Here is a 57,671-nt window from a genome sequence, read left to right as displayed (position 1 = left end):
TGCCGAGAAGAAGCTCGGCGAGCAGAAACAACTGCGGGTGAAGGCCTCGCTGGACGCCGCGGTGGCCCTGGCCAAGGAGGCGGCGGCCGCTGAAGCGTCGAAGAAAGCCCAGCAGGACCTGTTCAAGCTGCAGCGGGAGCTCCAGCAGGCGGCGCAGGCACAGCAGCGCGGACACGACCAGGAGCTGTTCGCCATCGGCCATGGCGCAGCGAGCGTGGATCGCATGCAGCGCCGTTCCGCACTGGATGAGGACCGGGACAATCGAAAGCGTGCGCTGGACGACGAGTCACGTGGTGAAGACGGCAAGGTCATCGAGTCGGAGCGCTACAGGGCCCAGCTGGCCGAGCTCGATGCATTCCATGAACAGTCACTGCAACGCGAGGCCGAGTTCCAGGAAAACAAGAAGGCATACCAGTCCGATTGGAAGAACGGCGCGATGCGGGCGTTCGAGGACTATGCCGATGCCGCAGCCAATGCCGCCGAGTTGAGCCACGGCGTCTTCAGCAATGCACTGGGCGGGTTGGAAGACAGTCTGGTCAAGTTTGCCCAGACCGGAAAGCTGTCCTTCTCCGACCTCGCCGACTCGATCATCGCCGATCTGGCGCGCGTGGCAGCCAAACAGATGGTCAGTGGGCTGATCAGTTCGATCGGGCAGATGTTCGGGCCGAAGATCACCGGCTTTTCCATCGGCGGCTACACCGGCCCGGGGGGCAAGTACGAGCCGGCCGGCATCGTCCACAAAGGCGAGGGCGTGCTCAGCCAGGAAGACATGGCCGCGCTCGGCGGCCCATCGGCATTCTTTGCCCTGCGCGCTTCGCTGCGAACCGGCAATGGCCTGTCCGGTGGTGACAGCGGGGGCTATGTGCAGGTGCCGATCGCCCACGCCGGCGAGGGTGGGATGAATGTGGAAATCAACAACTACGGCGAAAGCCGGGTCAATACCCGGGAAGAGCGGCAGCGCATGCCCGATGGCAGCGAAGTGCGGCGACTGGTGATCGACATCGTGGGCGACAGCCTCAACGGTGGTGAGCTGGGCGCCATTGGACGGGCCCGATACGGATGGACGGAGGCAGTGGGATGAGCAGTTGGCCAGAGTATGCAGAAATCCGCTTTGCGGATTACGGCGAGGAGATCGTTGCCTCGGAAGAGCGGACCGAGATGGAGCGCGGCCCCAGCAAGATGCGCGCGCTCAACAGCCGGGTGATGAAGAACGTATACGCCTCGGTGCAGTTCCGCACCGCGGCTGACGCCGAGGCATTCGAAGAGTGGTACCTGCACGATGTCGGTCGCGTCGGCTGGTTCACGATGGAGCACCCGCGGACCGGGCAGCCGATCAGTGCCCGCTTCCCGCAGGGCATCGGCCGCCTGGTGCCACTGAACACCCGGTTCCGTTTCTCCAAGCGTGATCTTGTACTGGAGTACATGCGATGAGTTCGTTCCATGAGCGCCGCCAGCGCCTGGCCGACACCCAGGGACCGCTGATGCTGCTGGAAGTGTCGGCACCGTCGATGCCGGAGGTGCTGCGGATCGTCAACGACAACGTCAACTGGACCAGCAACGGCAGGGAGTTCATTGCCGCACCGTTCGGCTTCCAGCTTCCCGACGATGTCAGTGGACAGGCACCGCGCGCGCAGCTGGTGATCGACAACATCGGCCGCGCACTCACCGAGGACCTGGAAGGGCTGGCCCCCGGAGAGATGGTGACCGCACGCTTGATGCTGACCGATCGCGCCGATCCGGATGCCATCGAGGCCGAGTACGACCTGCCGATGACCCAGGTGTCGGTCAACACGCGCACGGTCAGTGCCCAGTGTGGTGTCGACTTCCTGATGCGCCAGCAGGCCGTGCTGCTGCATGCCAATCCATTCACGTTGCCGGGAATCTTCTGATGCGCCTGGTCGACGTCGAGCGATGGGTGGGCATCCCCTATGACGAAGCGGCGTACGACTGCGCCGACCTGGTGATGCAGGTGCAGCGGGCGCTGTTCGCCCGTGAAGTGGCACTGCCCGGACGCCGGCCGCGCGGGCGGCGCGGCTCGGCCGAGCTGGGCGCATTGTCGCGTGCGCAGGCGGTACCCCGCGAGGGCCCTCCACAGGACGGCGACCTGGTACTGATGATCGAACGCGGACAACACAACCCCGGCCACGCCGGGGTTTTCTTTTTCCTGGCCCATGAGGGCTGGGTCTTGCACAGCAACGAAACGAACGGCTGCAGCGTGCTGCACCGCGTTCGTGACCTGCCCGGATTTGGGCTGAGGATCGAGGGATACTACGCATGGAATTGACACCACAACCGGCGGTCGACGGCCGCCTCATCATCACCCCGCACCCGGTGCTGCTGGATGGCCAACGCAACGTGCCGGTCGACCTGCGCCCGGGTGAAAGCCTGTACGCGTTCCTCATGCGCCATGTGGACGGGCTCGATGGCCGCGCATGGCAGGTCTGCGTGGACGGGCTGGAGGTGCCGCGCGAGCAGTGGATGCAGGTACGACCGCGCCATGGCCAGCTTATTGAAGTGCGCAGCGTGGTGGGCAAGGCAGTGATTCCGCTGGTGGCGATGATCGCGCTGACCTATTTCACCTTCGGCATCGGCACGCTGGTGGCCGGTTCCGCCTGGGGCGCGGGCGCCGTCGCGGGGCTCAGCGCCACCTACGGTACTGCGCTGGCGTCGGCGGTCTACGTGGCCGGCAGCGTGCTGATCAACAAGGTGCTGGGCCCGAAGCCTCCCCGTGCAGGGGGTGGTGGCGGTGTCGCCGACACTGCGTACTCCCTGGCAGCGCCGCGCAACCGTGTGCGCGCCTATGAACCGCTGGGCCTGCTGTTCGGTTCCACTCGCCTCGCGCCGGACCTGATCAGCCGCCCCTATACCTGGTTCGAGGGCGATGAGCAGTATGTCGGCCTGACCCTCAGCCCGGGCATCAACGTTGGCCGTGTAGAGGCCTTGCAGAACGGTGATTCGGCGCTGTCCAGCTACGAGGGCGTGCGCACCTGGTTCCGCGGCTTCCCGCAGATGCCCGACGAAGCGATTCCGCTGTACAGCAACGCCGATGTGATTGAAGGTGCACAGCTGCTCGATACCGGTAGCGATGCCAAGCACATGGCCAGCCCGTGGGTGGAACGCACCAGCTCCGCTGACACTCTGCGCCTGCAGGTGAACATCGAGTTCCGGCTGTGGGATACCACGTCCAAGGGCAAGGACAAGGACAACCGCGAGCAGATCCAGATCCAGTACCGGCCGGTCGGCTCCGATGCATGGCAGTCGTTCGGCAATTACAGCGTCGTGGGACGCACGCAGAAGGCGCGCCGCGTCAGCTACGGTCGCGACGTGGAGCTGGGCCAGTACGACGTGCGCGTACGCGTGGCAGGGCAGAACACCGATGGCAGTGGCGCGCAGGCGAATTTCACCTGGACCACGCTGGTCAGCGTGCAGCGCGACGACGCCAGCCATGCCGGCATTCCTGCCATCGGGCTGCAGATGAAGGCGTCCGGCCAGCTCAATGGCACCCCGGATGAGATCCGCTGCGTGGCCCATGCGCGACCGATTCCGGTGTGGAAGGGCGATGCGGCCGGTTGGGTGACCGAGGAAACCAGCAACCCCGGCGCGCAGATCCTGGCCTATGCGCGTGGCATCCATGATGAGAACGGCAAGCGTATCGCCGGCCTGGGCATGGCCGACCGGCGCATCGACATTGAAAGCCTGAAAGCCTTCATGCTGCACTGCGCGGACAACGCGCTGGGCTACGACTACTGGCTCACCGAGGTGCGCAGCCACCAGGCCGTGCTCGACGCCATCGCGCTGGCCGGCTTCGGCCAGGTGACCTGGGCCAAGGGCCGGCTGGGCGTGGCCTGGGCGGCCGACGAGCAACCCCTTTCCGGCGTGGTCAACATGGCCACGATCAAGAAGGGCCAGTTCCAGGTTGACTACACCCTGGCCAACGCTGCCGACGGCATCGAGTACAGCTACCTGGACCGCCGAACCTGGAAGGCGGCGACGCTGCGCGTGCCGGCACCGGGCGTGGAGGTGATGCTCAATCCGGCCAAGATCACCGGTGAGGGCGTCAGTTCCGAAGCCCATGCCGCGATGCTGGCGCGTTGGCATCTGGCGCAGAGCGTCTATCAGTACAAGTCGATCAGCTACAGCACCGACATCGAGCACCTGGCCTACTCGCGGTTGTCGGTGCTGGCGTTGCAGCACGACCTGACCCAGTGGGGCTTCGGTGGCCGCCTGATCGGTGCCGCGGTCGACGCTGCAGGCGTTGCCACGCTGCAACTGGACGAGACGGTCCCGGCACCCTCGCTGGGCAGTGCGTTCATCGGCCTGCGCATTCCGGGCGAGCGTGTCTACCGCGTACTGCGCGTGGTTCCGGGCACGGAGCCGAGTGACAGGCTGGTGCTGGCCGATCCGTGGCCGGCAGATGCACCGCTGCCGGGCCACGACGACGGCAATCCTGCACACGACACGATCTGGATCTACGACTTCAAGCAGACGCCGGGTACCCGCGTGCGGGTGACCGGCATACGCCCGGAGGGCGACCTGAAGGGCGCTGCCGTGGAGGTGGTGCAGGAGGGGCCCGAGTTCTGGCACTACGTGCGGACCGGCCAATATGTGCCGCCGTCGAATGAATCCTCGCTGCAGACCCGGCCGGTGGCCAGCAATCTGAAGGTGGTCGAGCGCCAGGTCAGCCGCGGTGGCAGCATGCACACCGAACTGCAGGCCAGCTTCGATATCAGTGGCCCGGCCGGCGAAACGCGGGTCCTGTCCGATCCAGACGGCAATGCTGCGCTGGAGGAAGTGGCACGCACCAGCACGCGGTCGGCGAGCTGGGCGATTCCCGGAGCGGGCACCTATCCGGTGGTCGTTCGTCCATACAGCCCCGATGGCCGTGCCGGCGTTGCCGTGTCTACCCAGTACACCACGCTGGGCGCTGATGCGCCGCCGGTGCTGGTCGATCTGTTCGACATCGAAGAGCTCAGCGGTGGCGTGCGCCGCTATGTGTGGGGCTTCTCCAGCGACACCGTGCAGTCGGCTGATTTCGCTGGCGTGGAGATCCGCTATACCGCCGGCAGCATCGACAATCCGCTGTGGGAGCACATGACCCCGCTGGGCGATGCCGGTGGCTTCTTCACCTCCGCAATCGAAGCCGTACTGCCAGCGGCGGGCAGCTGGACGTTTGCCTGCCGCAGTCGCAACACCGCTGGCGTGCTGTCCGTCGGTGCCCGCTACCTGCGGCGCTCGCTGGGGCGCAATACCGGGCAGGCGCTGGAGGGAATCGGCGGTGTGGTTGAATCGGTCAAGCAGGACCTGGGCAAGGAAATCAACGCCCGCATCGACAGCGACCTGGCCGCCGCCACCCGTGCCGCCGAGGCGCTGCGTAGCGAATCGCTGCGCCTGCAGGATCAGATCACCGCCAGCGCCCAACGGCTTGCCGGCCAGGCCGAACGGCTGGACCAGCAGGCGCAGGCGCTCAAGGCCAACACCGATGGCCTGGCACGCGAAGTGCTGGATCGTGCCGCCGGCGACCTGAATACCCGCACCGAGCTGACTACAGCGGTGACCCGCGAAACCAGCGAACGCCGGTCGGATGTGGAGAACCTCACCCGCATGGTAAGCCAGCTGTCGGCGGGCAGTGGCGTGCAGTTCGACAGCAAGCGCATCTGGTACTTCGACAGCAGCGTCGAAGGGTGGGGGGCAAACGGTGGCAGTCCAACGCTGGTGGAGGGCTGGCTGCGCCCGGCCAACCATGCCAGCGATGCCTTCGTGACGAGCCCGCGCGGCCAGGATGTCCAAGGCGCGGCGCATCGCTTCGTCAAGCTGCGCATCCGCAAGGTGGGCAGTCCTGCCTGGGACGGGCGCCTGCTGTGGAACGGTCCCGGCCAGTCGTGGGACAACGCACGCATGGTGCAGTTCGCGGAGCCAAGCTATGACAGCAACGGCATCGCGACGCTGGATGTGGACAACATTCCGTGGAACGGGACCGTCGTCGACCAGATCCGCCTGGACCTGTCCAAGGCGCAGACCGACGCCCACTACTTCCTGCTGGACTGGGTGGCGATCGGTCGCCCGACGCCGGGTGCGTCGGTGGCCATGCTGCAGGACGAAGCCACTGCACGCGTCGCGGCAGACAGCAGCGAAGCGGGCCGGCGCGAATCGCTGGCCGTGCAGATGCGGGGCAGCTACGAGGGCGGTGACCTGGCGGGGGTCAGCCAGGGCCTGATTGCGGCGGAGAAGACCGCACGGTTGAGTGGTGACCAGGTCAACGCGCAGTCGATCCAGGCACTCCAGGCACGCATGCCGGCAGGCACCGGCGCGCTGGCCACCAGTGCCAGTGTCAGCAGCCTGCAGCAGGCGATGGTGACCGCTGACACGGCACTGGGGCGGCGCGTGGACAGCCTCGATGCCACGATGGGGGACAAGATCGGATCCAGCGCCTTCAATGCGTTGAAGACCGAAGTCGGGCAGCTCGATGGCAGGGTTACCAGCAGCAGCCAGGATCTGGTGCAACTGAAGAGTCGCATGGAAGCGGTGATGGGCGCGGGCAGCAACCTCGCGCTCAATGGCGACTTCAACCTGGGCGCTGGCACCGGCTGGACGTTCTTCAACACCACCGCAGCATCGGTGGTGCGCGAGGGGCGCGGCAACAGCCTGTGCTGGAAGGCGGAGCCCTACGCAGCGGGAAGCAATACGGTGGTCAGCGCCGCAGTCAATGAGGGGCGCGTCATCACCCTGACCGCCGGCCGTCGCTATCGCGTGTCGTGCTGGACGCGGACCAGCGAGGACTTCGACGGCACCGCCGACAACACCAAGCTGCGCGTCGCCGACCACAACGGCAACCTGATGGGCGGCGCAACGCAGTCGTTCCCGAAATCGGCCGACTGGGTCAAGACCGAGACCTTTGTGACGTTGCCGCCCACGGGAACGGTGCAGGGCATCAAGGTCACGATCAATCGCAATGGCACGGCCGGCACGTTGTGGCTGGACGATCTGTGGGTGGAGGATGTAACCGATGTCGACGCGAACGCTGCGGCGGTCAGCGGCCTGTCGACCAAGGTGGAACAGATCGATGGCAAGCTGGCCAGTGCCGCTGAGAACGTCACGCGGCTGGCCTCGGGCATTGGCAACATGGTGGCTTACAACATCATCGCCAACGCACATATCGCTTCCTCGCCTACAGGTGGCCCCCGCGCATCGGGTGTATACCGCGCCAATGGCAGTATCGTGCCGGGCATGGGCGCCAACCGGGGGCTACGGGTCGGCATCATCAATGCGGACAACAGCATCACCGATACGGCGGTGTTCGATACCCATGGCAACCTGCAGAGCGAGTCGGCCCGTTTCAACACCTGGTACGACCAGACGCTGAAGGACAACCAGTACTTCATTGCCTACACATCCGACGCAGTCGGGGCGATCAGCAGCGCCAGCAACGCTGACACCGGCGGCCTGCGCACCCGCCTGTTGGATGCGGGCCTGTCACAGGAGAACCTGGCGGCCCTGTCGGGGTCGCGGATGCTGGTGATGATCGGGCGGCGCAGGAGCGGGGCCGGCGGTGGCAGGCAGATCCTGTCGCCATTGCCGGAGACCGGCCGTACCGGCATGTGGGTGGAAATGACCGTCACCGTGCTGAATGGCGTGCCGACCGGAACGCAGGATTCGTCGATGCTCGATCGCGCGGCGCGGAGCAATGCGGAAGCATTGACCGGGCTGCGCACCGACGTCAGCAAGCTCGGTACCGACCTGGTGTCCGCCGCCGACAGCCTGACCAGCCTGGCCGCGCGTGTGGAGACCTCGGTGACCAGCAGCGACAACGTGCTGCGCAACAGCTCCTTCGCTGGCAGTGCCGCCTGGTGGACGTTGACCCGCACCGTGTCGGCCAACACCGTGGAGTGGGTGAAGGCATCGGGCCAGAGTGGTGACGCACTGTTGATGACGCATGGTCCCCAGGCCGGGCAGAACCCCTTCATCACGGCCAATGATGCGCGGTGGTTGCCGGTGGTTGCCGGCAGGTCGCGGCGGTACCGCCTGGTGATGATCGCCCGCGCCTTCGACAATGCGACGGCCACCCTGGTCTGCCGGCTGCGCGTGCGGACCAGCGGAGGGGGCGAAAGCCATGCCGACGTGACGCTGAACCTGTCCGATGCAGCCTGGAAAACCTACACGGCCGAATGGTCTGCCGCGCAGGATCGCAACGAGATCATGCCGCAGGTGCATCTGACCAACGCGGGCGGCAAGGTGCTGTTCGACCGGGTCGAGCTCTACGACATCACCGATGCGCAGGACATCGCCGGCAACGCGACGGCCATCGCCAACCTGCGCAGCGACGTGGTGCAGCTTGGCGATCGTGTCACCAGTAGTGCGTCCAATGTGGTCAAGCTGCAGTCGGACGTGCAATCGGTCCTCAATGGCAGCGACAGCCTGTTCCCGCTGGGTGGGTTCGAAACGTTCCAGGACGGCCAGCTGCTGGGCAGTGCGGCGGGCACGATCTACACCGCCCGCGCCGATGCTCGCCGGACCGGTGAGCGTGGTCTGGATGTGAACGTTGCGGCCAACACCAGCCCCAACACCAATGCGGACATGTACTTCGGCCAGTGGACCCCCATCACCGGCAATCGCCGCATCTACGTGGAGTACTACGCACGCCTGCATCCAGACAGCATCCAGCCGACCAGTGGCTCGATCCGGGTGGGCTGGCAGACCACGAACGAAGCCAACGCGGAGAATTCGTGGCCCTTGCAGGCTTACGCACTGGCCTCCCTGCGCAAGGACGGCTGGACCAAGGTCAGCGGCTACATGAATACCGCCGCGTCTGCGGCGAAGTGGCGGATGCTGGTCAGCATCCCGGGAGGAAGCGGTGCGCGCGAAGTGGGCGTGCGCGTGCAGGTGGACGACATCCGCATGATCGATGTCACCGACGCCTACGCCGCGCAGCAGAGCGCCGCTGCAACGGCCACTGCAGTGACCGCGCTGACCACCAAGGTTGATCAGCAGGGGACGAAGGTCGATGCGCAGGCTCAGCAGATCACCGACCTGTCCAGTGGGCTGAAGGGCGTACTCAACACCGGCAGCGGCCTGCTGCCCAATCCCGACTTCGCCGAAGGGCTTGGTGGCTGGACGGCATCGGCGGCCGCCAATGGCGCGGTGTGGAGCACGGTCAACGGTGATGGACGCCCAGGTGTGCTGCTCAACCGCTACACGAACGTGAATCCGACCCTGCAGGCCAATGGTGGCAAATGGGTGCCGATCAACGGCGCGCGCCGCCTGCGGGTGATCGTCCGCGCCTGCGGTGCCGGCGGTGCCAACAATCTGCTGGTGCGGATCTATCGCAAGAATGCGGCCGGCCAGCAGTCCTACCAGGATCTGCGTGCGGTGTTCGCAGTAGAGGCGTTCGAGACCCGGTCGTTCGACTTCGATGCCTTCAACAGCGGCATCGATGCCTGGCGTTTGAACATCTATGCTCACCCCGACAACGGCCAGGTACGGGTGGACAGCGTCCAGGTCTATGACATCACCGACCAGGTGGCCAACGATGCCAATGCCTCGGCCATCAGTGGGCTGAGCACCTCGGTAGGCCAGCAGGGCAGCAAGCTGGACACCACGGCGCGTGACCTGACCCAGCTCAAGACCCAGGTGGGCGACGTCTCGGCCAGCGGCTTCTCGCAGCTGAAGAGCCAGGTGAGCCAGCAGGGTACGCAGCTGACCGCACTGTCCGGGCGGGTCGACGGCGTGCAGGCCTCACTGGGCGGCAAGGCGGACGCTGCCGTGGTGACCAGCATGCAGGCGCAGGTCAAGAACCTCGGCGCAGGCGGCAACCTGCTGATGAACACCACATTCCCCTTCTGGCAGCGCTCGGGGTGGGGGTGGGGAAGCAACCCGAACGCCCGCTGGTCCGAGCTGGGCAACCCCACCGGCAATGACAGCTGGCATCCGAAGGGGATATTCGGACTGGGCGCGGTGACACCCGGCGTCGTCGCGGCAGGCGAAATGGCGTGGTGGGGAACCGAGTACGACATCGCCATCGAGGGCGGCAAGACCTATTGCGCGTCCGCCTGGATCAACACTCATCGCGTGGAAGCCAAGCTGGAGATGACGTTCTTCGATGCGGCCGGCAACCATCTGGGGCTGGTGCACAGCCCTGGCGTGAGGAGCGATACCGGAACGCCGATCACGCTCGACCGCTTGACGCGGACGTTCCTGATCACCAAAGCGCCCGCCACAGCGTCCTTCGCTCGCTTCCGCGTGATCGTGATCGGTACCGGTGGAGACACGCCGTACTTCTGGATGTTCCGCCCAATGCTGAGCCAGGTGGATGCGTCGGCCACCGTCCCCCCCACCTGGTCGGCCGGAGGCACCGAGTCTTCCGCGCAATGGTCGGTGAACGTTCGTGCCGACGGCCGGGTAGGCGGCGTGCAGCTGGCGTCCAGTGGCCAGGTCTCGCGTTTCGATGTGGTGGCGGATGCGTTCAGTGTCAGTGCGCCCGGTGGCGGGCGCCGCACCGAGTACAGCGATGGCAACTGGCGGGTCTATGACGAAGCCGGACGCCTGCGTGTGCGCATGGGCGTGTGGTGAACCGCGCGCCTGCCCGTCGCGGTGAGTGCCTTGCATGAAAACCGTTCGGGCCGCCGGTGGATGCGGCCCATTTTTTTTGGAGATCCAACATGAAGTTCAACGCACGTCTCGTCCTGCTGACCCGCGCTGTGGAGCAGTCGGGGGTGGTCAATCTGCATTTCCGGCCGGAGGGCGACAACCTTCTTCCGCAGATGGTGATCCCGGTATCGCCGCTGGATGCGTACGCCTTGAAGTTTGGCGCGCTGTACCGGTTCGAGGCGATCGAGGTGGAAGAAGCGCTGCCCATTGAATCAGCCGCTGGCTGAGACCGGGCGGTCGCGGTGGTGCTGGACGTGACCGGGTACTGACCCTTCACGGGCCAGGGTCCGCCGGCGGGAGCAGCGATTCAGGGCCCCGCCCCGAACCCCGGTATACTGGCGCCCTTTCAGGCCCCGGCCCCCAGGACCCCCTGCCATGCCGGCAGGGGCCCAGGCCCCCAGAGTCCCGCGATTCCATGTCCCAGCTGAACCCCAAAGTCGGCTTCGTCAGCCTTGGCTGCCCGAAGGCCCTCGTCGATTCCGAGCGCATCCTCACCCAGCTCCGCTCGGAGGGATACGACATCGTCCCGTCCTACGATTCGGCCGACGTGGTGGTGGTCAACACCTGTGGCTTCATCGATTCGGCGGTGACCGAGTCGCTGGATGCCATTGGCGAGGCGATGAACCAGAACGGCAAGGTCATCGTCACCGGCTGCCTGGGCAAGCGCCCGGAGCAGATCCGCGAGGCGTACCCCAACGTGCTGGCGGTGTCCGGCCCGCAGGACTACCAGAGCGTGATGGAAGCGGTGCACGAAGCGCTGCCGCCCAAGCACGATCCGTTCGTGGACCTGGTACCCGACTACGGCATCAAGCTGACCCCACGGCACTACGTTTACCTGAAGATTTCCGAAGGCTGCAACCACAAGTGCAGCTTCTGCATCATTCCGTCGATGCGCGGGAAGCTCGTCTCGCGCCCGGTCGACGAGGTGCTGCGTGAAGCCGAGCGCCTGGTGCGTGGTGGCGTGCGTGAACTGCTGGTGGTGTCGCAGGACACCTCGGCCTACGGCGTGGACGTGAAGTACGCCGAGAAGATGTGGCGCGACAAGGCCTACCAGACCCGCCTGAAGGCGCTGTGCGAAGGCCTGTCCGAGCTGGATGCGTGGGTGCGCATGCACTACGTCTACCCGTATCCGCACGTGGACGAGGTGGTGCCGCTGATGGCGGAGAACCGGATCCTGCCGTACCTGGACATCCCGTTCCAGCACGCGAGCCCGCGCATCCTGCGCTTGATGAAGCGCCCCGGCGCGGTCGAGAAGACCCTGGAACGCGTGCAGAACTGGCGCCGCATTGCGCCGGACATCACCGTGCGTTCGACCTTCATCGTCGGCTTCCCGGGCGAGACCGAGTCCGAGTTCGAAGAACTGCTGTCGTTCCTCGACGAAGCGCAGCTGGACCGCGTGGGCGCATTCGCCTATTCGCCGGTTGAGGGGGCGACCGCCAACGATCTGCCCGATGCTGTGCCGGAGGAAGTGAAGCAGGAGCGTCTGGCCCGCTTCATGGAGAAGCAGGCACAGATCTCCGCCGCGCGCCTGGAGGCCAAGATCGGCACCGTGCAGCAGTGCCTGGTCGACGCCATCGAAGGCGACATCGCCGTGGCCCGCTCCAAGGCCGATGCCCCGGAGATCGACGGCCTGGTGCACATCCAGAATGCGGACCAGGTTCCGCTGCGCGTGGGCGAATTCGTCGACGTGGAGATCACCGAGAGCGACGAGCACGACCTGTACGGTGACGCGCTGCCCGCCGCTACCCGCCCGGCATTCGACCTCAAGATGCTGTGACCGCAGCGACGGCCGCCGCCGGTGACGGCAGCGGCGTCCGCCGCTTCGTACCGCCGCCACGTGCGGCGGTCGATCCGCAGGTGTTCGGGCACCCGCTGTTTGCCGGGCTGCAGGACGTCCGTGATCTTCTGGTTGGCCCCCACTGGCCGTCCATCGCGGCACTTGACGCACGCCTGTCCCTGCCGGGTTGGCAGCTGGTGGAACAGGATGCCGCGCTGCTGGCCGACGGCCTGCATTACGAGGCGCGCATCGCGCAGGGGCGCATCGCCACCCGTGCCGACAACTGGCATGACCTGTTCAATGCACTGGTGTGGGCCTCCCATCCGCAGCTGAAGCGTGCACTGAACGCGCAGCAATGCCGGCATATCGAGGCCATGCCACCCGGCCAGCGCAACCGCGCGCAGGCCGCCTTGACCCAGTTCGACGAAACCGGCGTGATCGTGCGTGTGCGCGATGACACATTGCTGCGTGCGTGGGATGGGCATGACTGGCCTGCGTTGTTCGAGCCAACGCGCTGGCAGGGGGGTGACATCGCCATTGCCGCGGTATTCGGGCATGCGCTGATGGAACAGGCGTTGCTGCCAGGGCGATTGCTGGTGGGCAAGTGCGTGGTGGTGCAGGGTGATGCCGATGCTGCCTGCATTGACGCGGTGACCGAGGCCATTGCCGAGGGCAGGGCGGTGACCGATCCGCTGCAGCTGCGGCCCCTGCCATTGGCCGGGATTCCCGGCTGGCACGACGTGCAGGATTCCGCCTTCTATCGCAATGCCGACTACTTCCGCCCGCTGCGTGCAGAACGCGCGTACCCGCCGCCGTTGCCGCCGCTGCCGTTGTAGAGCCGAGCCCATGCTCGGCTGCGTTTGCCCATCAGCCGAGCATGGGCGCGGCTCTACATGTACAGCGAGTTCGAGCATGACTCGACGCTACACAGGCGCGTACTCCACCCCGATCACCGCAAAGGTGAACTGCCCGCCGGGCAGCTCCACCGAGAACTCGTCGTCCAGCCGCTTTTTCAGCAGTGCACGCGCCAGGGGGGAATCGATGCTGATCCAGCCCAGGCCGGCATCGGTCTCATCCGGCCCGACAATGCGGTAGCGGCTGGTGTCGCCGCTGTCCACGTTCTCCAGCTCCACCCATGCGCCGAAGAACACCGCCTGCGGATCGGTCGGCGTGGTATCGACCACGCGCAGCGATTCCAGCCGCTTGGTCAGGTAGCGCACGCGGCGATCGATCTCGCCCAGCTGCTTCTTGCGATAGGTGTACTCGGCGTTCTCGGAGCGGTCGCCTTCCGCGGCAGCGGCGGCCAGCGCCTTCACCACCTCCGGGCGGCGCACACGCCACAGCTCATCCAGTTCGGCCTTCAGTCGGGCATGCCCAGAGGCGGTGATCAGGGCCGTGCTTTTTTCTGCGGGGGGACGCCAACGCGACATGCAATACGACTTCTTTTCGAGGGGAAGCGATGGGTGAGTGGGGTCGAATCCCTTTCCAGCGGAAAGGGATCCGACCCCAGCAGGGGCAGCTAGCGCTTGCCGCCGAAGATGCCACCGAGGATGCCGCGCACGATCTGGTTGCCCAGCTTGGTGCCGACGGTGCGCGTGGTCTGCTTGGCCATGGTTTCGATCATGCCCTGGCGGCGCTTGGTGCCGAAAATCGCGTCCTTGATCGCCTGGCCGAAACCACCTTCCTGTGCTTCGTCCTGCTCGCGGCTGCGCGCGGCCGGCGCCTGCGCCTGTTCGACGGTCTTCTGTGCGCGCTGGGCCAGCAGCTCGGCGGCCGATTCGCGGTTGATCGCGGTGTCGTAGCGGCTGCCGACCGGGCTGCCGGCACGCACCTGGGCGCGCTCGGCGTCGGTGATCGGCCCCATCCGGCAGCGCGGCGGCGCGATCATCGTCTGCTGTACCGGCATCGGTACGCCCTTGTCCTGCAGCGTGGAGACCAGGGCCTCGCCCGTGCCGAGCTGGCTCAGTACCTTGGCCACGTCCAGCTTTGGGTTCGGCACGAACGTCTCGGCCGCGGTCTTCACCGCCTTCTGGTCGCGCGGGGTGAACGCACGCAGCGCATGCTGCACGCGGTTGCCGAGCTGGCCGAGGATGTTGCCCGGCACGTCGTCGGGGAACTGCGAGCAGAAATACACGCCCACGCCCTTGGAACGGATCAGGCGCACCACCTGCTCGATGCGCTGCACCAGCGATGGCGGTGCATCGTCGAACAGCAGGTGCGCCTCGTCGAAGATGAAGACCAGCTTCGGCTTGTCCAGGTCGCCCACTTCCGGCAGCTGCTCGAACAGCTCCGACAGCAGCCACAGCAGGAAGGTGGAGTACAGCTTGGGCTTGAGCACCAGCTGGTCGGCGGCGAGGATGCCGATCATGCCGCGGCCGTCGTGGTTGACCCGCATGATGTCGGCCAGTTCCAGCGCCGGTTCGCCGAAGAAGTTCTCGCCACCGTCCTGCGCCAGGCGCAGCACCGAGCGCTGGATCGCGGCGATCGACTGCGCGCTGACCAGGCCGTACTCGGTGGAGATGTCCTTGCGCTCCTCGGCGACGAGGCCGAGCAGGGCGCGCAGGTCGTCCATGTCCAGCAGCAGCAGGCCGCGGTCGTCGGCCAGCTTGAACACGATGTCGAGCACCCCGGCCTGGGTGTCGTTCAATTCGAGGATGCGCGACAGCAGGGTCGGGCCCATTTCGCTGACGGTGGTGCGCACCGGGTGGCCCAGCTTGCCGTACAGGTCCCAGAAGAGGGTGGGGCTGGCGGCGGGCGCATAGTCGGCCACGCCGATCTCGGCGGCGCGCTGGAGCAGGTTCTCGGCGCCGCTGCCGGGCACGGCCAGGCCGGAGACATCGCCCTTCACATCGGCCAGGAACACCGGCACGCCCAGTCGCGAGAAGCCCTCGGCCAGCGTCATCAGGGTCACGGTCTTGCCGGTACCGGTGGCGCCGGCCACCAGGCCGTGGCGGTTGCCAAGTTTCGGCAGCAGGGTGACGGCAATATCGTCGGTAATGCCTTTGCCGAGCAGAATCGGATCCATGGTCCAGCCCTTGTGATGAATAGCCCAATGTTAACCGCCGGCAGTGACGGTCCGAAGGTCGGCTTGCCCGGACCTTGGCGGCGCCGCTACTCTGCCTGCCTGTTTCGCACACAGTGCCATCAATGCCCGTTCCTGTCCTGATTTCCCGTGGTTGGCCGCTGCTGGCCCTGGCCGGCCTGGTTTCCCTGGCGCCCGACGCCCATGCACAGCGGGTTTCGGCCCGGGACAAGGTGAAGGTGGATGCGCTGCAGCAGCGCATGACCGCCGCCGAAAAGCGCTACAGCGACGCTCTGCTGCTGGTCGCCAATGCGGATCCCAAGGGCAGCAACGAGGCCGATGCCGCGCTGGAGGACATGGAAGATGTCCTCAACGACTGCGTGAAGCAGAAGGGTTGCCAGATGGGCACCCTGCTGGCCAGCTACAAGCGCCTGCTCAAGCATGACGCCGATGCGGCCGCCAGCGATGACGTGGCCGACGAGGGCGGTGATCGCCTGGAAGCCGACCCCGACCACATCGGCCCGCTGACCGCGGACGTGCCCGAGGCCGCGCGCGCTGCCGCGCTGCTGAACGACAAGCGGCACGCCTTCGACAGCATGGTCGAGTACAACCCGGCAGTGCAGGCCGGCATCCGTCGCTGGCTGACCGACATGCGCCCGGCGCTGCTGACCAGCTACGAGAATTACCAGAACCTGCGCGCGGTGATGTGGCCGGAGTGGGAGAAGCGTGGCCTGCCCGAGGCACTGCTGTTCGGCATCATGGCCAAGGAATCCAACGGTCGCGTACATGCCTCCTCGCGTGCCGGTGCCGCCGGCCTGATGCAGTTCATGCCGGCCACCGGCCGCCGCTTCGGCCTCGGCCCGGACGGCACCGGCTTCGATACCCGTTTCGACGCGCGCAGCGCGGCCGAGGCCAGCGCCAGCTACCTCAACGAGCGCCTGCGGGAACTGAACAACAACGTGGAAATGTCGGTGGCCGCCTACAACGGTGGCGAAGGCCGTGCCGCACGCGTGTTCAAGCAGAGCGCCGGCCAGAGCTTCTGGACCGACAGCGTCTACAACCAGTTCCCGGGCGAGACCAAGGACTATGTGCCGATGGTGATCGCCGCGGCCTGGATCTTCCTGCACCCGCAGCAGTACGGCGTGGAGTTCCCGAAGATCAGCGCCCAGCCGGCCACGCTGCGCCTGGCCAAGTCCACCACCATCTACGAACTGACCATCTGCCTGGGCAGCCACGGTACGCGCGATGGCTACATGCGTGCGCTGCGCAACCTCAACCCGCGCTATGAAGCCGATGGCTGGATTCCGGCCGGCACGCTGATCAACGCCACCACCCGCATCGCCGGGCTGTACCAGCGCAACTGCGTCAGTGGCCCGCGTGCCGACCTGGCCCGCACCCTGATCACCGCCGATCTGAACGCAGCGATCAAGCGCCCAACCGCGGCCAGCTACACCGGCAGCGTGGCGGTGGGCGGTGTGGTACCGGTGGCCGACGCGGCTGCATCCACCAGCGTGCCGACCACGCCGGTGGCGGCGGTGGCGACGCCCCGCCCGACGCCGGCCGCGCGTCCGAAGCCGGTGCGCAGCCACAAGGTGGGCAAGGGCGAGACCCTGGGCGCCATCGCGGCGAAGTTCCAGTGCGACGTGCCGACCCTGGCCCGTGCCAATGGCCTGAAGGGCCCTGCCTACAGCCTGCGCCACGGCCAGACGCTGAAGCTGCAGGGCTGCGACAAGTAATCCCCCCGACCCCTGGAACCCGCATGGACCTCGAAGCCACCCGCAACCTGTTCGCCAACCTCCGCGAAAACACCGACTGGGACATCAACGGCCCGTTGCTGTGGGGGTACTTCTTCGTCCACTCCAGCGCCGAGCCGCTGCAGGCACTGGCGGATCACCTGCAGGCGCAGGGCTATGCCTTCGTGGAACTGTTCGAGCAGGAGCCGGAAGAGGGCGACGCGCCGTTCCACGTGCTGCACGTGGAGCGCGTGGAGATCCACGACGAAGCCTCGCTGGACCGCCGCAACCAGGAATTCGCGGCGCTGGCCGCGGAGAAGGGCGTGGAAGACTACGACGGCATGGACGTCGGCCCCGCCCCGGCCCTGCAGTAACGCCAAAAAGGGGACGGAGGGGATTAAGTCGTTTATGCATAAACGACTTAATCCCCTCCGTCCCCTTTTGGTCAGCGCAGTTTCGCCAGGGCCTGGCCCAGCTGCACCGGGCTTTCGGCGCCCAGTTGCGGGGCGAATTCGGCCACGCCGGGCGGCAGCAGCACGATCACGGTCGAGCCGTAGTTGAACCGTGCCATCTCGGCAAAGCGCTCCAGCTTGATGCCCTGGCCGCGGTAGTCCTTGCGGGTGATGCGATCACCATAGGCCGGAATCTCCTCGCCGCTCCACACGGTTTCCACGCCGGACACCAGCAGTGCACCGACCATCACACTGACCATCGGGCCGAAGCTGGTGTCGAAGTGGCAGACCAGGCGCTCGTTGCGTGCGAACAGGCGCGGTACGCCGTTGACGGCCGCCGGGCCGACACTGAACAGGCGCCCGGGCACATGCACGGTTTCACGCAGGGTGCCGGTCCACGGCATGTGCACGCGGTGGTAGTCGCGCGGGGACAGGTACACGGTGGCATACAGGCCGTCGTTGTACGGCTTGGCATCCTCGTCACTGCCCAGCAGCTCGGCGGCGGTGAACGACTGGCCCTTGGCTTGGAAAATGCGGCCGGCCTCGATCCTGCCGAGCTGGCTGATGCGGCCGTCGGCGGGCATCACCAGGCTGCGCGGATCGGCATCGGCCACGCGCGCGCCCGGCTTCAGTGCACGGGTGAAGAACTGGTTGAAGGTCGCGTAGCTGCGCGGGTCCGGGTTGGCCGCTTCGTCCAGGTTGACGTTGAACTTGCGGGTGACCGTGTCGATCAGCCAGCGCGACACGCGCGGATCGTCCGAGTACGCCAGCGAACGCGCCATCGAGGACAGCAGGCGGTGGGGCAGGGCGTACGTCAGGGCGGTGGTGAGGCTCATGGGGCAGTTTTCTCGGTCAGCTTCTGCAGGTCGCGGGCAATCGCCGGCGCATTGAACGGGGGGCGCACCAGGCCGGCAAGACGGCCCTGCGGGTCGAGCACGGCCAGGCTGGCCGAATGCTCGACGGTGTAGTCCTCGGGGTTCTCGTCGAAATGCTTGCCCGGCACTTTCTGGAACACGAAGCCCAGCGAGGTGGCGAAGCGCTCCAGCGAGGGGATATCGGCGGTGGCGGCCAGGGTGTCCTTGTGGAAGCCGTGCACGTACTCGCCTAGGCGGGTGGCGCTGTCGCGGTCCGGGTCGACCGAGATGAACAGCACGCGCGGGCGCAGGCCATCGGGCAGAGCCTCCCACTGGTTCTGCGCGCCGGCCAGCTCGGCCAGCGTGGTCGGGCAGACGTCGGGGCAGAAGGTGAAGCCCAGGAACACCAGGGTCCAGTGGCCCTTCAGTTCGCCCGGGATCAGGCGGGTGCCATCGGACTGGGCCAGGTTGAAGTCGGGCAGTTCACGCGGTTGCGGGTACAGCGTGATCGCTTCGGTGGCCGGGGCGTTGGCCGGCGGCTTCGGCGCGAACACCTGCTGGGCGGCCAGCAGGCCGAGCCCCGCCGCCAGGGCGATCAGCAGGATGATGCCGGCGTTGCGATTGAACATGGGGGCTCCCGCGCGAAATGGGCTCCATCATACCGGCTGCGGCCCGATCGTTTCCGCCGCAACGGATGCCGCCGCGGGCGCCAGCCCCTATAATCGGGGGCCACTTTGCCCGCAGTACCGCCATGACCGCTGAAACGGCCGCCGAACTCCACACGATCATCGATCTGATCCGCTACGGCACCAGCCGTTTCAACGAAGCCGGGCTGACCTTCGGGCACAGCTACGACAACGCGCTGGACGAGGCCACCCAGCTGGTGCTGCACAGCCTGCACCTGCCGCACGACCTCGGCCCGGCCTACGGCCAGGCGCGCCTGCTGCAGGCCGAGAAGCTGCGCGTGCTGGAGCTGTTCCAGCGCCGCATCGACGAACGCATCCCGGCCGCCTACCTGACCGGTGAAGCCTGGTTTGCCGGCCTGAGCTTCAAGAGCGACAAGCGCGCCTTGGTGCCGCGCTCGCCGATCGCCGAACTGATCGAGTGCGGCTTCGAGCCCTGGCTGGCCGGCCGCGACGTGTACCGTGCGCTGGACCTGTGCACCGGTTCGGGCTGCATCGCCATCGCCATGGGGCACTACTACCCGAACTGGCAGGTGGACGGCGTCGACCTGAGCGACGACGCGCTGTCGCTGGCTGAAGAAAACCGGGAGCGGCTGCAGGCGTACAACGTCAACCTGATCAAGTCGGACCTGTTCAACGGCCTGTCCGGCCGCCACTACGACCTGATCGTCACCAATCCGCCGTACGTCACCAACGACGAGACCGATGCGCTGCCGAAGGAATACTCCTACGAGCCGGAAATGGGCCTGCGTGCCGGCGACGACGGCCTGGACCTGGTGCTGAAGATCCTGCGTGACGCGCCGCTGCACCTGAGCGAAGACGGCCTGCTGATCTGTGAAGTGGGCGAGTCCGAACAGCATCTGATCAAGCTGCTGCCGGAAGTCGATTTCGCCTGGATCGAGTTCAAGGTCGGCCAGATGGGCATCTTCGCGGTCGAATGCCGCGAGCTGATCGCCCACAGCGCCCGCATCACCGAACTGGCGGCGCAGCGCCCGTGAGCTCCAATTCGTTCGGCAAGCTGTTCACCGTCACCACGTTCGGCGAGTCGCACGGGCCGGCCATCGGCTGCGTGATCGATGGCTGCCCGCCGGGGCTGGCGCTGGACGCGGCCGAATTCGCCCACGACCTGCAGCGCCGCGCCACCGGCAAGAGCCGGCACACCTCGGCGCGGCGCGAGGCCGATGAGGTCGAGATCCTGTCCGGCGTGTATGAGGGCCTGACCACCGGCACCCCGATCGCGCTGCTGATCCGCAACACCGACCAGCGCAGCAAGGATTACGCCAACATCGGCCAGCAGTTCCGCCCGGGCCACGCCGATTACAGTTACTGGCACAAGTACGGCATCCGCGACCCGCGCGGTGGCGGCCGTTCCTCGGCACGCGAGACCACCATGCGCGTGGCCGCCGGCGTGGTCGCCAAGAAGTGGCTGGCCGAGCGCTTCGGCGTCACCGTGCGTGGCTACCTGTCGCAGCTGGGCGACATCACCCCGGCCGGTTTCGACTGGTCGGCGGTGGAAGACAACCCGTTCTTCTGGCCGCACGCCGCACAGGTGCCCGAGCTGGAGGCGTACATGGATGCCCTGCGCAAGTCCGGTGATTCGGTCGGTGCGCGCGTGGACGTGGTCGCCGACAACGTGCCGCCGGGCTGGGGCGAGCCGATCTACGGCAAGCTTGATGGCGAACTCGCTGCCGCGCTGATGAGCATCAACGCGGTGAAGGGCGTGGAAATCGGCGACGGTTTCGCCAGCGCCGCACAGAAGGGCACCGAACACCGCGACCTGCTGACCCCGCAGGGCTTCGCCAGCAACCATGCCGGCGGCATCCTCGGTGGCATTTCCACCGGCCAGCCGGTGGTCGCCTCGATCGCCCTGAAGCCGACCTCCAGCCTGCGCCTGCCGGGCCCGTCGCTGGATACCGCCGGCAAAGTGGTCGAGGTGGTCACCACCGGTCGTCACGACCCCTGCGTCGGCATCCGTGCCACCCCGATCGCCGAGGCGATGGTGGCGATGGTGCTGATGGACCAGGCGCTGCGCCACCGCGCGCAGTGCGGCGATGTCGGCACGATCACCCCGCGCATTCCCGGGCAGATCGATGGCTGACACGCGGCCGACCGTGTGGGTGAGCCAGCCGCTGATCGACGCGGCCATCGCGCCGCTGCGCGATCGCGTGCAGCTGCGCAGCACCGACACGGTCACCGCCTGGTCGCCGGACCAGATCGCCGAACAGCTGGCCAGCGCCGATGGCGCGATCATCACCCTCAACGAGCGCATCGGTGCGGCCCAGGTGGCCGGCGCCGCGCAGCTGCAGGTGATCGCCAATGTCGGGGTGGGCTACAACAACCTGGACGTCGACGCGCTCAGCGCGGCCGGCATCCTCGCCAGCAACACGCCGGACGTCCTGACTGAAACCACCGCCGATCTCGGTTTCGCCCTGTTGATGGCGACCGCGCGCCGCATCACTGAATCCGAGCGCTGGCTGCGCGAAGGCCAGTGGCAGCAGTGGTCGTTCCAGACCATGCTCGGTGCCGACATCCACGGCAGCACGCTGGGCATCCTCGGCATGGGCCGCATCGGCCAGGGTATCGCCCGCCGCGGCGCGCACGGTTTCGGCATGAAGGTGCTGTACCACAACCGATCGCAGCTGCCGGCCGCGACCGAGGCGGAAGTGGGCGCCACCTATGTGGACCTGGATACGCTGCTCGCGCAGTCCGACCACCTGCTGCTGGTGCTGCCGTATACCCCGGCCTCGCACCATCTGATCGATGCCGCCGCGCTGGCGAAGATGAAGCCGTCGGCGACGCTGGTGAACATCGCCCGCGGCGGCCTGGTCGATGAGATCGCGCTGGCCGATGCGCTGGCCAACGGTCGCCTTGCTGCAGCGGGTCTGGATGTGTACGAAGGCGAGCCAAAGGTACGCCCCGAACTGCTGGCGCTGCGCAACGTCGTGCTCACTCCGCACATCGGCAGTGCCTCGCTGGCTACGCGCACGGCGATGGTACAGCTGGCCGTCGATAATCTGGTCGCCGGGCTCGGCCTGGACGGCGGCCCGTCGCGCATGCCGAGCGCGATCAACGCTGACGCGGCGATGGCCGCGCGCGTGACTCTGGGCAAAAAAACCGGGAAACGATAGGGAACCTCCGCGCGCCCCGCTTGAGGAGGTTCCCCGAACCCAGCTGTCGTGCGTGATTTTTCCCCATCCCCGTTTTCGTGAGAGTTTCCCCCATGAGCAATGCACAGCGCAGTTTCCACGTCGCCGTCGTTGGTGCCACCGGCGCAGTCGGCGAGACCATGTTGTCGATCCTGGCCGAGCGTGACTTCCCGGTCGGCACCCTGAGCGTTCTCGCCTCCGAGCGTTCGGCCGGCGGTGAGATCGAGTTCAACGGCCAGAAGGTCACGGTCCAGGACCTGGCCACCTTCGATCCGACCGGTGTCGAGATCGCGCTGTTCTCGGCCGGCGGCAGCGTGTCCAAGGAATACGCGCCGAAGTTCGCCGCCGCCGGTGCGGTGGTGATCGACAACTCCTCGGCCTTCCGTTACGACGATGACGTGCCGCTGGTGGTGTCCGAGGTCAACCCGGAACAGGTCGCCAACCGTCCGCGCGGCATCATCGCCAACCCCAACTGCTCGACCATGCAGATGCTGGTGGCGCTGGCACCGCTGCACCGCAAGTACGGCATCGAGCGCATCAACGTCTCCACCTACCAGTCGGTGTCCGGCGGTGGTCGTTCGGCCACCGAGGAGCTGGGCAAGCAGACCGGCCAGCTGCTGAGCTTCCAGGAGATCGATCCGCAGCGCTTCCCGGTGCAGATCGCCTTCAACCTGATCCCGCACATCGACGACTTCCAGGACAACGGCTTCACCAAGGAAGAGATGAAGCTGATCTGGGAAACCCGCAAGATCCTCGGCGACGACAGCATCCTGGTGAACCCGACCGCGGTGCGCGTGCCGGTGTTCTACGGCCACTCCGAATCAGTGGCGATCGAGACCCGTGACAAGGTCACCGTGGCCGAAGCACGCGCGCTGCTGGAGCAGTCGCCGGGCATCGAAGTGGTCGACCGCCACGAGGCCGGTGGTTACCCGACCCCGGTCACCCACGCCTCGGGCACCGACGCGGTGTATGTCGGCCGCATCCGTGAGGACCTGTCGCACCCGCGCGGCCTGAACCTGTGGATCGTGTCGGACAATGTGCGCAAGGGTGCTGCCCTGAATGCCGTGCAGCTGGCCGAGCTGGTCGCCGCCGAGCAGCGCTGATCACTGCGGTTGCCTCACCGGTCGTGCCGGCCGCTGGCCGGCATTGCCGTGATCCATGCGCCGGAGTGCATGCTGGCCAGCGGCCGGCACTCCCTCAAGGGTCTTTCCGGTGGGTGCGGACCCCGGTCCGCACGCTTTATAGTGTCGCCCATGAATAAACGGGCCAGGGGCGCAAAGCGCCCGCTCCTCTATCTTTCCACCGCGCTGCTGGCCCTGGCCAGCAGTTCGGCGCTTGCCCTGGGTCTGGGCGACATCCGTGTCCTGTCCAAGCCGGGCCAGCCCCTGTTGGCCGAAATCCCGGTGGTCTCCGCCGATCCGTCCGAGCTGGAGAACCTGCGTGTCGCGTTGGCCTCACCGGTCACCTTCGAGCGCGTTGGCCTGCAGCGGCCGACCGGGCTGGTCGGCGAACTGCAGTTCGAACTGACCCGCAATGCGCAGGGCAGGGCGGTGGTGCGGGTAACCTCGCAGACGCCGGTCGAGACCCCGTCGCTGAGCTTCCTGATCGAGGCCGACTGGGGCCAGGGTCGCCTGGTGCGCGAGTACTCGGCGCTGGTCGATGCACCGTCCAGTGCACTGGCCGTGGCCGAGCCGGAAATCGTTGCACCCGCAGGTACGCTCTCCAACACCATCGCCCGTGAGGCCACCCCGTCGCCCGCCGCTGCGGAGAGCGCGCGCGCGCCTGCGGCGTCCACCGCCGCCACGCCGGCACCCGCACCGGCCCGCCCGCGTGCAGTGGCTGCGCCCGCTGCCGCGCCGGCAGCCGATGGCAGCGTCACCGTCCAGCGTGGGCAGACCCTGTCGCAGATCGCCAGCGCGGTGGCCCGCGGCAACCAGGTCAGCCGCGACCGCGCCATGATCGCGCTGCTGCGCGCCAACCCGGAGGCCTTCATCCGCGGCAACGTCAACCTGCTCAAGCAGGGCGCCGTGCTGCGCATGCCCGGCAGCGATGCACTGGCGGCGGTCGATGCCGCCGAGGCCGCAGCGCTGGTGCGTGAGCATGCCGCACAGTGGCGGCAGGCACGCACCGTGCCGCAACCGGCGGGTACCGTGGCCCCGGTCGCCACGGCGGCAACCACGAACGCTTCTTCCCCGGCTGCGGCCAATGGGGCACGACTTGAAATCGCTCCGGCGCTGGCCTCCGACGCCGCGCACGCGGGCACAACCACCGGCACTGGAGCCGGCAGCGAGGGTGACATGCTGGGCAACGAACAACTGCGCCAGGCACGCGAGGACATCGCGACCCGCGATGCCGAGATCGGCGAGCTGAAGCAGCGCGTGGCCGACCTGGAAAAACTCAAGGAACAGCAGCAGTCGCTGATCGCGATGAAGGACAACGACCTGGCCGCCGCGCAGCAGCGCCTGGCGCAGGCACCGGATGCCCGCGATGCGGCCACGCCGTGGTACTGGCTGGGTCTGCCGGTGCTGTTGCTGGCGGCCGGCGCGGCCTGGCTGCTGCGTCGTCGCAAGCCGTCGCCACTGCCGCCGCTGCGCGAGGAAGGCGATGCCGCAGGCCTGGCCGCTGCGGTACCGGCGGGCGCGGCGCTGGATACGCTGGCCGAGCAGTCTTCGTGGTCGACGGCGGTGTCCGACAGTGGCCGCCAGGAGCCGGCGATGCCGGCCTGGGCGAGCGAAACCGAGGTGCAGGATGACGTGGCTGCCGAAGCGGTCGCCGACGTCGCCGCCCAGGCTGACTGGCAGGCGCAGACGCTGCGCGATGACGAAGTGGTGCAGCTGCCCGAGGCCGTGACCGACCTGCCGCGCTGGGACGAGCCGGTGACTACGCAGGACACCCCTGTGCCGGAAGCCGTGCAGGATGAACCGGTCGTGCAGGCGGTCCCTGACGAGATCGCAGTGCCGGACTACGCGCTGCACGCCGAACAGCAGCCGCAGTTCCGCGGCGTGTTCGACCTGCCGGCCGAGCACCATGCCAGCGGGGATTCAAACGCGGTGCCGCACGACGCGCTGGCCGAGGCCGCGCATGAAGAAGGCACCGCGGCACCGGCCAGCGATGCCGGCTGGGCGCCGCGCGCCGGGCAGGAACGCCTGGAGCTGGCCATCGCCTACCTCGATCTGGGCGATGCCCAGACCGCCCGTACCTTGCTGCAGGAAGTGGCCGAGGGCGGCGACCTGCACTGCCAGGCCCAGGCCCGCGAACTGCTGGCCCGCCTGCCGTGACCGAACCCGCGGACAAGGACCGTGCCATGAGCCGCGAGCGCCGCATCGACTACGTTGAATTCGCCTCCAGTGACCCGGCCGCCAGCCGCGCCTTTTTCGAAAAGGTGTTCGGCTGGTCGTTCGTCGACTACGGCAGCGACTACACCGCCTTCGACGATGGCCGGCTGCAGGGCGGCTTCTTCCGCGGCCAGCCGCAACGGGCCAGCGACAGCGGTGCGCCGCTGCTGGTGCTGTATGCCGACCAGCTGGCGCCGATCGAGTCGGCGGTGCGTGACGCTGGCGGTGAGATCGTGCGGCCGGTGTTCTCTTTCCCTGGCGGCAGCCGCTTCCAGTTCGTCGAGCCCGGTGGCAACGAACTGGCGGTCTGGTCCGAACGCGATCCGGCCTGAGCGCCGCCCCACCCGCAACATCGAGGTAGCACATGCGTTACGCGCTTGGCGTCGAATACGACGGCAGCGATTTCAGGGGCTGGCAGAACCTGGGCGAGGGCGGCCCCAGCGTGCAGGCCAGCCTTGAGCAGGCCCTGTCGTCGGTGGCCGATGCGCCGCTGCAGGTGGTCTGTGCCGGCCGCACCGATGCCGGTGTGCATGGCCAATGCCAGGTCGTCCACTTCGATACCGACGTGGTGCGGGATCCGCGCGCCTGGATGTTGGGCACCACCACCCGCCTGCCGCGCTCGATCGCGGTGCGCTGGTGCGTGCCGGTGGCCGATGATTTCCACGCCCGCTTCTCGGCGCGTGCGCGCCGCTACCGCTACCGCCTGCTCAACCGCGAAGTGCGGCCGGCGCTGCAGCGGCAGACCCTCAGCTGGGAGCGCCGGGCGCTGGACGAGACCCTGATGCATGCCGCCGGCCAGGCCTTGCTCGGCGAGAACGACTTCAGTGCGTTCCGCTCGGTGCAGTGCCAGGCGCTGCATGCACGGCGTGAACTGCAGTCACTGCAGGTCAGCCGCCAGGGCGAGGTGATCGAGGTCGCCGTGCAGGGCAATGCATTCCTTCATCACATGGTCCGCAATATCGTCGGATCGCTGATCCTGGTGGGCAGCGGCGAAAAACCGGTGGAATGGATCGCCGAACTGCTGGCCGGGCGCGATCGCACCGTAGCCGGTCCCACCGCACCGCCGCAGGGCCTGGTGTTCCTTGGGCCCCTGTACCCCGACAACTGGCATCTGCCCGCCGAGGTCACGCTATGAGCCGCTCCTACTACCGCACGCGCATCAAGTTCTGTGGCATGACCCGGGCCGGCGACGTCCGCCTGGCCGGTGAACTGGGTGTGGATGCGGTGGGTTTCATCTTCGCCCGTGAAAGCAGCCGCCGGGTCGCCCCGGCCGAGGCACGCGCGATGCGCCAGGCGATCGCGCCGATGGTCGACGTGGTGGCGCTGTTCCGCAACAACAGCAAGGAAGAGGTGCGCGAGGTGCTGCGCACGGTGCGACCGACCCTGCTGCAGTTCCACGGCGAGGAAGACGAGAGCTTCTGCCGCAGCTTCAACATGCCGTACCTGAAGGCGATCGCGATGGGCGGGCGTGAAGAGATCAACGCCCGCACCCTGCAGCTGCGCTATCCCAGCGCCGCTGGCTTCCTGTTCGACAGCCATGCGCCGGGCGGCGGTGGCGGCACCGGCGTGGCCTTCGACTGGGGCCGGATCCCGACCGGCCTGCATCGCCCGTTCCTGCTTGCCGGTGGCCTGAACCCGGAAAACGTCTACGACGCGGTGCTGGCCACCCTGCCGTGGGGCGTGGACGTCTCCAGCGGCATCGAACTGGAACCGGGCATCAAGGACGGCTACAAGATGCGCACCTTCGTCGAGGAAGTGCGCCGCGCCGATTGCACGGTTCTCGAGTGATTGGCGTCACTATTTGCCCTGATCAGCGCCCCGATTTGAGCCTGCACGCATTCTTCACATAGGATGGTCCCAAGCGCGCCTGCCATGAAGGCCGGCGCGGGGATCGACGGGGCGCGCATGGCGCACCCCGAACGGGCGGTCGCCGCCCACAGCCCAGGAAGGCAAGCGATGCAGGAGTTTCTCACCGTCGTGCTCGGTTACCCGACGTTGCCGTACAGCATTCTGCTGATGGTGTCGGTGATGTATTGGGCGGTTGCCGCGTTCGGCCTGGTCGATGACGGTTTCGGCGATCTCGGCGCCGATGGCGCGCTCGAGGCGGGGACCGACCTCAGTGGCCTGTCGGCCATGCTGGCGCGCTGGGGCCTGGGCGGCGTCCCGATCATGGTGGTGGTCACCCTGCTGGGCCTGTTCGGCTGGCTCATCACCTATTTCATCCATCTGTTCGTACTGCTGCCGCTGCCGGACCTGCTGCGCTGGGGCCTGGGTACGCTCGTGGCGGTGCTGGCACCGCTGCCTGCGGTACCGGTCGTCGCGCTGATCCTGCGCCCGGTCCGGCGCTTCCTGCTGCGCCTGCGTCCGGTGCCGCAGGCATCGCTGCTGGGCCGGATCGGCGTGGTCGCATCGCCGAAGGTGGACGCACGCAGTGGTCATGCCACTGTCGATGATGGCGGCGCCGGGCTGGTGCTGCAGATCCGCAGCGACATCGAACTGCAGCGTGGCGAGCGCATCGTGCTGGTCGAACACATGGCCGAACAACACTATTACCGGGTGGTCCGCGCCGATGCGATCGCCCTCGATTTCCAGGACAACCTGCTTCCGGGCAACAAGGAGAATCATCAATGACGTTGGCATCCCTCTTACCGTTCCTGGCCGTCGCCGGCGGCCTGCTCGTCCTGCTGCTGGGCGTGGCCGGCCTGTTCAAGGCCTTCTACCGCAAGGTCGACCAGGGCGTGGCCCTGATCGTCAACGACATGAGCTCCACGCCCAAGGTGCACTTCACCGGTGCGCTGATCATCCCGGTGCTGTACCGCGCCGAACTGATGCGGATCAGCCTGATCACCCTGCAGATCGACCGACGCGGCAAGGAAGGCCTGATCTGCCGCGACAACATGCGTGCCGATATCGCCGTGGCCTTCTACCTGCGGGTGAACGAGACCCAGGCCGACGTGCTGCGTGTGGCCAAGGCCATCGGTGCCGACCGTGCATCGGACAAGCATGCCGTCGATGAGCTGTTCAACGCCAAGTTCTCCGAAGCGCTGAAGACGGTCGGCAAGAAGTTCGACTTCACCGAACTGTTCGAGAAGCGCCAGGAATTCCGCGACGAGATCATCGCGGTGATCGGCAACGATCTCAACGGTTATGTGCTGGAAGACGTGGCGATCGATTACCTGGAGCAGACCCCAAAGTCGCTGCTGGACCAGTTCAACATCCTCGACGCACAGGGCATCCGCAAGATCACCGAGCTGACCGCCGCGCAGAACGTGGTGACCAACGAGCTGGAGCAGAACGAGAAGCTCGCCATCACCAAGAAGAACGTGGAAGCGCGTGAGGCGCTGCTGGCGCTGGAACGCCAGCAGGCCGAAGCCGAAGCACGCCAGAAGCGCGAGATCGAGACCATCCGCGCGCGCGAGGAGGCCGAGACCGCCAAGGTGCAGGAAGAGCAGCGCCAGCTGTCCGAGAATGCCCGCATCGAAGCACAGCAGCTGATCGAGATCCGCGACCAGAACCGCCTGCGCGAAGTGGAAGTGGCCGAGCAGAACCGCCAGCGTGCCGTGGCCATCGAGGCCGAGCGCGTGGAGCGTGCACGCCAGCTGGAGCAGGTCACCACCGACCGCGAAGTGCAGCTGCAGGGCGTGGAGCGCGACAAGGTGGTCGAGCAGGGCAAGATGGACGTGGCCAACATCACCCGTGAACGCATCTCCATCGACAAGACCGTGGCGCAGGAAGAAGAGCGCATCAAGGAAGTGCGCGAGGTCTCCGAGGCCGACCGCCAGAAGCAGGTGCTGATCCTGGAAGCCGAAGCCAAGGCGCAGGAATCGCTGGTGCGCGAAGTGAAGGAAGCGCAGGCGCGCGAAACCGCCTCCAAGCACCGCGCGGTTGAACTGACCACACTGGCCCAGGCCGAACACGAAGCAGCCGGCAAACAGGCCGAAGCCAAGCGCCTGCTGGCCGACGCGCTGCGCGCCGAACAGGCCGCTCCTGGCCTGGCCGAAGCGCAGGTGCGTGAAGCTTCGGCACTGGCCATCGAGAAGGTCGGCATTGCCGAGGCCCGCGTGATCGAAGCCAAGGCCGAAGCCAGCTTGAAGCAGGGCAGCAACGAAGCCCGCGTGCTGGCCGAGACCCTGCAGGCGCAGGCGCAGGGTGAGGAGAAGATGGGCCTGGCCCGTGCCACCGCCACCGAATCGCTGGGCAACGCCGAAGCCGGCGTGGTGCAGAAGAAGCTGCTGGCCGAGGCCGAGGGCCTGGTGCGCAAGTTCGAAGCCATCGCCTCGCTGAGCGACCAGGCGCGTGGCCACGAAGAGTTCCGCATGATGCTGGACAACAGCCTGAAGCAGGCGCTGGCCTCGATCGAAGCCGGCAAGGAAGTCTCGCGCGAGAACGCCAATGTCATCGCCAGCGCGCTGCGCAACGCCGACATCGACCTGGTCGGTGGCGACGGCGGCATGTTCGAGAACCTGGTCAAGGCGGTGTCGCTGGGCAAGTCGATCGAAGGCTTCGCCGGCAAGAGCCCGATCGTGCAGGAGCTGATGCAGCGCTACCTGGGCGTGGCCGTGGCCGAACCGGCACCGCGCCAGATCGCCGAGGATGCCGAAGCGGTGCCGACCGTGTCGGCCACCGTGGTCGACAGCGCCCGTTGATGCATCGGGCGATGGCTGCTGCGGCCATCGCCCGCCCGCGCCGGCCGCAACCGCGGCCGTCCGCCCGTGAGCCGGAAGCCTGCTGATGTCTGATACCCATCCGTCCGCCGAATCCACTGCACCGGAGGCCGGCGGCACCACCGTCGACCAGGCCGTTGCCCAGGGCGGCGCCTACGAAGTCCTGCGCCGCCGCCTGGCCGAGCAGGGCCAGCGCCTGCAGGGCCTGGCCGAGACGCTCAACCGCCAGCGCCTGGCCGAGTTCGGCGACAGCCGCCTGGAGGTGGTCGGGCGCTTCCGCATCCGCAGCGAGAACAACTGCGTCGGCCGTGACATCGTGCAGGTCGGCCCGGACCGCCTGCTGTTCGGCTACAACGTGTTCATCGGGCTGAAGACCCAGACCCGCATCGAGGACGTGTTCGGCCTGTACCGGCTGGTGCAGGGCAGCGACGGCTACGACGTGGCCGCGCTGGAGCTGAAGGGCAGCTTCCTCGACCAGCCCGGCTTCGTGCACGACTTCAATGAGCTGTACGCGTACTACAAGCACGCACGCCTGCTGCAGCTGATCGTGGTGGGCGACAAGCTGCTGGCCTCGTTCCAGATCGGCGAGCGCAGCAGCGACGTGCGCGTGTTCCGCTGGGCGCTGTCGCGCGATGGCGAACTGACCTATCTGGATGCGCGCGGCGAGCGCGATATCGCACTGCCGCCGCCGTTCGACTTCGAATGGACCAGGGCGACCCGCGACCTGGCAGTCAATGGACGCCATTCGCACCTGAACATCCTCGACACCCTGTTCGTGGAGACCACCGGCGGCGACCTCACCATCAAGGTCGAGAACAATACCGAGACCGGGCAGGGCATCTACAGCGAACCGGTGGAGGACAGCACGCAGTCGCTGGACGACGCCCAGTTCGAATTCGCCCGGGTCGGCTCGCTGGTGCTGCTGAAGGTGCTGCCGTACCGCGAGACGGAGTGGCGCGGCCTGATCTACAACACGCTGACCGGCGGCATCGTGCGCAACGATGCGATCGTGCAGGCCTGCGTGCAGCTGCCCGAAGACCACGGCGTGATCTTCCCGGGTGGGTATTACCTGCAGGGCGGCGAGCACAAGGCATTCGACGCCTCGATGGCCGGCATGCAGTTCAAGCGCAGCATCCGTTCGCCGAACGGCGAGGACGTGCTGTACATCTTCTACGAGCGCGAAGGCGGACGCTCGGCGCTGTTCGTCTACAACACCATCCAGCGCGTGCTGCAGAACCCGGTGTTCGGCCATGGCTACGCCTTGATGCAGGACGGGCGCATGGTGCTGTTCCATGCCGAAGGCAGCGAACCGACCCGCATCCATCCGATGCAGGTCTGGCAGACCCCGTTCAGCAGTGACGAGTTTGCAGCCAGCCGACCGCCCGGCAACACCTTCATGGGCCGCATCGGCAACGCCGAGCTGGTGCGCGGCATTTCCAACCTGTTCAACCTGGCGCGCGAGATCGAAGGCCAGGACGTGTCGGTGCAGCGCTACCAGCGCCTGGTGGCCGACACCCGGCGCCTGTTCGATGCCCACCACTGGCTGGGCGACGCGGCCTGCGATGGCGCCGAGGCGCTGCTGCGGCAGATCAGCGCCACCGGCGAATCGGTGCTGGACGAATACGAGAAGGTGCAGTCGATCCGCCAGCAGTCGGCGCAGGCGATGGTCGAGGCCGAGGCCGCGCACAAGGCGCTGCTGGGGCGGCTGCAGCCGCAGAACTGGAACGAGGTGCAGGCCTTCGTCGAGGCGCTCAATGCGATCACCGCATTGCGTGGACGGCTGCTGACCATCCGTGAGCTGCGCTACATCGACACCGCGCGCATCGAAGTGATGGCGGCCGAGCTGGTAGAAGCGCAGGACCGCGTCGGCGCCGCCACTGGCGAGTTCCTTGCGGACGAAGCCGCGCTGGCGCCGCTGACCTCGCGCCTGCAGGCGCTGGATGAAGCAGCCCAGCAGGCACAGAGTGCCCGCCAGCTGGACGAGCAGCTGGAGGGGCTGCGTGGCATGGCAGCCGACCTGGACATGTTGTCCGAGCTGATGGCCGGCCTGAAGGTGGACGATGCCACCGCCCGCACCCCCGTGGTCGAGTCGATCTCGGTGCTGTACGGCCGCCTCAACCAGGCCCGTGCGCGTGCTGATCAGCGTCGCCGGTCGCTGGGTTCGGCCGAGGCCGTGGCGCAGTTCGCCGCGCAGTTCGTGCTGTTCTCGCAGTCGATCACCAGCGCGCTGGCGCTGGCCACCGATCCGGAACGCGCCGACGAGCAGCTGTCGCGCCTGCTGGTGCAGCTGGAGGAGCTGGAGAGCCAGTTCGGCGAACACGAGCAGTTCCTTGGCGAAATCCTGAGCAAGCGCGAAGAGCTGGTGGAAGCCTTCGAAACGCACAAGCAGGCACTGCTGGATGATCGCCAGCGCAAGGCACGTTCGGTGCTGGATGCGGCCAACCGCATCCTCGATGGCCTCGCCAAGCGCACCGAGCGCTTCGCCACCGCCGATGAGCTCAATGCGTTCTTTGCCGGCGATCCGCTGATCCTCAAGCTGCGTGAGCTGGCCGAACGCCTGCGCGCGCTGCATGACAACGTCAAGGCCGACGACATCGAGGCGCGCCTGAAGGGCGTGCGTGACCAGGCGGTACGCCAGCTGCGCGACCGCAGTGATCTGTACGAAGCGGGCGGCAACGTGGTGCGGCTGGGGCCGCGCCATCGCTTCAGCGTCAACACCCAGGCGCTGGACCTGACCCTGCTGCCGCGTGGTGACACGCTGGCGATCCATCTGACCGGCACCGACTTCCTGGAGACCCTGCACGATCCGGAGCTGGATGCGCTGAAGCCGTTCTGGCCGGTCACCCTGGACTCGGAATCACCTGCGTTGTATCGCGGTGAGTATCTGGCCGGCAGCCTGCTGATGGCCGCGCAGGAGGGGAGCGACGGCCTTGACCTGGCCACGCTGCAGCACGACGTCGCCACGCCCGAAGCACTGGACCAGCGCGTGCGTGCGTTCGCCGCACCGCGCTACCGCGAAGGCTACGAGCGCGGCATCCATGACCATGATGCCGCGCTGATCCTGCGTGCATTGCTGCCCTTGCAGCAGGCGGCCGGCAGCCTGCGCCATGCACCGCGGGTGCGTGCGCTGGCACTGCTGTTCTGGGCCGCCGAGCAGCGGCGCGAAGCGGTGGCGCAATGGCCGGGCCGGCAGATGGGTGCCGAAGCGCTGGCACGCCTGCTGGGGTCCGACGAAGGGCGACTGGCGTTGCGTGCGGAAATGGCCGAGGCACTGCTGGCGTATGCGCAATCCCACGCGTTGCCGTTCGATGCCGATGCCGCAGAGGCCGCGGCCGCCTATCTGGGCGAAGAGCTGGCGACCGGCGAGCCGGTGTTCAGCAGCAGTCGCCATGCGCTAGCGCTGCTGGATGCGCTGGCGCAGCAGCTGGAACAGGCCGGGCAGCGCGAGGCGGTCGAACGCGCCCTGCAGCGCAGCCAGGATCCGCTGGCCACGCGCTGGGCGCTGGCCGGGCAGTGGCTGCGGGCGCTGGCGCGGATGCCGGCGCATGCCCTGCATGCCGGCTACGTCGACGAGGCTGCGGCACTGCTGCTGGTGCAGCGCCAGCTGCGTACCCGTGCCAGCGACGCCGCGTTGCAGGCGGAGGTCAATGGCCTGCTGGGTGAACACGCACGCATCAGCAACGGCACGCTGGTGGTATCGCTGGATGATTTCCTGGAGCGCCTGACGCAGCACCTGCGTCATTTCGTGCCGGCGTTCCACGCCTACCAGGCGCTGCGCCAGGGCATCATCGGGCGCGAGCGCGAGACCCTGCGGCTTTCCGAGTTCAAGGCACGGCCGCTGTCCTCGTTCGTGCGCAACAAGCTGATCAACGATGTCTACCTGGGCGTGATCGGTGACAACCTGGCCAAGCAGATGGGCACGGTCGGCGAGAACAAGCGCAGCGACCTGATGGGCCTGCTGATGATGATTTCGCCGCCGGGCTACGGCAAGACCACGCTGATGGAATACGTGGCGCACCGCCTGGGCCTGGTCTTCATGAAGATCAACGGCCCGGCGCTGGGTCACGAGGTGCGCTCGCTGGACCCGGCCCAGGCGCCGGACGCGACCTCGCGGCAGGAGCTGGAGAAGCTCAACCTCGCGCTGGAAATGGGCAACAACACCATGCTGTATGTGGACGACATCCAGCACACCCATCCCGAGTTCCTGCAGAAGTTCATCTCGCTGTGCGATGGCACCCGCCGTATCGAGGGCGTGTGGCGCGGCCGCACCCGCACCTACGACATGCGCGGCAAGAAGTTCTGCGTGGTGATGGCTGGCAACCCGTACACCGAGTCCGGCGAGGTGTTCAAGATTCCCGACATGCTGGCCAACCGTGCCGACATCTACAACCTCGGTGATGTGCTCGGTGGCATGGAGGCGGCCTTTACCCTCAGCTACATCGAGAACAGCCTGACCTCCAACCCGGTGCTGGCGCCGCTGGCCACGCGCGACATGGCTGACCTGTACGTACTGGTCGACCGTGCGATGGGCAAGGAGGTCTCGACCAACGGCCTCAGCCACGCCTACAGCAGCGCGGAGATCAACGAGATCACCGCCACCCTGCAGCGCATGCTGCGCGTGCGCGACGTGGTCTACCGGGTCAACCAGCAGTACATCGCCAGTGCCGCACAGGACGATCGCTACCGTACCGAGCCTCCGTTCCGGCTGCAGGGCAGCTACCGCAACATGAACAAGCTGGCCGAGAAGATCTCGCCGGTGATGAACGAGGACGAGCTGCAGCAGCTGATCTCCGACCATTACCTGGGCGAGGCACAGCTGCTGACCACTGGTGCCGAAGAAAACCTGTTGAAGCTGGCCGAACTGCGCGGCGTGCTGGACGACACGCAGGCGCAGCGCTGGGCGCAGATCAAGCGCGATTTCCTGCGCAACAAGGCCATGGGTGCCGACGACAGTGATGTCGGCGGGCGCGTGGTCGCGCAGCTGGCCGACATCGCCACCGCCCTGCAGCTGCCACCGCCGGTGCCCGAAGCGATTGCCGTTGCCGACCCGGCACCGTGGCCGGCGTTGCTGGAGGCCCTGTATCGCCTTTCTGAAACACGTCCCGCCGTCGCGGCGCGCGAGCCGGTCGCGGCGGCCCCCAGCGTGCCGGCCACGGTCCTGGCCGACGAGCTGCAGGCCGGCCTGGCGCCGTTGGTGGAACTGTTGGCGGCATCGCAGGCGCAGCAGGCACAGGTGTCGCAGACCCTGGCCGCGTTCGCCGGCTGGGCGCGGCAGCAGGTCGAGCGTGGGGTGCCGAACAGTGCGGTGGCGCAGCGTGCGCGTGTGCGCCGTGCCACGACACCGGAGGAGCGCGCGCTGGATGAGGCCCTGATGCGCCACTTCTACGGTGAGTCGTTGCCGCCGGACGACAGTGAGGAGATTCCGGCAACGACACCGAAGCCGCCGCCGCTGCCATGACCACGCAGGCGCCACTGCCGCCCCCGAGCTTGCCGGACACGGCCGATGTCGCCGTGCTGGCCGACTATGGTGCGCCGTTGCTGCAGGCACTGGCGCGGCTCGAAACACCGTTGCCGCCGGGCGCGGGCGACGGCCTGGTGGCCGCACTGGCACGCATCGCGCTGGCCCTGCAGGCCGCCAACCCGGCGCAGATCCGGCAGCAGGAGAGCTGGTGGGGCCGCCTGCTGGGGCGCGATGTCGATCGCGAGGCGGAGGGACGTGCGCTGCAGTCGCAGCTGGGCGTGCTGGCCCTGCAGGCGCGCGAGCAGGCCCAGCACCTGCAGCAGCACCTGCAGCGGCGGGCCAGGGCCATCATCGAGCATTCAGAGGCAGCCACGGCACTGGACGCCTGGGTCGAGCTGGCTGCGGCGCGGCTGGCGTCGCTGGATATCGCCGGCCAGGCCGCGCTGTCGCAACGGCTCGATCATCTGCGCCGGCTGGCCATGCTGCGCCGTCTCGAGGCCGGCCAGTGGCAGCTGCTGCAGGACCAGGACAACGTGCTGCTGCAACGCTTCGCGCGCATCCATGACGTCCTGCTGCCGGCCTGGCGGCAGGCCGCCGTGGCGGGCCAGGCCGCGGCCGGCGCCACACTGGCGGCGAAGGCCGCCACGCTGCACGCACAGATCGATGACGAGGTCGCGGCGGCTCAGGCTAGACTGCCTTGAGCCGGCCGCCGCTGCCGCTTACCCAACTGCAAGGAGACTGCCCGATGACCCAGGACAGCCAGACCCCCGGTGCCCTCGTGCCCGGCACGACCACCGCCACTCCGCTCGATGACGGCGCATTGCAGGCGCTCGGCCTGGTCCGCGAGGATCTGCCGCGCATCGCCGAGATCCGTCTGGAGCTGGATGACCTGCGCCCGGGCAACCTGCAGGTGTTCGGTCGCGAAGCGGCCACGCGCACCGCAGCGTTCTCCAGCCAGTTGCTCGACCAGGTGCGCAATCGTGACCTGGATGCCAGTGGCGAGAAACTGGGCGAAGTGGTGCGCATCGCGCGCAGCCTGAAGCTGGACGGCTTCGCCCAGCGGTCGAAGGTGCCGGTGATCGGTGGCCTGATCGACCGCCTGCGCGTATCCAAGGGTGAGCTGGTGCAGAAGTTCAGCGACACCAACGCGCAGATCGAGCAGCTGCTGGGCGATGTCGGTGTGCAGCAGGCGTTGATGGGCAAGCGCGTGGGCGAGTTCGACCGCATGCATGACATCGTCCGCGAAGAACGCCATGCGCTGGGCCTGTATGCTGCCGCCGGCAAGCAGCGCCTGGCCGAACTGCAGGCCGAGCAGCAGGCCGGGCAGGGCAGCGAGGATCCGCAGCAGCGCATCCGCCAGGGCGAAGTCGACAACGCGATCCGCCTGATCGAAAAGCGCGTGTCCGACCTGCAACTGATGCAGCATGCGGCCGATCAGTCGCTGCCGATGATCCGCCTGATCCAGGCCAATGCGCTGCAGCTGATCGAGAAGTTCAACACGGTGCGCGAGATCACCATCCCGTCGTGGAAGCGCCAGTTCGCCATCCAGCTTTCGCTGGGTGAGCAGAAGGCCGCGGTCGAGCTGTCCACCGCCATCGACGATGCCACCAACGAGCTGATGCGCCGCAATGCCGATCTGCTGCGTCAGGCCTCGGTGGATACCGCGCGCAGCAACCAGCGCGGCGTGATCGACGTAGCCACGCTGCGCCACGTGCACGACCAGTTGATTGCCACGGTCGAGGAAGTGCGCAGCATCCATCGCGAAGGCATGCAGCAGCGGCAGCAGGCCGAGGTCGAGCTGTCGCGCCTGCGCGAAGACCTGCAGCAGCGCCTGGCCACTCCAACCGCCAGCTGAAAAAAGGGGACGGAGGGAATTAAGTCGTTTGTGCCACTTGCGACTTAATCCCCTCCGTCCCCTTTTTGTTGTCAGCGGAGTTGCTGGCCCAGCCAGTCGGCCAGCGCATCCACGCGCGCATCAGTTGGTCCGTCCGGTCGCGCCAGCACCCAGAAACCACCGGTGGCGGCAAACCCCCACGGCGCGACCAGTCGCCCGGCGGCCAGGTCCTCGGCCACCAGCGGCTCGGGTGCGATCGCCGGGCCCAGCCCGGCCACTGCTGCCTCCAGAAGGTAGTACAGGTGCTCGAAGGCAGTGCCCAGCTGCAGCTTGGCGGTGTCCAGAGCGTGTGCCTGCGCCCACGCCGGCCACGCCTGCGGCCGTGAACTGGTGTGCAGCAGCGTCTCCTGCAGCAGCGCCGAGGGCGGTACATGCCGCAGGCGCTGCGCGGCCGGATGCGAGGGGGCCACCACCACGCCGACCCGTTCCGGCGCCAGCTCACGCACCTGCCAGCCCCGGGGCCACGGCCCCTGCGCCAGCAGCAGCACCGCATCCAGTGCGGCCTGCGCCTCGGTGAAGCTGCCATCCAGCGCCGACCACTGCAGGCGTACGCCGGGCAGGGCGGCCTGCAGTGCGGGCAGGCGCGGGATCATCCAGCGCGCCAGCACGCTGCCGCTGCAACCCAGCACCAGCGCCGGGGCGGCTGCCGGCCGCCGCAGTTCGCGCACGCAGTCTTCGATGCCGCTGAAGGCCTCGCTGCACGCGGCCTGCAGGCGCGTGCCCGCAGCGGTCAGGCGCAGGCCGCGACCGGCACGCTGGAACAGCGCCAGGCCGAGGTGGTCTTCCAATAGCTTCAGCTGGCGGCTGACCGCACCGTGGGTGACGTGCAGGTCCTGCGCGGCGCGGCCAACCCCGCCCAGGCGGGCGGTGGCCTCGAACGCGCGCAGCGCATTGAGCGGTGGCAGCAGGGAATGGCTCATGTGAGATTTCCTGACGATATGCGCCAGATAATATCCATTTTCCGGTCACGACCCGTGCGCTAGAGTATCCACCTGTCTCGAACCAGCGGTCGCTTCCATGTCTGCCTCCCCCATTGCCGACTACCACGCCTTCCCGGATGCCCAGGGCCATTTCGGCCGCTACGGCGGCAGCTTCGTTGCCGAAACCCTGGTCGGCCCGCTGCAGGAACTGGCCCAGGCCTATGACCAGGCCCGCCAGGACCCGGCATTCCAGGTCGCCTACGATCGCGACCTGGCCCATTACGTGGGCCGGCCGAGCCCGATCTACCACGCCCAGCGCCTGAGCGACCATGTCGGCGGCGCGCAGATCCTGCTCAAGCGCGAAGACCTGAACCACACCGGCGCGCACAAGATCAACAACACCATCGGCCAGGCGCTGCTGGCGGCGCGGATGGGCAAGAAGCGCATCATCGCCGAGACTGGTGCCGGCCAGCACGGCGTGGCCAGCGCCACCGTTGCCGCGCGGCTGGGCTTGGAATGCGTGGTGTACATGGGTGCCACCGACATCGAGCGGCAGAAGATCAACGTCTACCGCATGAAGCTGCTCGGCGCGACGGTGGTGCCGGTCACCTCCGGCTCGGCCACCCTGAAGGACGCGCTCAACGAAGCGATGCGCGACTGGGTGACCAATGTGCAGGACACCTTCTACATCATCGGTACGGTCGCCGGCCCGGATCCCTATCCGCGCATGGTGCGCGACTTCAATGCCATCGTCGGCCGCGAGGCACGCGAGCAGATGCTGGCCGAGTACGGCCGCCTGCCCGATGCGATCACCGCCTGCGTCGGCGGCGGCAGCAATGCCATCGGCCTGTTCCATGCCTTCCTCAACGATCGCCAGGTCGAGATCGTCGGCGCCGAAGCCGCAGGTGATGGCATCAGCACCGGCCGCCACGCCGCGTCGATCGCCGCCGGTCGTCCCGGCGTGCTGCATGGCAACCGCACCTATGTGCTGTGCGACGACGACGGCCAGATCATCGAGACCCATTCGGTGTCGGCCGGCCTGGACTATCCGGGCGTCGGCCCCGAGCACGCATTCCTGGCCGACACCGGCCGTGCACGCTACCTCGGCATCACCGATGAAGAAGCGCTGCAGGCCTTCCACCTGCTGGCGCATACCGAGGGCATCCTGCCGGCGCTGGAGTCCAGCCATGCGCTGGCACAGGCGATCAAGCTGGCGCGTGAGCGTCCGCGTGACCAGATCGTGCTGTGCAATCTGTCCGGCCGTGGCGACAAGGACGTGCATACCATCGCCGCGCGCGAAGGGCTGGTGCTGTGAGCGCGCTGCTGCGCAACAGTGGCGTGCTGCTGCTGGCGCTGGGGTTGGCCGCATGCCAGCCGCCGGAGCCGCCGGTGCTGGCACCGGCCGCCAAGGCCACCACGCAGCCGGCACAGCAGCCGGCCGCCAACGATGACCTCGACCCGATGGCGCGTGCGCCGATTGTCGATCCGCCGTCCATGGAAGATACGGACAGCGATGGCGCGCCCGCGGTGGTCTCGGTGGCGCTGGACCATGCCGGCGAGGTGCTGATCGGCCAGCATATGACCGATCTGAAGGCACTCGGGCCGTGGACCGCGCAAGGGGCGGTCGAAGCCATCGGCGGCAGTTGCGAGTACTACGACGGCAAGGGGCTGCCGCCCGGCGTGTCGATGATGACCGATGAAGATCGCGTCGTCCGTTTCGATCTCGGCCTGGATCCGGAGAGCGGGGCGCCGACCCAGCAGCCCGGTCCGTTCGGCCTGCGTGTCGGCATGACCCGCGCCCAGGCCATGGCCCAGTTCCCGAAGCCGCCGGTATCCAGCCCGCATGCCTACGACGGTGACCAGGGCGAGTACCTCACCTGGCAGGACCCGGGTTCGGACCTGGGTATCCGCGTGGAACTGTTTGAAGGGAGGGTCACCCAGATGTACTGGGGAACCAGCGATGCGATTGAACTGATTGAAGGATGTGCCTGAAATGTCCGTATCCCGACTCGATGCCTGTTTCCAGCGTCTGCGCGAACAGCAGCGCAAGGCGCTGATCCCCTTCGTCACGGCCGGTGATCCCTCGCTGGAGGCCACCGTGCCGGTCATGCACGCACTGGTCGATGCCGGCGCCGACGTGATTGAACTGGGCGTGCCGTTCTCCGACCCGATGGCCGATGGCCCGACCATCCAGCGCAGCTCCGAGCGCGCGCTGGCGCGCGGTGCTGGCAGCCGCTACGTGCTGCAGGCCGTGGCGCAGTTCCGCGAGCGCGATGCGCAGACCCCGGTGGTGCTGATGGGCTACCTGAACCCGGTGGAGATCCACGGCTACGCGGCCTTCGCCAAGGCCGCCGTGGACGCCGGCGTGGACGGCGTGCTGCTGGTCGACCTGCCGCCGGAAGAGGCGGGCGAAGCCCTGCAGGCGTTCGACGCAGCCGGCCTGGCGCTGGTGCTGCTGGCGTCGCCGACCACCAGCGAAGCGCGCGCCGACAAGCTGCTGGCGTTGGCCCGTGGGTATCTCTATTACGTCAGCTTTGCCGGTGTCACCGGCGCGTCCGAGCGCCTGGACAGCGATGCCGCCAGTGCCCGCCTGCAGGCGTTGCGTGCGCGTGCGTCGGTGCCGGTGGTGGCGGGCTTCGGCATCAAGGATGCCGACAGTGCTGCGGCCATGGCCCGCCAGGCCGACGGCGTGGTGGTGGGCAGCGCGCTGGTGTCGGCGCTGGCCGAAGCGGGCTCGGCGGAAGAGGCCGCGCAGCGCGCCCGGGCCTTCCTTGCCCCGCTGCGGCAGGCGCTGGACGCGTAACAGGACGGCCGGCCGCTGGCCGGCATCGTCCATACCCGCCTGCGCGCAGGGGTCGCCGGCCAGCGACCGGCACTTCCCTCGCACCTAAACGTACGTCCCAGCATGGTTTTTTCCGGCGGCCCCGTGGCTGGCAAGGGGGTGCACGGGCGGGGAAAGCGGAGCTAGACTGTCCGCCTTTGCGGCCCCTGGGCCGCCCTGAACGGAAGTGTCCTCCCGCATGAGTTGGCTCAGCAAGTTGATGCCGTCCGGCATCCGCACCGACAATACCCCCAGCAAGAAGCGCAGTGTCCCCGAGGGCCTGTGGGAAAAGTGCAGCAACTGCGGCAGCGCGTTGTACCGTCCGGAACTGGAAGAGAACCTGGAAGTCTGCCCGAAGTGCGGCCATCACATGGCGATCCGTGCGCGTGCGCGCCTGGCTGCCCTGTTCGATGCCGACAGCACCACCGAGATCGGTGCGCGCCTGGGCCCGACCGACCTGCTCAAGTTCAAGGACCAGAAGAAGTACAGCGAGCGCATCAAGATCGCGCAGAAGAATACCGGCGAGTACGACGCGCTGATCGCCATGCGCGGCCTGCTCAAGGGCCGTGCGCTGGTGGCCTCGTCGTTCGACTTCGCCTTCATGGGCGGCTCGATGGGCTCGGTGGTCGGCGAGCGTTTCGCACTGGCCGCGGAAACCGCGGTCGAGATCGGTGCGCCCTACGTGTGCTTCTCGCAGAGCGGTGGCGCGCGCATGCAGGAAGGCCTGTTCTCGCTGATGCAGATGGCCAAGACCTCGGCTGCGCTGGGCAAGCTGCGTGAAGCCGGCCTGCCGTACATCTCGGTGCTGACCCATCCGACCACCGGCGGCGTGTCGGCCTCGTTCGCGATGCTGGGCGACATCAACATCGCCGAGCCGCAGGCGCTGATCGGCTTCGCCGGCCCGCGCGTGATCGAGCAGACCGTGCGCGAAAAGCTGCCGGAAGGCTTCCAGCGCTCGGAGTTCCTGCTGGAGCACGGTGCCATCGACCAGATCTGCGACCGCCGCGAAATGCGCGATCGCCTGGCCGATCTGCTGGCAATGCTGGGCCGTCAGCCGGCGCCGGAGGTGGCGTGATGGGAGGCCGCAAGTACTTCGGTACTGATGGCATCCGTGGGCGGGTCGGCCAGGGCGTGATCTCGGCCGACTTCGTGCTGCGCCTGGGCAACGCCCTGGGCCGTGTCCTGGTCGCGCAGCGCGGCCAGGATGGGCGCCGGCCGATCGTGGTGATCGGCAAGGACACCCGCATTTCCGGCTACATGTTCGAAGCGGCACTGGAAGCCGGCCTGGTCGCCGCCGGCGCCGACGTACAGCTGCTGGGGCCGATGCCGACCCCGGCGGTGGCGTTCCTGACCCGCACGCTGGGCGTGGATGCCGGCATCGTCATCAGCGCCTCGCACAACCCGCACTACGACAACGGCATCAAGTTCTTTTCCGCCCAGGGCGAGAAGCTCGACGATGCCACCGAGCTGGCCCTGGAAGCGGCGCTGGACGTTCCGTTCACCACCGCCGAATCGGAAAAGCTGGGCAAGGCGTCGCGTGCGCGCGAGGCGGTCGGCCGCTACATCGAGTTCTGCAAGGCCAGCGTGCCGCGCGCGTTCGACCTGCGTGGCGTACGCCTGGTGCTGGATTGCGCGCACGGCGCCACCTACCAGATCGCACCGTTGCTGTTCCGCGAACTGGGCGCCGAGGTGATCGGCATTGGTGCCGAGCCCAACGGCGTCAACATCAACGCCGGCGTGGGTTCCACCCATATCGACAACCTGGCGGCCAAGGTCCGCGAAACCCGCGCCGATCTCGGCATCGCCTTCGATGGCGATGGTGACCGCGTGCTGATGGCCGACGACCAGGGCAATCCGGTCGACGGCGATGACCTGCTGTACATCCTGGCACGCGCCTGGAAGGCCGAAGGCCGCCTGCGCGGCCCGGTGGTCGGCACGCTGATGAGCAACTACGGTGTGGAGAAGGCATTCGCCGACCTGCAGATTCCGTTCGTGCGCAGCAATGTCGGCGATCGCTACGTGCACCAGGCGCTGATGGAAGGCGGCGGCGTGCTCGGCGGCGAAGCGTCCGGCCACCTGCTGTGCCTGGACCGGGCCACCACCGGTGACGGCATCGTCAGCGCGCTGCAGGTACTGGTGGCGCTGCGCAACAGCGGGCAGACCCTGCGTCAGGCGCTGAAGGGGCTGGTGCGGGTGCCGCAGAAGACGGTCAACGTGCGGCTGGGCAATGTCTCGGCCAAGGCCACGGTGCAGGCCGACAGCGTGCAGGCCGCGCTGGCCGTCGCGCAGCAATCGGTGGCCGGCCGTGGTCGTGCATTCCTGCGCCCGTCCGGTACCGAGCCGGTGGTGCGGGTCACGGTCGAGGCCGATGATGCAACGCTGATGCAGGACACGCTGGACCGCCTGTCCGCCGCGGTGCGCGACGCCGCCGCCTGAGGCTGGCGACGGTACAACCTGGCACCCCGACATGGCCGCTTCTGCGGCCATGTCGCTTTCCAGCACTACTGACTGAACCGATCGCGACCCATGATCACGTTCAGCTGCGGCTGTGCGCTTTGTGACGCGCTCTGAACGATGCGCGGCGTATCCCCGGCATCAGGATCCCCGCATCGACGCACGCGATGCGCAGGCGGGGGCCCGGTCGGAGCGGACCACGCTCCATCCTTCTTCCTTCGTTGCAAGGACCATGACCATGAACACCTCACTGCGCTACAGCCGCCGCCTGCTGGCAGGTGCGCTGCTGGTGCTGCCGCTGCTGGGCGGTGTCTCCATTGCCAGTGCCGAGCGCCGGCCCGAAGGCGGGCCGCATATGACCGCCCCACGCGAGGAGCCCCTGCGGGCGCCGTGGGGCTATCCGCGAATGGAGCGGCCACGTGAGCTGGTCAATGCACGACCGGTGTTCCGCGATGACTACCGGCACAATTTCCGTGCCGACCATGCCTTCCGCATCGGCCCGTACCATCCGCCGGTCGGCTACGCCTACCAGCGTTGGCATTACGGTCAGATCCTGCCGCGCCCCTACTGGGTCGGAGACTACATCCTCAACGACTTCTGGCTGTTCGGCCTGGACATGCCGCCGATGGGCTACGAATGGGTTCGCTACGGTCCTGATGCGCTGCTGATCAACACGGGCAACGGCGAGATCGTGCAGGTCGTCTACGGGCGATTCTTCTGACTGACAGAACCTGCCTGCGTCACGGCGCAGGCAGGTGCAGTCGTTCGTTCACGGGCGTGTCGGTGGCGCTTGGGCCGGCATTTCCCGCTGCCACTTCCAGGTGTCACGACACATGTCGGCCAGCGAGTGACGGGCCTTCCAGCCCAGCTCGCGCAGCGCCAGCGAGGCGTCGGCGAAGCTGACCGCGATGTCGCCATTGCGTCGCGGGACGATGCGGAATGGAATCCGGATCCCGGTGACCTGCTCGAAGGCCTGGATCAGTTCCAGCACGCTGTGGCCCTGGCCGGTGCCGAGGTTGAGCGTGATGCTGCGCCGCTGGTCGCGCAGGAACTGCAGGGCCAGCACGTGGGCGTTGGCCACATCCTGCACATGGATGTAGTCGCGTACGCCGGTGCCGTCATGGGTCGGATAGTCATCACCGAAGACCTGGACTTCCGGCAGCAGGCCAGCAGCGACCTGCGCGATGTAGGGCATCAGGTTGCTCGGCGTGCCGTGCGGCAGCTCACCGATCAATGCCGTGTCATGTGCGCCGACCGGATTGAAGTAGCGCAGCGTCGCCACGTGCAGGTCCTGGCCCGTCGCGACCAGGTCCGCGAGCAGTTGCTCCACCACCAGCTTGGTACGGCCGTAGGGCGTCATTGCACAGGTTGAAGCGGACTCGGCCACCGGGCAGTGCTCCTGGTTGCCGTACACGGTGGCGGAGGAGCTGAAGACCAGCAGCGTCACCCCCGCATCCTGCATCGCACCGAGCAGGGCGATCGTGCCGCTGATGTTGCTGTCGAAGTACTGCAGGGGCACCTTCTGCGATTCGCCCACGGATTTGAGCGCCGCGAAGTGCAGCACGGCATCGATCGCATGCTGCTGCATCAGGGCGGCCATGCGCAGTCGATCACGGATGTCAGCCTGCACGAACACCGGTGCCGTGCCGGTGATCCGTCCGATACGCTCGACGACGCTGGCGTCGCTGTTGCACAGCGAGTCCACGATGACGACGTCGTGTCCCTGCTGCAGCAGCTCGACGCATGCATGCGAGCCGATATAGCCAGCGCCGCCGGTCACCAGTACGTTCATTGCCTTCACTGTTCCTTCGAATCCATTCAAGAATCGGGTGCTGCCGATCACAGGGATGGGCGCCTCTGCGCCGTTTACGGGCCCGGCACCATCTTCTTCTGCCGGGCCTTGAAGCCGTTGAAGATCGGCGCGATCAGCGGGTTGTAGCTCCAGGCGATGCGTTTGCGCAGCCAGCTGGCCGGGCGGTTGCGGATCGCGAAACGGTAGATGCGCTCCGGATCTCCACCCACCACGTTGCGGCCGAACGGATGGGTGGTATGCAGGTAGCGGAAGCCCTGTTCGCGCGCCACTTCGATGTAGTCATCGTCGAAGTCGCCATAGGGCCAGCACAGCGTGTCGGAGACTTCGCCGAGCTTCTCCAGCAGCGTCTGCCTGGCCATCGCCAGGTCACCGCTGATGCCTTCGCGGCGCTGTGCACGATCCAGGTCGTCACGCTTCAGCCAGCGGGTGTGGCTGTGGGTATGGCAGTGGACCTCGAACGTGCCCGCTTCGATCGCCGCGCGCGCTTCGCTCCAGCGCATCATCACTTCGTCGCTGCGGCCTTGCTTGTAGATCAGGTCTTCGCAGGCACGGTGCTCCGGCGTAACCGGCAGCTCGGCGCCTTCGATGCCGGCGTGCGGGCGCACCGGGCCTTCGTGCATCCAGCCGGTGACCACGAACACCACCGCATGCATGCCGTACTTCTGCAGGATCGGGTGGGCGTAGACCCAGTTGTCCAGGTAGCCATCATCGAAGGTGATCACGATCGACTTGCGCGGTACCGGCTTGCCGGCAAGGAAGTCGGCGTACTGATCCAGCGTCAGCGATGTCCAGCCGGTACGTGCCAGCCAGGCGATCTGGCTCTCGAAGTTCTCCGGGGATACGGTGATCATGCCCGGCGAGTTGCTGACATGGTGGTGCATCAGCACCGGTACGGTTCTGGCATTAGCCATGACCCAGCTCCTTCAACCATTGGAGGTAATAATTTTCGGTGGCCTCGCCATGGCCGGCCGCGCTGAACCGCGCAGTGCTGCGGATCCAGTCCCAACCGGCACGGCCCATCTGCCGCCGACGTTCCGGATCGTCCACCAGCAGGCGCAATGCGCCGGTGAGGGCGGCGTCATCGCCCAGCCGGGTGAGGATGGCATTGCTACCTTCCACCAGCATTTCAGGCACGCCGCCGACGCGGTGCGAGACGATCGGCAGCGCTGCCTGCGCGGCTTCGAGGAACACCGTGCCCGAAGCCTCCTTGTGTGTGGCCAGGGCGAAGACGTCGAAACCGGCCATCAGCCGGTGGGCGTCGCTGCGGAAGCCGAGCAGATGCACCTGCTGCTCCAGGCCGAGTTCGCTGCGCAGGGCCTGCAGGCGGCCCATCACCGGCTCACCGTCGCCTATCACGCACAGGTGAAGATCGGGGTTGGCCCTGCACAAGGGTGCAATGGCATGCAGCAGTTCGGCATGGCCCTTGGCTTCGCGCAGCACGGCCACGCAGCCGACCACGATGTCGCGCTCGGCGAAACCGAGTTCGGCACGCACCTGTGCACGGGTGTCCTGCAGTCTTGTCCAGGGATCGCCCTGCTCGGCACTGTCCCAGCGTGGCGGCGTCGCCATCGGCGGCACGATGCCGATGCGCTCTGCGGCGATGCCACGGTCGACCAGCAGCTGCTTGACGAAGTCGCTGACAGTGATGATCCGGTGCGGCAGGCCGGTATAGGTCAGCAGTGAGTTGACCGGGCTCATCAGGTGGCGCGAGCGCACCACCAGCGGTGTGCCGCCGAGGCGTGCACCGGCCGCGGCGATCAGCGCATCACGGCGGCTGGTGGTGTTGACCACGTCATAGCGCTCGCGGCGCACCAGTCGCGAGACCGACCAGATGCCGCGCAGCAGGCGCGGCAGGCCGCCCATGCGCAGGGTGTGCACGGTGAAGCCATCATCGCGTGCAAGCTGGGCCAGTCGCGCCTCGGGCTGGCACAGCAGCGCCACCTCGTGGCCACGCGCGCGCATCACCTGCATGTGGCGGAAGATGTAGATCTCCTGCCCGCCCATTCCCTTGGCGGCTTCGGTGTGCAGGATGCGCAGCGGACGGTTCATGCGGGATCGATCCTTGAGGGTCAGCGGTTGCGGAAGCGGGTCAGCGCTTCCCATGCAGTGCGTACGGCGGCTGCGTCCGGCGCCTGCTGCGGCAGCGGGCGGTAGTGCAGGTCCAGGGCGGTGGCGTTGCCGAATTTGTCGAACACGTAGATGGCGTCGCCATGGCGTATCGCACGCTGCGACCAGCTTTCGACCACCAGGGCGCGCTGGCCCTGCGGCTCGGCCAGCAGGTCCTGGCCGGTGCTGTAGTCGCCCAGCGCGTTCTCGCAGCCCAGTGCGTGGCGCATCAGTGTCGGCACCCAGTCTTCGTGCGAGCTGGTGCGTGCGTCGTGGCCAGCGGCCTTGCCCGGCCAATGCAGCACGAACGGGACCTGCAGCTGGTAGTCGGAGAAGTTGCCGTTGTGGCCCCAGTAATTCAGCTTCAGGTCGTTGAACTCTTCGGCATGGTCACCGGTGACCAGCACGATGGTGTCCTCGGCCAGGCCCTGTGCACGGAGGTCGTCGAGCAGCGTGCCGATCAGGCTGTCGGCATAGTGCACGGCGGTGCGGTAGCGGTTGAGTTCCGGCGTCGGATCATGCTCCGGGCCGAACTTGAGGAAGTCGATGTCCGCGGCCATTGGCGTCGCCACCGGCGGGTAGCCGTCGGGCATGTGGTAGGGCGCATGGGTGGAGTCGAGGAACACGAAGCCGAACCACGGGCGCTGCGCGGCCTGGCTGGCGCGGATGTCCTGCTGCAGTGCACTGATGATGGCGCGGTCGCGGCCGTCGGACTTCAGCGCCGACGGCCCCTGGTGCAGCTGGTCGCGCACATCGGCGAACACGGTGCGGTCGAATTCCGGGCTGTACATCGGCGCGCTGCCGTACAGGTGCAGGTCGTAGCCCTGCTGGCCCAGCACCTGGAACAGCTGCGAGCCACGCTGCTCGTCAAGCATGCTTGGCCAATAGCCGCCGGGCAGGCCGTAGAGCAGCCCGAACAGGCCGTAGCGGGTGGCATTGCCGGTGCTGAAATGGTGGTCGAACACGCGCGCATCCTGCGCCAGCGCCGACGCGTTGGGCATAAGCTGCGGTGTCAGCACATCGTGGCGCAGCGACTCCAGTACCACCATCAGTACATTGGGGCGATGTGGGCTCTGGCAGCGCAGCGGATGCAGCGGGTACAGCAGCTGCGCATGGCGCGGGTCGGGCAGGCCGGCATGCTGCTGGCTGACCACGCCCAGGCGCCGCATGAAGCTCTTGGCCGTGATCGGCTGTGCCCACGGCAGGTAGTTCCACTGCGCGATCACATCGCGGTCGCCGCGGGCGTCGTAGTAGGCCGTGGCGACCTGGCCGCCGCCCATCAGCAGCGCGACCACCGCCCAGGCCTGCAGCACCCGTCGACGGCGCGGCGCGGCCGGCAGCAGTTTCCAGCACGCCCAGGCCAGCAGGCCCTCGGCGGTGAACACTGCGGCAACCAGCAGGCCGACCTGCAGCCAGGTCTTCCAGGACAGGGCAACCTGGTCCTGCAGGGCGCCGCCGAACACCATGTTCACGACCATGGCATTGAGGTGGAAGCGGTACAGGGTGAAGACCTTGGCGTCGACCAGCAGCAGGCACAGCCACAGGCCCTGCAGCACGACCGCGCTGATGCTCAGCGTACGCGCACTGCGCGGCCACAGGCCCAGCAGCAACGGCAGCAGGCCGGCCAGCGCACCGAATGCGAGCAGGTGGCCGGGCAGGGCGACCGCCAGATAGGCCAGGCCGGCGCCGCCGCCCGGATTGTCACGCAGCGGTATATTGCCCAGCGCGATCGCCGCGGCCAGCACCGCATTGCCGGCGATGAACAGCGACCACCAGGCCAGCCGGCGCCAGCGCCGGGCAGAACCTTCAATGGCGGGGGCGGCAGGGGCAGCTGCGGGCATGGCGGGGCAGGTTCAGGGGGGGGGCGGGAGAGGGGCGGGGCCAACGTGACGGAAGCGTTACTCCGCGCGCGGGTCGCGCATTGTATCGGTTTGTTTCCTTGTATCGAGTGGCGTCCCCCGGGCGATCTGTCACAATGTTCAGGCGGGCCATGAATGCGTTGGCCCCCTCAGACCCAACGACAAGCCAGGAACCGCTGTGAGCCAGATCCCCACCCTCGATATCACCCGTTTCGACAGCGACCGCGAGGCCTTCGTGGCCGAGCTGGGCGCGGCCTACCGCCAATGGGGATTCGCGGGCATCCGCAACCACGGCATCCCGCAGGCCGACATCGACGCGGCCTACGATGCCTTCAAGGCCTTCTTCGCCCTGCCGGAAGAGGTCAAGCGCAAGTACCACGTGGCCGGCAGCGGCGGCGCCCGCGGCTATACCCCGTTCGGCGTGGAGACCGCCAAGGGCTCCAAGCATTTCGACCTGAAGGAGTTCTGGCACATCGGCCGCGAAATCGCCGACGATTCCAAGTACCGGGACGTGATGGCGCCGAACCTGTGGCCGACCGAGGTCGACGGTTTCCGTGAGCGCGGTTACGGCCTGTACCAGGCGCTGGACAACCTGGGTTCGCGCGTGCTGTCCGCGCTGGCCCTGCACATCGGCCTGCCGGAGGACTTCTTCGCCGACAAGACCAACTTCGGCAACTCGATCCTGCGCCCGATCCACTACCCGCCGATCACCACCGACGACATTCCGAACGTGCGTGCCGGTGCCCACGGCGACATCAACTTCATCACCCTGCTGGTCGGTGCCAGTGCCGCGGGCCTGGAAGTGCAGTCGCACGAGGGCGAATGGGTGCCGTTCACCTCGGACGCGGACACCATCGTGGTCAACATCGGCGACATGCTGCAGCGCCTGACCAACCACGTGTATCCGTCGACCATCCACCGCGTGGTCAACCCCCCGGGTGACCTGGCGCGCCAGCCGCGCTACTCGGTGCCGTTCTTCCTGCACCCGAACCCGGACTTCCTGATCGACGTGCTGCCCTCGTGCATCACCGCGGAGAACCCGAGCCGGTACCCGGAGGCGATCACCGCCCACGGCTTCCTCGAGGAACGCCTGCGCGAGATCAAACTGAAGTAATAAGAAGTGAAGGCCGCCGAAAGGCGGCCTTTTCCTTTGCAGGGCTGCGCCCTGCACCCGCAGAGGCCGAAGCCAGAGCCAAAGCCAAAGCCAAAGCCAAAGCGGCTCTGGGTTTCTACTGGTTGGGCGGGGCGGTGTGGGTTGGCAGGACACGCCGTGAACCCGTCCCTGGGGGCTCGATGGCGCCATCCATGGCGCCAACGGTCCTGCCAACCCACACCGCCCCACCCCCGACAGTTTCCCGGTGGCGGGGGGTAAATCGGGATTTCCGGTAGGTGTCGACCTTGGTCGACACGGTAGATCCACCCCATGCGTGTGGGGTAGGGGTCAGATCCCTTTTCCGCAGGAAAAGGGATCTGACCCCGGCAGCCACCCGCAATGCCGCTTTTGCTATTGCTCTTCTTTCTTTCCGTGGCGGGCGGAACCGCCGGAATGTGTCAGAGGCCGGGCGGGTGGGAATGGCGGGGTGTCTGATCAGTCCGCGGCATGGATGCCGCGGCCAAGCCCCCAGGGGTGAGGGCGCTTTGCTTGCGAAGCACTGCTTCGCAAGCGTCCGAACGCACAGCCGCCAGCGGCTGGGCCGGCCTGGGGGTTTACGGCGTCCCCCGCCATCGCCACCCACCCGGCCAGTCCCCCAAATCCGACCGGGCTCTCTGCGACCAACCACCCCCGCCCCGCCACGAGGGGCTGCGCCGTTGGCTGAAAATCCATGTAACCGCTTACACGGAAACGGATTTTTGCCGTAGCGGGTATCATGACCGGCTGACTTCACACAGGAGCCACCCGCTCATGCGCCGCAAGATCGTCGCCGGAAACTGGAAGCTGCATGGCAGCCGTCAATTCGCCAATGAACTGCTGGGGCAGGTGGCCGCCGGGCTGCCGCTGGAGGGGGTGGACGTGGTGATCCTGCCGCCGCTGCCGTACCTGGGCGAGCTGGTCGAGGACTTCGGCGAGACCGGCCTGGCCTTCGGCGCGCAGGACGTGAGCAGCAACGAGAAGGGTGCCTATACCGGCGAGGTCTGCGCGGCCATGCTGGTCGAGGTCGGGGCCCGCTATGGCCTGGTCGGCCACTCCGAGCGCCGCCAGTACCATCATGAAAGCAGCGAGCTGGTCGCGCGCAAGTTCGCCGCCGCCCAGCATGCCGGCCTGGTGCCGGTGCTGTGCGTGGGCGAGACCCTGGAGCAGCGCGAGGCCGGGCAGACCGAAACGGTCATTGCCAGCCAGCTGGCGCCGGTGCTGGAGCTGGTCGGCGCGGCCGGTTTCGCCAAGGCCGTGGTCGCCTACGAGCCGGTCTGGGCCATCGGTACCGGTCGTACCGCCAGCAAGGAGCAGGCGCAGCAGGTGCACGCGTTCATCCGTGGCGAAGTCGCGCGTATCGATGCTAGAATCGCTGATTCACTGCCCATTGTTTACGGCGGTAGCGTGAAGCCCGACAATGCCGGGGAACTGTTCGCGCAGCCGGATGTCGATGGTGGGCTGGTCGGCGGCGCCTCCCTGGTGGCCGCGGACTTCCTGGCCATCGCACGGGCGGCGGCCGCGAACTAATCCTAGAAGTATTGTCCGAGGGCGGTTTCCAATGCTGATGTTGATCCTCAATGTCGTCTACGTGCTGGTCGCTGTGGCCATGATCGCGCTGATCCTGATGCAGCGTGGCTCGGGTGCGGCGGCGGGTTCGGGCTTTGGCGCCGGTGCCTCGGGCACGGTGTTCGGTGCGCGCGGCGCCTCGAACTTCCTGTCCAAGTCGACCAAGTGGCTGGCTGTCGTGTTCTTTGGCATCAGCCTCTTCATGGCCTGGTACGCCGGTCACGGCACCCGCCCGGCGGCCGACCAGGACCTGGGTCTGATGTCCGCCCCGGCGGCGACCGCTCCGGCGGCTCCGGCGGGCGAACTGCCGGCCGTTCCGAAGGCCGATGCGGTCCCGGCCGCCCCGGTTCCGGCCGCGAATGTGCCGGCTAAGGCGGAATCTTCGGTTTCTGGTGAAGAAAAGCCTTCGGAAGGCTCCCAGAAAGACTGAAGCCGGTTACAATACGCGGCGCATCGGGAACATAGTCTGATGTGATCGTTTGCCCAGGTGGCGGAATTGGTAGACGCACTACCTTGAGGTGGTAGCGACGCAAGTCGTAGGGGTTCGAGTCCCCTCTTGGGCACCATTTGTAAGTAAAGCGGGTTCGTCTGGCGCGCAAGGCGCCAGGCAGATTCCCGTCCACTCCCCCATGCCAAAGCGCCTGCAGGCGCAGCGGCAGAGGCAAGAGAGAATCGCTGTGCTGGCCGAATATTTGCCGTCTCTGCTGTTTCTGATCGTTGCCACCGGTATCGGCATTACGCTGATGCTGGTTGGTCGATTCCTCGGTCCCCGCCGCCCCGATCTGGAAAAGCTGTCGCCGTACGAGTGCGGCTTCGAGGCCTTCGAAGACGCGCGCATGAAGTTCGACGTGCGCTACTACCTGATCGCGATCCAGTTCATCGTCTTCGACCTGGAAATCATCTTCATCGTGCCGTGGACCCAGGTCTTCATGGAACTGGGCGCCCGTTCGCTCATCACCATGGGCCTGTTCGTCGGCATGCTGTTCCTCGGTTTCATTTACGTCTGGAAGAAGGGAGCGCTGGAATGGGAGTGATTCAGACTCTCGATGGCCTCATGAACAACCCGTCGCCGGAAGGCCGGGTTGATGACATCCTGCGGCCGGAAGGCGACAACCCGCTGCTGGAAAAGGGCTTCGTCACCACCAGCGTCGACGCACTGCTGAACTGGGCGCGCACCGGCTCGATGTGGCCGATGACCTTCGGCCTGGCCTGCTGCGCGGTCGAGATGATGCACGCCGGCGCCGCGCGCCTGGACCTTGACCGCTACGGCGTGGTGTTCCGCCCGTCGCCGCGTCAGTCCGACGTGATGATCGTGGCCGGTACCTTGGTCAACAAGATGGCCCCGGCGCTGCGCAAGGTCTACGACCAGATGCCGGACCCGAAGTGGGTCATCTCGATGGGTAGCTGCGCCAACGGCGGCGGCTATTACCACTACTCCTATTCTGTCGTGCGCGGCTGTGATCGCGTGGTGCCGGTGGACGTCTACGTCCCGGGCTGCCCGCCGACCGCCGAGGCGCTGGTGTACGGGATCCTGCAGCTGCAGAAGAAGATCTGGCGTACACAGACCATCGCCCGCTGACCCCTTCACCTGACAAGAGCGCGCCAAGCCCCCATGGCAGAGCAAGCATCCTTCATCGACCGACTCTCCGCACGTTTCGCAGGTGCGAAGGTCATCGTGGTCGAACCCCGCGGCGAAGTGACGCTGGAAGTGCCTGCCGCCGAGTGGCACGCCACCGCCCTGGCGCTGCGTGACGAGTTTGGTTTCGAGCAGGCCGTGGATCTCTGCGGCGTCGACTACCTCGGTTATGGCTCCGACGAATGGGACACCGCCGACGTGTCCTCGCAGGGCTTCAGCCGTGGCGTCGAAGGCAAGGCCCAGGGCCGCTTCGCGTGGGGCGAGTTCCCCACCGAGGAAAACGGTGCCGACGGTGCCCGCCCGCAGCACATGCCGACCCAGCGTTTCGCCGTGGTCGCCCAGCTGCGTTCGTACCAGCACAACCTGATGATGCACCTGCGCTGCTTCGCCCCTGACGAAGCACTGCCGGTGGTGTCCTCGCTGACCGGCATCTGGCCGGGCCTGAACTGGTTCGAGCGCGAAGCGTTCGACCTGTACGGCGTGATCTTCGAAGGCCACCCGGACCTGCGCCGGATCCTGACCGACTACGGTTTCGTCGGCCATCCGTTCCGCAAGGACTTCCCGCTGATCGGCAATGTCGAAGTCCGCTACGACGAAGAAAAGAAGCGCGTGATCTACGAACCGGTCACCTCGGTGGAGCCGCGCGTCGGCGTGCCGCGCGTGATCCGCGACGACGCCCGTCTGCAGACCGCAGAAGGTGAGCGCGCGCAGGAGGCAGTGAAGTGAGCCACGTACACCAGGCCGGCGAAGCATTCGCCAGCAACGCCGCCGAAAGCCGGCAGGAAATCCGCAACTACACCATGAACTTCGGCCCGCAGCATCCGGCCGCTCACGGTGTGCTGCGCCTGATCCTGGAAATGGACGGCGAGACCATCATGCGCGCCGACCCGCACGTGGGTCTGCTGCACCGTGGTACCGAGAAGCTGGCCGAGTCCAAGCCGTTCAACCAGTCGATCGGCTACATGGATCGCCTGGACTACGTGTCGATGATGTGCAACGAGCACGCCTACGTGCGCGCGATCGAGACCCTGATGGGCATCGAGGCGCCGGAGCGTGCGCAGTACATCCGCACCATGTACGACGAAATCACCCGCATCCTCAACCACCTGATGTGGCTGGGTTCCAACGCGCTCGACCTGGGTGCGATGGCGGTGATGCTGTACGCCTTCCGCGAGCGCGAAGAGCTGATGGACTGCTACGAAGCGGTCTCCGGCGCGCGCATGCACGCGGCGTACTACCGTCCGGGCGGTGTCTACCGCGACCTGCCGGACCACATGCCGAAGTACAAGGAATCGCGCTGGCACAAGGGCAAGGCGCTGAAGCAGCTCAATGCTTCGCGCGAAGGCTCGCTGCTGGACTTCCTGGAGAACTTCACCGTCGAGTTCCCCAAGCGCATCGACGAATACGAAACCCTGCTGACCGACAACCGTATCTGGAAGCAGCGTACCGTCGGCATCGGCGTGGTCACTCCGGAACTGGCCCACCAGTGGGGCATGACCGGCGTGATGCTGCGCGGCTCGGGCATCGCCTGGGACCTGCGCAAGAAGCGTCCGTACGCCAAGTACGATGCCGTCGATTTCGACATCCCGCTGGGCAAGGAAGGCGACTGCTACGACCGCTACCTGGTCCGCGTTGCCGAAATGCGCGAGTCCAACCGCATCATCAAGCAGTGCGTGGCGTGGCTGAAGGCCAACCCCGGCCCGGTCATGGTCAAGAACTTCAAGGTCGCTCCGCCCAAGCGCGAGGACATGAAGGACGACATGGAAGCGCTGATCCACCACTTCAAGCTGTTCAGCGAAGGCTATTGCGTGCCGGCCGGCGAAACCTACGCGGCAGTGGAAGCGCCCAAGGGCGAGTTCGGCTGCTACCTGGTCTCCGATGGCGCCAACAAGCCCTTCCGCGTGCACCTGCGCGCACCGGGCTTCGCCCACCTGTCCTCGATCGATTCGATCGTGCGCGGCCACATGCTGGCCGACGTGGTGGCGATGATCGGTACCTACGACCTGGTGTTCGGCGAGGTTGACCGGTAATGCCGTCCGCCACGCCAACGCCCGCTGCAGGCAGCCGGCGCAAGCCGGCGCCGCAGTTTCTGGAATTTCACGTTATGCATTTCGCTGAGGTCGGCCGATGAAGGCGACAGGTAATTTCGAGGCGGCGCGCGACGTCGACCCGATGGTGGTGCTGAGCGACAAGACCCGCGCTCACATCGATCACTGGCTGTCCAAGTTCCCGCCGGACCGCAAGCGCTCTGCCGTGCTGCAGGGCCTGCATGCGGCCCAGGAGCAGAACGAGGGCTGGCTGACCGACGAACTGATCGCCGGCGTGGCCAAGTACCTTGATCTGCCGCCGGTGTGGGCCTACGAGGTCGCCAGCTTCTACTCGATGTTCGAGACCGAGAAGGTGGGCCGCAACAACGTGGCCATCTGCACCAACATCAGCTGCTGGCTCAATGGCGCCGAGGACATCGTCCGCCATTGCGAGAAGAAGCTGGGCATCAAGCACGGTGAATCGACCCCGGACGGCCGCATCTACCTCAAGCGCGAGGAAGAGTGCCTGGCCGGCTGCGGTGGCGCGCCGATGATGGTCATCAACGGTCACTACCATGAGCGTCTGACCCTGGAAAAGGTCGACGAGCTGCTGGACGGGCTGGAGTAAGGGCATGGCACATCACCACGAATCCAAGGGTCCGGTCGGCCCCGCGCCGCTGCCGCACCAGGTGGTCTACACCACCCTGCATTACGACACCCCGTGGTCGTACGAAAGCTACCTGAAGACCGGTGGCTACGCCGCCCTGCGCAAGATCCTCGAAGAGAAGATCCCGCCGGAGCAGGTCATCGAGATGGTCAAGGCCTCGGGCCTGCGCGGCCGCGGTGGCGCGGGCTTCCCGACCGGCCTGAAGTGGTCCTTCATGCCCAAGGGCAACATGCAGAAGTACATCCTCTGCAACTCGGACGAATCCGAGCCGGGCACCTGCAAGGACCGCGACATCCTGCGCTACAACCCGCATTCGGTGGTGGAAGGCATGGCGATCGCCTGCTACGCCACCGGTTCGACAGTGGGTTACAACTACCTGCGCGGTGAGTTCCATCACGAGCCGTTCGAGCACTTCGAGCAGGCCCTGGCCGACGCCTATGCAAATGGCTGGCTGGGCAAGAACGTGATGGGCTCGGGCGTGGACATCGACATCTACGGTGCGCTGGGCGCCGGCGCGTACATCTGCGGCGAAGAAACCGCCCTGATGGAATCGCTGGAAGGCAAGAAGGGCCAGCCGCGCTACAAGCCGCCGTTCCCGGCCAACTTCGGCCTGTACGGCAAGCCGTCGACGATCAACAACACCGAAACCTACGGTTCGGTGCCGGCGATCATCCGCAACGGTCCGGAGTGGTTCAAGGGCCTGAGCCTGACCGCCAACGGCGGTCCGAAGTGCTTCTCGGTGTCCGGCTGCGTGCAGAACGGCGGCAACTTCGAAGTGCCGCTCGGCACCAAATTCCACGACCTGCTGGAAATGGCCGGTGGCCTGCGTCCGGGCCGCACGCTGAAGGGCGCGATCCCGGGCGGCGTGTCGATGCCGGTGCTGACCGCGGCCGAGCTGAAGGATCTGCCGATGGACTACGACACCATCCGTGCGCTGGGCTCCGGCCTGGGTTCGGGTGCGATCGTGGTGCTCGACGACAGCGTCTGCTGCGTCAAGTTCGCCTGCCG

Annotated in this window: 47 protein-coding genes and 1 tRNA gene (2 of these 48 only partly in view); 39 read left to right on the top strand and 9 right to left on the bottom strand. The window is 67.1% G+C overall.

Going from position 1 to position 57,671, the window contains the following annotated elements; genetic code table 11:
• From ACUZUJ_RS15885 to ACUZUJ_RS15850, 8 genes are all read left to right on the top strand, one after another.
• Nucleotides 1-1,081: the 3' end of a phage tail tape measure protein gene (locus ACUZUJ_RS15885; RefSeq protein ID WP_233490794.1), read on the top strand. 1,295 nt of this gene lie to the left of the window's left edge; only the last 1,081 of its 2,376 coding nucleotides appear in the window; its start codon lies off the left edge, out of view; it ends in the stop codon at nucleotides 1,079-1,081.
• Nucleotides 1,078-1,431 (top strand): hypothetical protein, encoded by a 354-nt coding sequence (locus ACUZUJ_RS15880; protein ID WP_014037988.1) that lies wholly within the window; start codon nucleotides 1,078-1,080, stop codon nucleotides 1,429-1,431. The genes ACUZUJ_RS15885 and ACUZUJ_RS15880 overlap by 4 nt, the downstream gene beginning before the upstream one ends.
• Complete coding sequence (locus ACUZUJ_RS15875) at nucleotides 1,428-1,889, top strand: DUF1833 family protein (protein ID WP_014037987.1); 462 nt, start codon at nucleotides 1,428-1,430, stop codon at nucleotides 1,887-1,889. The genes ACUZUJ_RS15880 and ACUZUJ_RS15875 overlap by 4 nt, the downstream gene beginning before the upstream one ends.
• Nucleotides 1,889-2,284: a hypothetical protein gene (locus ACUZUJ_RS15870; RefSeq protein ID WP_049445594.1), complete on the top strand. Its 396-nt coding sequence runs from the start codon at nucleotides 1,889-1,891 to the stop codon at nucleotides 2,282-2,284. Before ACUZUJ_RS15875 ends, ACUZUJ_RS15870 begins: the two co-directional genes overlap by 1 nt.
• Nucleotides 2,275-10,563: a host specificity factor TipJ family phage tail protein gene (locus ACUZUJ_RS15865; protein WP_458220486.1), complete on the top strand. Its 8,289-nt coding sequence runs from the start codon at nucleotides 2,275-2,277 to the stop codon at nucleotides 10,561-10,563. The genes ACUZUJ_RS15870 and ACUZUJ_RS15865 overlap by 10 nt, the downstream gene beginning before the upstream one ends.
• 89 nt (nucleotides 10,564-10,652) lie before the next feature.
• Nucleotides 10,653-10,868 carry a hypothetical protein gene (locus ACUZUJ_RS15860; RefSeq protein WP_049445590.1) on the top strand — a complete coding sequence of 72 codons (216 nt, stop codon included), beginning with the start codon at nucleotides 10,653-10,655 and terminating at the stop codon, nucleotides 10,866-10,868.
• A gap of 188 nt (nucleotides 10,869-11,056) precedes the next feature.
• On the top strand, nucleotides 11,057-12,418 hold the full coding sequence (gene rimO / locus ACUZUJ_RS15855; protein ID WP_458220485.1) for a 30S ribosomal protein S12 methylthiotransferase RimO: 1,362 nt from the start codon (nucleotides 11,057-11,059) through the stop codon (nucleotides 12,416-12,418).
• Nucleotides 12,415-13,254: a DUF3025 domain-containing protein gene (locus tag ACUZUJ_RS15850; RefSeq protein WP_119006574.1), complete on the top strand. Its 840-nt coding sequence runs from the start codon at nucleotides 12,415-12,417 to the stop codon at nucleotides 13,252-13,254. Before rimO ends, ACUZUJ_RS15850 begins: the two co-directional genes overlap by 4 nt.
• 87 nt (nucleotides 13,255-13,341) lie before the next feature.
• On the opposite strand, the gene greB is transcribed toward ACUZUJ_RS15850, so the two are convergent.
• Entirely contained in the window at nucleotides 13,342-13,848 is a 507-nt protein-coding gene (gene greB, locus ACUZUJ_RS15845) for a transcription elongation factor GreB (RefSeq protein WP_014037981.1), read from the bottom strand.
• Between the two features lie 89 nt (nucleotides 13,849-13,937).
• Nucleotides 13,938-15,443 (bottom strand): helicase HerA-like domain-containing protein, encoded by a 1,506-nt coding sequence (locus ACUZUJ_RS15840; RefSeq protein WP_014037980.1) that lies wholly within the window; start codon nucleotides 15,441-15,443, stop codon nucleotides 13,938-13,940.
• 122 nt (nucleotides 15,444-15,565) lie between these two features.
• Between ACUZUJ_RS15840 and ACUZUJ_RS15835 the strand changes: the two genes are divergently transcribed.
• The gene (locus tag ACUZUJ_RS15835) at nucleotides 15,566-17,176 is read left to right on the top strand and encodes a transglycosylase SLT domain-containing protein (RefSeq protein ID WP_049445584.1); all 1,611 of its coding nucleotides are present in this window, start codon (nucleotides 15,566-15,568) and stop codon (nucleotides 17,174-17,176) included.
• A 23-nt stretch (nucleotides 17,177-17,199) separates the two neighbouring features.
• Nucleotides 17,200-17,547, top strand: a complete 348-nt coding sequence (locus tag ACUZUJ_RS15830) for a ribonuclease E inhibitor RraB (RefSeq protein ID WP_014037978.1) — start codon at nucleotides 17,200-17,202, stop codon at nucleotides 17,545-17,547.
• 71 nt (nucleotides 17,548-17,618) lie between these two features.
• Here the strand turns inward: ACUZUJ_RS15830 and asd are convergent, their stop codons facing one another.
• Together asd and ACUZUJ_RS15820 are read right to left on the bottom strand one after the other, a co-directional pair.
• A complete protein-coding gene (gene asd / locus ACUZUJ_RS15825; protein ID WP_049445583.1) occupies nucleotides 17,619-18,461 on the bottom strand; it encodes an archaetidylserine decarboxylase in 843 nt (280 codons plus the stop codon).
• Complete coding sequence (locus ACUZUJ_RS15820) at nucleotides 18,458-19,108, bottom strand: SCO family protein (RefSeq protein WP_005417991.1); 651 nt, start codon at nucleotides 19,106-19,108, stop codon at nucleotides 18,458-18,460. Before ACUZUJ_RS15820 ends, asd begins: the two co-directional genes overlap by 4 nt.
• A gap of 122 nt (nucleotides 19,109-19,230) precedes the next feature.
• Between ACUZUJ_RS15820 and prmB the strand changes: the two genes are divergently transcribed.
• The 13 genes from prmB to ACUZUJ_RS15755 all read left to right on the top strand — a co-directional run bounded on the left by prmB (nucleotide 19,231) and on the right by ACUZUJ_RS15755 (nucleotide 37,623).
• Entirely contained in the window at nucleotides 19,231-20,160 is a 930-nt protein-coding gene (gene prmB, locus ACUZUJ_RS15815; RefSeq protein WP_014037975.1) for a 50S ribosomal protein L3 N(5)-glutamine methyltransferase, read from the top strand.
• Nucleotides 20,157-21,260, top strand: a complete 1,104-nt coding sequence (aroC, locus tag ACUZUJ_RS15810) for a chorismate synthase (protein WP_458220484.1) — start codon at nucleotides 20,157-20,159, stop codon at nucleotides 21,258-21,260. The genes prmB and aroC overlap by 4 nt, the downstream gene beginning before the upstream one ends.
• On the top strand, nucleotides 21,253-22,290 hold the full coding sequence (locus ACUZUJ_RS15805) for a 2-hydroxyacid dehydrogenase (protein WP_014037974.1): 1,038 nt from the start codon (nucleotides 21,253-21,255) through the stop codon (nucleotides 22,288-22,290). Before aroC ends, ACUZUJ_RS15805 begins: the two co-directional genes overlap by 8 nt.
• 92 nt (nucleotides 22,291-22,382) lie before the next feature.
• The gene (locus tag ACUZUJ_RS15800; RefSeq protein WP_049445577.1) at nucleotides 22,383-23,411 is read left to right on the top strand and encodes an aspartate-semialdehyde dehydrogenase; all 1,029 of its coding nucleotides are present in this window, start codon (nucleotides 22,383-22,385) and stop codon (nucleotides 23,409-23,411) included.
• Between the two features lie 150 nt (nucleotides 23,412-23,561).
• Nucleotides 23,562-25,586, top strand: a complete 2,025-nt coding sequence (locus ACUZUJ_RS15795; RefSeq protein WP_458220483.1) for a motility hub landmark protein FimV — start codon at nucleotides 23,562-23,564, stop codon at nucleotides 25,584-25,586.
• Nucleotides 25,587-25,612: 26 nt separating this feature from the next.
• On the top strand, nucleotides 25,613-25,975 hold the full coding sequence (locus ACUZUJ_RS15790; protein ID WP_458220482.1) for a VOC family protein: 363 nt from the start codon (nucleotides 25,613-25,615) through the stop codon (nucleotides 25,973-25,975).
• A gap of 32 nt (nucleotides 25,976-26,007) precedes the next feature.
• Nucleotides 26,008-26,778 (top strand): tRNA pseudouridine(38-40) synthase TruA, encoded by a 771-nt coding sequence (gene truA, locus ACUZUJ_RS15785; RefSeq protein WP_014037970.1) that lies wholly within the window; start codon nucleotides 26,008-26,010, stop codon nucleotides 26,776-26,778.
• Nucleotides 26,775-27,431: a phosphoribosylanthranilate isomerase gene (locus tag ACUZUJ_RS15780; RefSeq protein WP_014037969.1), complete on the top strand. Its 657-nt coding sequence runs from the start codon at nucleotides 26,775-26,777 to the stop codon at nucleotides 27,429-27,431. Before truA ends, ACUZUJ_RS15780 begins: the two co-directional genes overlap by 4 nt.
• A 168-nt stretch (nucleotides 27,432-27,599) precedes the next feature.
• Nucleotides 27,600-28,274, top strand: coding sequence for a hypothetical protein (locus tag ACUZUJ_RS15775; RefSeq protein ID WP_458220481.1), 675 nt, complete (start codon nucleotides 27,600-27,602; stop codon nucleotides 28,272-28,274).
• Nucleotides 28,271-30,289 (top strand): hypothetical protein, encoded by a 2,019-nt coding sequence (locus ACUZUJ_RS15770; protein ID WP_014037967.1) that lies wholly within the window; start codon nucleotides 28,271-28,273, stop codon nucleotides 30,287-30,289. The genes ACUZUJ_RS15775 and ACUZUJ_RS15770 overlap by 4 nt, the downstream gene beginning before the upstream one ends.
• An 85-nt stretch (nucleotides 30,290-30,374) precedes the next feature.
• On the top strand, nucleotides 30,375-35,765 hold the full coding sequence (locus ACUZUJ_RS15765) for a DNA repair ATPase (RefSeq protein WP_458220480.1): 5,391 nt from the start codon (nucleotides 30,375-30,377) through the stop codon (nucleotides 35,763-35,765).
• On the top strand, nucleotides 35,762-36,469 hold the full coding sequence (locus tag ACUZUJ_RS15760) for a hypothetical protein (protein WP_458220479.1): 708 nt from the start codon (nucleotides 35,762-35,764) through the stop codon (nucleotides 36,467-36,469). The genes ACUZUJ_RS15765 and ACUZUJ_RS15760 overlap by 4 nt, the downstream gene beginning before the upstream one ends.
• A 44-nt stretch (nucleotides 36,470-36,513) precedes the next feature.
• Nucleotides 36,514-37,623, top strand: a complete 1,110-nt coding sequence (locus ACUZUJ_RS15755; RefSeq protein ID WP_049445566.1) for a toxic anion resistance protein — start codon at nucleotides 36,514-36,516, stop codon at nucleotides 37,621-37,623.
• Nucleotides 37,624-37,694: 71 nt separating this feature from the next.
• Here ACUZUJ_RS15755 and ACUZUJ_RS15750 read toward each other — a convergent pair whose 3' ends face one another.
• Nucleotides 37,695-38,582, bottom strand: a complete 888-nt coding sequence (locus ACUZUJ_RS15750; protein ID WP_101765858.1) for a LysR family transcriptional regulator — start codon at nucleotides 38,580-38,582, stop codon at nucleotides 37,695-37,697.
• A gap of 97 nt (nucleotides 38,583-38,679) precedes the next feature.
• Between ACUZUJ_RS15750 and trpB the strand changes: the two genes are divergently transcribed.
• From trpB to ACUZUJ_RS15720, 6 genes are all read left to right on the top strand, one after another.
• Nucleotides 38,680-39,897, top strand: a complete 1,218-nt coding sequence (trpB, locus tag ACUZUJ_RS15745) for a tryptophan synthase subunit beta (RefSeq protein WP_049445561.1) — start codon at nucleotides 38,680-38,682, stop codon at nucleotides 39,895-39,897.
• Entirely contained in the window at nucleotides 39,894-40,574 is a 681-nt protein-coding gene (locus tag ACUZUJ_RS15740; RefSeq protein WP_014037961.1) for a hypothetical protein, read from the top strand. Before trpB ends, ACUZUJ_RS15740 begins: the two co-directional genes overlap by 4 nt.
• A gap of 1 nt (nucleotide 40,575) precedes the next feature.
• Nucleotides 40,576-41,385, top strand: a complete 810-nt coding sequence (gene trpA / locus ACUZUJ_RS15735) for a tryptophan synthase subunit alpha (protein ID WP_458220478.1) — start codon at nucleotides 40,576-40,578, stop codon at nucleotides 41,383-41,385.
• A 217-nt stretch (nucleotides 41,386-41,602) separates the two neighbouring features.
• A complete protein-coding gene (gene accD / locus ACUZUJ_RS15730; RefSeq protein WP_458220477.1) occupies nucleotides 41,603-42,478 on the top strand; it encodes an acetyl-CoA carboxylase, carboxyltransferase subunit beta in 876 nt (291 codons plus the stop codon).
• Nucleotides 42,478-43,839 carry a phosphoglucosamine mutase gene (glmM, locus tag ACUZUJ_RS15725; protein ID WP_049445557.1) on the top strand — a complete coding sequence of 454 codons (1,362 nt, stop codon included), beginning with the start codon at nucleotides 42,478-42,480 and terminating at the stop codon, nucleotides 43,837-43,839. Before accD ends, glmM begins: the two co-directional genes overlap by 1 nt.
• A gap of 256 nt (nucleotides 43,840-44,095) precedes the next feature.
• Nucleotides 44,096-44,578, top strand: a complete 483-nt coding sequence (locus tag ACUZUJ_RS15720) for an RcnB family protein (RefSeq protein WP_458220476.1) — start codon at nucleotides 44,096-44,098, stop codon at nucleotides 44,576-44,578.
• Between the two features lie 48 nt (nucleotides 44,579-44,626).
• On the opposite strand, the gene galE is transcribed toward ACUZUJ_RS15720, so the two are convergent.
• The 4 genes from galE to ACUZUJ_RS15700 form a co-directional block, all read right to left on the bottom strand.
• Nucleotides 44,627-45,649 (bottom strand): UDP-glucose 4-epimerase GalE, encoded by a 1,023-nt coding sequence (gene galE, locus ACUZUJ_RS15715; RefSeq protein WP_458220475.1) that lies wholly within the window; start codon nucleotides 45,647-45,649, stop codon nucleotides 44,627-44,629.
• A gap of 74 nt (nucleotides 45,650-45,723) precedes the next feature.
• Nucleotides 45,724-46,581 carry a polysaccharide deacetylase family protein gene (locus tag ACUZUJ_RS15710; protein WP_014037956.1) on the bottom strand — a complete coding sequence of 286 codons (858 nt, stop codon included), beginning with the start codon at nucleotides 46,579-46,581 and terminating at the stop codon, nucleotides 45,724-45,726.
• The gene (locus ACUZUJ_RS15705) at nucleotides 46,574-47,719 is read right to left on the bottom strand and encodes a glycosyltransferase family 4 protein (protein WP_458220474.1); all 1,146 of its coding nucleotides are present in this window, start codon (nucleotides 47,717-47,719) and stop codon (nucleotides 46,574-46,576) included. Before ACUZUJ_RS15705 ends, ACUZUJ_RS15710 begins: the two co-directional genes overlap by 8 nt.
• A 20-nt stretch (nucleotides 47,720-47,739) precedes the next feature.
• Complete coding sequence (locus ACUZUJ_RS15700; protein WP_458220473.1) at nucleotides 47,740-49,617, bottom strand: DUF3413 domain-containing protein; 1,878 nt, start codon at nucleotides 49,615-49,617, stop codon at nucleotides 47,740-47,742.
• Between the two features lie 196 nt (nucleotides 49,618-49,813).
• Here ACUZUJ_RS15700 and ACUZUJ_RS15695 point away from each other — a divergent pair, with 196 nt between their 5' ends.
• The 10 genes from ACUZUJ_RS15695 to nuoF all read left to right on the top strand — a co-directional run.
• Nucleotides 49,814-50,749 carry an isopenicillin N synthase family dioxygenase gene (locus tag ACUZUJ_RS15695; protein WP_135966402.1) on the top strand — a complete coding sequence of 312 codons (936 nt, stop codon included), beginning with the start codon at nucleotides 49,814-49,816 and terminating at the stop codon, nucleotides 50,747-50,749.
• A 789-nt stretch (nucleotides 50,750-51,538) separates the two neighbouring features.
• Nucleotides 51,539-52,294, top strand: a complete 756-nt coding sequence (gene tpiA / locus ACUZUJ_RS15690) for a triose-phosphate isomerase (protein WP_014037952.1) — start codon at nucleotides 51,539-51,541, stop codon at nucleotides 52,292-52,294.
• Between the two features lie 31 nt (nucleotides 52,295-52,325).
• Nucleotides 52,326-52,763 carry a preprotein translocase subunit SecG gene (gene secG / locus ACUZUJ_RS15685; protein ID WP_014037951.1) on the top strand — a complete coding sequence of 146 codons (438 nt, stop codon included), beginning with the start codon at nucleotides 52,326-52,328 and terminating at the stop codon, nucleotides 52,761-52,763.
• 51 nt (nucleotides 52,764-52,814) lie between these two features.
• Nucleotides 52,815-52,899: transfer RNA gene (locus tag ACUZUJ_RS15680), tRNA-Leu, on the top strand.
• Nucleotides 52,900-53,010: 111 nt separating this feature from the next.
• Complete coding sequence (locus tag ACUZUJ_RS15675; protein ID WP_008265012.1) at nucleotides 53,011-53,367, top strand: NADH-quinone oxidoreductase subunit A; 357 nt, start codon at nucleotides 53,011-53,013, stop codon at nucleotides 53,365-53,367.
• On the top strand, nucleotides 53,358-53,912 hold the full coding sequence (locus ACUZUJ_RS15670) for a NuoB/complex I 20 kDa subunit family protein (protein WP_005417936.1): 555 nt from the start codon (nucleotides 53,358-53,360) through the stop codon (nucleotides 53,910-53,912). The genes ACUZUJ_RS15675 and ACUZUJ_RS15670 overlap by 10 nt, the downstream gene beginning before the upstream one ends.
• A 33-nt stretch (nucleotides 53,913-53,945) precedes the next feature.
• Complete coding sequence (locus ACUZUJ_RS15665; RefSeq protein ID WP_005410462.1) at nucleotides 53,946-54,695, top strand: NADH-quinone oxidoreductase subunit C; 750 nt, start codon at nucleotides 53,946-53,948, stop codon at nucleotides 54,693-54,695.
• Nucleotides 54,692-55,999, top strand: a complete 1,308-nt coding sequence (locus tag ACUZUJ_RS15660; RefSeq protein WP_006458796.1) for an NADH-quinone oxidoreductase subunit D — start codon at nucleotides 54,692-54,694, stop codon at nucleotides 55,997-55,999. The genes ACUZUJ_RS15665 and ACUZUJ_RS15660 overlap by 4 nt, the downstream gene beginning before the upstream one ends.
• Before the next feature lie 97 nt (nucleotides 56,000-56,096).
• Nucleotides 56,097-56,624: an NADH-quinone oxidoreductase subunit NuoE gene (gene nuoE / locus ACUZUJ_RS15655; protein ID WP_312719740.1), complete on the top strand. Its 528-nt coding sequence runs from the start codon at nucleotides 56,097-56,099 to the stop codon at nucleotides 56,622-56,624.
• Between the two features lie 4 nt (nucleotides 56,625-56,628).
• Nucleotides 56,629-57,671, top strand: partial view of an NADH-quinone oxidoreductase subunit NuoF gene (gene nuoF, locus ACUZUJ_RS15650; protein ID WP_005410459.1) — the 5' portion only. Its footprint extends 298 nt past the window's final position; only the first 1,043 of its 1,341 coding nucleotides appear in the window; the start codon lies at nucleotides 56,629-56,631; its stop codon lies off the right edge, out of view.

This window comes from Stenotrophomonas sp. S4 (assembly GCF_054187805.2).
The sequence above is the reverse complement of the archived record's forward strand: the minus strand, read 5'-3'. Positions and strand labels throughout refer to the sequence as shown.

Bases quoted from the DNA above. Each gene is read 5' to 3' on its own strand.
- ACUZUJ_RS15880 (WP_014037988.1), top strand. From the start codon at position 1,078: ATGAGCAGTTGGCCAGAGTATGCAGAAATCCGCTTTGCGGATTACGGC.
- ACUZUJ_RS15875 (WP_014037987.1), top strand. From the start codon at position 1,428: ATGAGTTCGTTCCATGAGCGCCGCCAGCGCCTGGCCGACACCCAGGGA.
- ACUZUJ_RS15870 (WP_049445594.1), top strand. From the start codon at position 1,889: ATGCGCCTGGTCGACGTCGAGCGATGGGTGGGCATCCCCTATGACGAA.
- ACUZUJ_RS15865 (WP_458220486.1), top strand. From the start codon at position 2,275: ATGGAATTGACACCACAACCGGCGGTCGACGGCCGCCTCATCATCACC.
- ACUZUJ_RS15860 (WP_049445590.1), top strand. From the start codon at position 10,653: ATGAAGTTCAACGCACGTCTCGTCCTGCTGACCCGCGCTGTGGAGCAG.
- rimO (WP_458220485.1), top strand. From the start codon at position 11,057: ATGTCCCAGCTGAACCCCAAAGTCGGCTTCGTCAGCCTTGGCTGCCCG.
- greB (WP_014037981.1), bottom strand. From the start codon at position 13,848: ATGTCGCGTTGGCGTCCCCCCGCAGAAAAAAGCACGGCCCTGATCACC.
- ACUZUJ_RS15840 (WP_014037980.1), bottom strand. From the start codon at position 15,443: ATGGATCCGATTCTGCTCGGCAAAGGCATTACCGACGATATTGCCGTC.
- ACUZUJ_RS15835 (WP_049445584.1), top strand. From the start codon at position 15,566: ATGCCCGTTCCTGTCCTGATTTCCCGTGGTTGGCCGCTGCTGGCCCTG.
- ACUZUJ_RS15830 (WP_014037978.1), top strand. From the start codon at position 17,200: ATGGACCTCGAAGCCACCCGCAACCTGTTCGCCAACCTCCGCGAAAAC.
- asd (WP_049445583.1), bottom strand. From the start codon at position 18,461: ATGAGCCTCACCACCGCCCTGACGTACGCCCTGCCCCACCGCCTGCTG.
- ACUZUJ_RS15820 (WP_005417991.1), bottom strand. From the start codon at position 19,108: ATGTTCAATCGCAACGCCGGCATCATCCTGCTGATCGCCCTGGCGGCG.
- prmB (WP_014037975.1), top strand. From the start codon at position 19,231: ATGACCGCTGAAACGGCCGCCGAACTCCACACGATCATCGATCTGATC.
- ACUZUJ_RS15805 (WP_014037974.1), top strand. From the start codon at position 21,253: ATGGCTGACACGCGGCCGACCGTGTGGGTGAGCCAGCCGCTGATCGAC.
- ACUZUJ_RS15800 (WP_049445577.1), top strand. From the start codon at position 22,383: ATGAGCAATGCACAGCGCAGTTTCCACGTCGCCGTCGTTGGTGCCACC.
- ACUZUJ_RS15795 (WP_458220483.1), top strand. From the start codon at position 23,562: ATGAATAAACGGGCCAGGGGCGCAAAGCGCCCGCTCCTCTATCTTTCC.
- ACUZUJ_RS15790 (WP_458220482.1), top strand. From the start codon at position 25,613: ATGAGCCGCGAGCGCCGCATCGACTACGTTGAATTCGCCTCCAGTGAC.
- truA (WP_014037970.1), top strand. From the start codon at position 26,008: ATGCGTTACGCGCTTGGCGTCGAATACGACGGCAGCGATTTCAGGGGC.
- ACUZUJ_RS15780 (WP_014037969.1), top strand. From the start codon at position 26,775: ATGAGCCGCTCCTACTACCGCACGCGCATCAAGTTCTGTGGCATGACC.
- ACUZUJ_RS15775 (WP_458220481.1), top strand. From the start codon at position 27,600: ATGCAGGAGTTTCTCACCGTCGTGCTCGGTTACCCGACGTTGCCGTAC.
- ACUZUJ_RS15770 (WP_014037967.1), top strand. From the start codon at position 28,271: ATGACGTTGGCATCCCTCTTACCGTTCCTGGCCGTCGCCGGCGGCCTG.
- ACUZUJ_RS15765 (WP_458220480.1), top strand. From the start codon at position 30,375: ATGTCTGATACCCATCCGTCCGCCGAATCCACTGCACCGGAGGCCGGC.
- ACUZUJ_RS15760 (WP_458220479.1), top strand. From the start codon at position 35,762: ATGACCACGCAGGCGCCACTGCCGCCCCCGAGCTTGCCGGACACGGCC.
- ACUZUJ_RS15755 (WP_049445566.1), top strand. From the start codon at position 36,514: ATGACCCAGGACAGCCAGACCCCCGGTGCCCTCGTGCCCGGCACGACC.
- ACUZUJ_RS15750 (WP_101765858.1), bottom strand. From the start codon at position 38,582: ATGAGCCATTCCCTGCTGCCACCGCTCAATGCGCTGCGCGCGTTCGAG.
- trpB (WP_049445561.1), top strand. From the start codon at position 38,680: ATGTCTGCCTCCCCCATTGCCGACTACCACGCCTTCCCGGATGCCCAG.
- trpA (WP_458220478.1), top strand. From the start codon at position 40,576: ATGTCCGTATCCCGACTCGATGCCTGTTTCCAGCGTCTGCGCGAACAG.
- accD (WP_458220477.1), top strand. From the start codon at position 41,603: ATGAGTTGGCTCAGCAAGTTGATGCCGTCCGGCATCCGCACCGACAAT.
- glmM (WP_049445557.1), top strand. From the start codon at position 42,478: ATGGGAGGCCGCAAGTACTTCGGTACTGATGGCATCCGTGGGCGGGTC.
- ACUZUJ_RS15720 (WP_458220476.1), top strand. From the start codon at position 44,096: ATGAACACCTCACTGCGCTACAGCCGCCGCCTGCTGGCAGGTGCGCTG.
- galE (WP_458220475.1), bottom strand. From the start codon at position 45,649: ATGAACGTACTGGTGACCGGCGGCGCTGGCTATATCGGCTCGCATGCA.
- ACUZUJ_RS15710 (WP_014037956.1), bottom strand. From the start codon at position 46,581: ATGGCTAATGCCAGAACCGTACCGGTGCTGATGCACCACCATGTCAGC.
- ACUZUJ_RS15705 (WP_458220474.1), bottom strand. From the start codon at position 47,719: ATGAACCGTCCGCTGCGCATCCTGCACACCGAAGCCGCCAAGGGAATG.
- ACUZUJ_RS15700 (WP_458220473.1), bottom strand. From the start codon at position 49,617: ATGCCCGCAGCTGCCCCTGCCGCCCCCGCCATTGAAGGTTCTGCCCGG.
- tpiA (WP_014037952.1), top strand. From the start codon at position 51,539: ATGCGCCGCAAGATCGTCGCCGGAAACTGGAAGCTGCATGGCAGCCGT.
- secG (WP_014037951.1), top strand. From the start codon at position 52,326: ATGCTGATGTTGATCCTCAATGTCGTCTACGTGCTGGTCGCTGTGGCC.
- ACUZUJ_RS15670 (WP_005417936.1), top strand. From the start codon at position 53,358: ATGGGAGTGATTCAGACTCTCGATGGCCTCATGAACAACCCGTCGCCG.
- ACUZUJ_RS15665 (WP_005410462.1), top strand. From the start codon at position 53,946: ATGGCAGAGCAAGCATCCTTCATCGACCGACTCTCCGCACGTTTCGCA.
- nuoE (WP_312719740.1), top strand. From the start codon at position 56,097: ATGAAGGCGACAGGTAATTTCGAGGCGGCGCGCGACGTCGACCCGATG.